Genomic DNA, 57671 nt, shown 5'->3' on the forward strand with positions numbered 1-57671 from the left:
ACGATGATAGCCCTGGTGAGCGAGAATTCCGCCGCCAACTGCTGTTCCAGAGCCACACAGGATGTCAGCCGCGAATTGAGTGTGATCGTGACCAATCCTGATCGGCGCGCTTCTGCGATGATCTTGTTGACGCGAAGCCTGTTGGTTGAAAGTGCTTCGGCAATTTCACCTTGCGTGCGCCCCTCCATGTAATAGAGCCAAACCACGCGCACCTGCATTTGCTCATCTGGGAGCGCAACGGGGGCGAATGGAGAATTTCTATTCTGCGTCATGCAATATCTGCGCCTCCGCTTTGACGGCTATGGATCGCGAATTCCTGCCGTTGTCAATTGTGACGGTTGGATGCCGTTTGCTTCCCCTGTCAATCGGTTCGACGCCCGGTCGCCCGGTTGAAGGGATGCAGGCCATCCATTCCCACATGACACGAAATCCGATCACCTTCCTGCAGACGCTGATTGGTGGAAACACTGGCCACGACGCGCTTGTCCGCGCCATCGATGCGCAAATGGACGTTATTCTCATCGCCGACGGTCTCGATCAATTCAACGAAAGCGTCGAACCGGAGATCATGCGCTGAACGCCCACCGAGATTGATTGCACTCGGCCGGATGCCGATGACATCGGTATCCCTGGGAAGCGCGAGTTGGCAGGGGCCAAGCTGATCGAGATCGATCAGGTTCATCGGCGGTGAGCCAATGAACCCTGCCACGAACACCGTTTCGGGCCGGCGGTACACCTCGATTGGTGTCCCGATCTGCTCGATCCGGCCACCGTTCATGACCACCAGCCGGTCGGCAAGCGTCATGGCCTCGAGCTGGTCGTGCGTCACATAAAGGCTTGTCGTTTTAAGCTGCCGCTGCAGTCTTCGGATTTCGACGCGCATTTGCACACGCAGCTTCGCATCCAGGTTGGACAGCGGTTCATCGAAGAGAAAGGCGGCGGGATCGCGGACGATGGCGCGGCCCATGGCAACCCGTTGCCGCTGTCCGCCGGACAGCTGGCGGGGGCGCCGCTCGAGGAATTCGCCAATCTCCAGAATGCTGGCGGCATTGGCGATTCGCCGATCAATCTCGCCGCGAGCGACACGGCGATTTTTGAGGCCGTATTCGAGATTCTGCCGAACGGTCATGTGAGGATAGAGCGCATAGTTTTGGAACACCATGGCGATGTTGCGGTCGGCCGGATCGACATGGCCAACGTCGCTGCCAGCGATCCTGAGGTGCCCGGAGCTTATGGCTTCTAGGCCGGCGATCATACGAAGCAAAGTCGACTTTCCGCATCCCGACGGTCCGACCAGCACGATCATTTCACCATCTGCGACGGTGAGATTGATCCCCTTCACCGCGGAGACGGGGCCGTAATTTTTCTTCAGGTCAATCAGTTCGATCGCTGCCAAAGTATCCTCCCTTCGATATCGTCATACATTTGTAACACGCTATTGACATTTGTAACAAGTGGCTCCACCCTTGTTTTCATCGCCACCTTGGGAGGGGTTGATCGGCGCTGGACGTGCCGGTCGGCGAACACAACGGCAATGGAGAGGAAAGCGAAATGACGACAGAATTTTCGATGGGCGCTCGCATAGGACGGACATTCCGGTCCTTCGCGGCAGGCGCTGCTCTTATGACGCTCGGATTGGCAAATGCAGGCGACGCCAGTGCAGCCGATCGCGTCAAGATCGAGTGGTGGAACGCAGCAAACGGCCGCCTGGCCGAGATCACCAAACAGCTGATTTCGGACTTCAATGCCTCGCAGGACAAATATGAGCTCGTTGGCATCAGCAAAGGCAATTACGAGGAAACCATGGCGGCGATGGTGGCTGCCTATCGCGTCGGTCAGCAGCCCGTGCTTATCCAAGCCGCCGAGCGAGGCTTTCTGACCATGTATAATTCCGGCGCCATCATCCCGGTGCCGGAGCTTATGGAGAAGGAAGGCTACAAGATCGACTGGGGCAATTTCATCGCTCCGGTCGCGGGCTTTTATCTCGTTGACGGCAAGCCGGCGGCAATGCCCTTCAACAGCTCGACACCGATCTTCTGGTACAATGCCGATCACTTCAAGGCAGCCGGCTTCGACAAGCCGGCCGAGACCTGGCAGGAACTCGACAAGCAGTTGCACGCCATCAAGGAGAAGGGAATTTCAAAGTGCCAGATGGCGCTTGCGAACGACTTCTATTGGAGCCTGATCGAGAACTACGCCGCGATCCAGGACCAGCCTTACGGTACCAAGGCAAACGGCTTCGGTGGTCTCGATACCGAATTCATCTTCAACAAGAGCCCGCTGATCGTCGGCCAGGTGACACGCCTCAAGACGTGGCTCGACGATGGGGTCCTGCAGATCGCCGGGCAAGGCCTCTCACCCGACCAGCTGTTTACCTCTGGCAGTTGCTCGACCTATGTGGCCTCGACCGCGGCGCATGCCGCTGTTGAAAGCGGTGCGAAATTTCAATGGAGCGCGACGTTCCTGCCGCATGAGGAGGGCATCGAGCCTAAGAACAGCACCATTGGCGGCGGAGCGCTTTGGGTGTTGAAAGGCAAGTCGGACGAAGAATACGCAGGCGCTGCGGCCTTCTTGAATTTTGTCGCCTTGCCGAAGACACAAGTCTGGTGGAGCAAGCAAACCGGCTATGTCCCGGTGACGAATGCCGCCTACGAAGAGGCCAAATCCGAGGGCTATTTCAAGGAGCATCCGACCCGCGAGGTCGCCATTCTCCAACTCACGCGCGGCACGCCAACCGACAATTCGCGCGGCTTCCGCTTTGGCAATCACAACCAGTCGATGGCGCTTCTGGTCGAGGAGATCCAAGGCGTGTGGACCGGACAAAAAACGCCGCGGGAGGCACTGGATGCTGCGGCGGCCCGCGGAAACCAGATCCTTCGGCAGTATGAGCAGCTTCATGCAGCAAAGTAAGACCCTCGGAGAGATGGGGGGCGCCACCCGGCGCCTTCGCATCCCGCACGCTCTTTCGGCGGGCCGCCTGATCGCGCCGTCGTCGGATGCTGGATTGAAGTCCGCTCACTTCAACAGGCCGTGGCTCGCCTTCGGACTTGTCGCGCCGCAGCTGCTGATCCTGTTGTTCTTCTTTTTCATACCGTCTTACAAGGCACTGTCGTTGGCCTTCGTTCAGGTCGACCCGTTCGGCGGCACGCAAATCTTCGTCGGGCTGAAAAACTTCTACAATCTGTTCGCAAGTCCGGAATATCGAAGCAGTGCGCTATTCACCCTCTGGTTCACCCTCGCACAGAATGTTGCAACGCTTGTGCTTGCAGGTCTGTTTGCATTCGCAACCGATTTCGTGGTCAGGGGCAGGGGAATTTATAAAAGCATAATCCTTCTGCCCTACGCGATCGCCCCGGTGATTTCAGGCGTGATCTGGGCCTTCCTGTTCAATCCGGCGGTCGGGCCGGTCGCTCAATTTCTGCATGGGCTCGGTTTCGAATGGGACCCGAACCGGCGTCCTTTCGATGCGCAACTCCTGGTGACCATCGCGTCGGTTTGGAAGAATGTCTGCTATGACTATATCTTTCTCGTTGCCGCATTGTTGGCCGTGCCCGTTTCGCTTCTGGAGGCGGCAAAGCTCGATGGCGCAAGGCCGGTCCGGCGCTTCTTCACAATTTCGCTTCCCCTGATCTCACCGACGATCTTCTTCCTCGTGGTGATGAACTTCGTCTACGGACTGTTTGAAACCTTTGGCATTATCGACGCGGTCACGCGCGGTGGCCCGGCAGGCGCAACGAACAGCCTGGTCTACAAGGTTTACCAGGATGGTTTCGTGCAACTGGACCTCGGGTCGTCGGCCGCGCAATCCGTGCTGCTGATGTTCATTGCCATCCTGTTCACCATCGTTCAATTCCGCGCCCTCGAGCGCAAGGTCAATTACCAGGTGTAATCATGCCCGAACGTCATCTCGGTCTTTCGATCTTCTGCCACGCCATACTGCTGATTGGCGCGATCTTTGTCTGCCTTCCTCTCTATTTCGCTTTCGTCGCCGGCTCATTGACGTTGCAGGAGGTTCAGCAGGCACCGTTCCCGGTCATCCCAGGCCCGCATTTTCTCGAAAACCTTGCCGGCGCCTGGGAGCAGGGCGAGTTCTCCCGGTTGTTTTTGAATTCGATCATCGTCACCGCCGGCATCGTGATTGGAAAGCTGGCGATCTCATTGATTGCAGCATTTGGCGTGACCTATTTTCGCTTCCCGTTTCGCATGACGGCATTCTGGCTCATTTTCGTATCGCTGATGCTTCCAGTCGAAGTCCGCATCATCCCGACCTATGAAGCGGTCGCCGATGCCGCCGGGCCGCTGCGCTGGTTGGCGGGGTCGATCGGTCTTTCCGGTGTCGTTGAAGGGCTCACCGGATACAGTATCGAAGCATCCTTGAAGTGGAACATGGTCAACAGCTACGCCGGCCTGATCCTGCCGCTCATCGCCTCTGCCTCCGCGACCTTCCTTTTCCGGCAATTCTTCCTGACCGTTCCCGATGAACTTTGCGAGGCGGCCAAGCTCGATGGAGCCGGCCCGCTGAAATTCTTCAAGGACATTCTCCTTCCACTCTCGAGCGCCAATATCGCGGCCCTGTCGATCATCCTGTTTCTCTATGGCTGGAACCAGTATTTGTGGCCGCTGCTTTTCACCACGGACAAGGAGATGGGAACTGCGGTCCTTGGGCTGAAGCAGCTCGTTCCCGTCTCGGACTCAGCACCTGCCTGGAACATCGCGATGAGTGCGGCACTTCTCGTCATGCTTCCGCCTGCGGCCGTTATTCTCTTCATGCAGCGATGGTTCACCAAGGGACTGGTGGACTCCGGAAAGTAACATCCCGAATTTCAAGGATAATCAGACAATGGTGCATATCATCGGCCACCGCGGTGGTCGCAATCTCTGGCCCGAGAACAGTCTTTCGGGCTTTCGTAAACTCGCGCAAATGCCGGTAGACGGTGTCGAATTCGACATCCATCTGACGCGCTCGGGGGAAGTGCTTGTCATTCACGACCCGACGCTGGAGCGAACGACAGACGCCGACGGGCTGGTCGCAGACCTTCACCCCGGCGAAAATCGCACGGTGCGGCTCAAAGGGAGCGACGGGGAGACCATTCCCACATTGGAGGAGGTCCTCGCCGTCTTCAAGGACACGCCGCTCGAGCTTCATATCGAATTGAAAACCAATGCCGACGGAACGCCGTATGAGGGGCTTGCCGCCAAGGCAGCCGCCGCGGTCGACCGTCTTGCTTTGGCGAAGCGGTCAATTCTCACCAGCTTTCATCCGGACGTGCTCGTCGACATACGCAAGGTTGCTCCGCATATCCGCACCTTGTCGTCGTTCGATTCCAAATCGGCCGAGCGTCTCGGTCTGATCAACAGTCTGAAGTTACTCAACGAATGCTCCGATATCATCGCCGTCGAGAAGTCGCTGCTTACGGCACAATGGGAGCAGATTACCGAACTCGTGCCGGTCGACCGTCTTGGAGCCTGGGTCCCAAACGACATCGGAGATCTCGAATACTGGCTTGCCAAACCGATCCGGCAGATCACCACGGATCGGCCGGATCTCGCATTGCAGGCGCGGAGGTGAGAGATGCTCGATAACCGCGTCGATTGCCCCGGTATGCCGGACCACCAAGGCTTGGAAAGCATTGATCTCGTGATCTTCGATTGCGACGGCGTGCTGATCGATAGCGAGCCGATCGCCAGCCGCACATTGGCGGAAACTCTGCAAGGTGCCGGCATTGCGATCACCGCCACAGAGGCTCATCTCAAATTTACCGGCAATTCAGAAAGCATCATCGGCGAGATGTGCCGGCGCGATTACGGGATTATCGATATCCCCGAGCTGTTTGAAACATGGCACCAGCGTCTATTCGAAGAGTTTTCACGCTCGCTGCTGCCGATCCCCGGCATTGCCGATGTCGTCTACGGACTTCAGCGACCAAAATGCGTTGCGTCAAACAGCACGATGCAGCGGCTCCGCAACAGCTTGGGCATATTGGATCTGTGGAGCGCATTTGGAGACGAGGTCTTCAGTGCCGAAGCCGTCGCCCGGCCGAAGCCCGCGCCCGATCTCTTGCTGCACTGCGCGGAGCGTTTTCGAGCCCGTCCCTCCAGATGCGTCATGATCGACGATAGCAGTCATGGCGTGGCGGCAGCCGTTTCCGCAGGAATGACGGCCGTCGGATTTGTCGACCCGGCCGATCCGAGACCTGACCGGCATACGGCATTGGTGACAGCCGGTGCATTTGCCGTTGCCATGGGGGCGGAGCAGCTTGTCGCCATCCTGGAGGATATCGGAGGCACGCTGTGAGGGTCTCCGGCGCAAAAGGCCTTTCATTCCCGGTCTCAGCCAATGTGGTCTGGTTCGGGCATAAACCCTGCTCTCGTGGCAGCCATGGACGCGTCCCATCCCGCTTCTGCAAGGAATATTCCTCGTGACTGATCTCATGAAAGGTAAGGTTGCCGCCATTACGGGTGCCGCATCGGGCATCGGTTTGGAATGTGCGCGCAGCCTCCACGCCGCAGGTGTAACGGTCGTGCTCATCGACCGCGCCAAGGACAAGCTCGAAGCTCTTTGCAAGGAGATCGGCAGAGGCGCTCTGCCGCTCGTCATCGATCTTCTCGATGGAAAGCAGGTCTCGGGCATATTGCCTCGCATTCTTGACGTGGCCGGCGGGCTCGACATCCTCCACGCCAATGCAGGCGCCTATATTGGCGGTCCCGTTGTCGATGGCGATCCGGATGCCTGGGACCGCATGCTCAATCTCAACATCAACGCGGCCTTCCGCTCGGTCCATGCGGTGCTGCCGCACATGGTTGCCCAGAAGTCCGGCGACATCCTGTTTACGAGCTCGATCGCAGGCGTCGTGCCGGTCGCGTGGGAGCCGATCTACACAGCCTCGAAATTCGCAGTTCAGGCCTTCGTCCATTCCACGCGCCGGCAAGTGGCGCAGCACGGCGTGCGCGTCGGTGCGGTGCTGCCAGGACCTGTCGTCACGGCCTTGCTCGACGACTGGCCGAAGGCGAAAATGGAGGAAGCGCTGGCCAATGGCAGCCTGATGCAGCCGAAAGAAGTGGCCGACGCCGTCCTTTTCATGCTGTCGCGACCGCGTAATGTGACTGTCCGCGATCTTGTGATTCTGTCGAATAGCGTGGATCTGTAAACACCGGCCCCAGACTGCAGTTAGCCTGATCCTTGCCGACTTCAAAGGAGAGACCATGAGCGACACATCTCGCACGCCAGAAGCAGATGCCAAACATGTCATCGGCGTCGACGTCGGCACCGGCAGCGCCCGTGCCGGCCTGTTCGACCTGACCGGCCGGATGCTTGCCTCCGCCAAGCGGAATATCACCCTGTTTCACGAACCGGGTTCAATGGTTGAGCAATCGAGCGCCGAGATCTGGGCGGCGGTTTGTGCGGCAGTGCGCGAAGTGGTTTCCTCGGCCGGGGTCGATCCGGCGTCCGTCATGGGGCTTGGGTTCGATGCCACCTGTTCGCTCGTCGTTCTCGGCGAAGGCGGCAAGCCGCTTCCCGTCGGGCCCTCGGAAGATCCGAAGCGGAACATCATCGTCTGGATGGACCACCGCGCCGTCCCGCAGGCGGAGCGCATCAATGCGCTCGGCCATGACGTCCTGCGTTACGTCGGCGGCCGTATCTCGCCTGAGATGGAAACGCCCAAGCTTCTCTGGCTGAGGGAAAATCGCCCTGAGGTTTTTGATGCCGCGTGGCAATTCTTCGACCTTGCAGATTTCCTGACCTGGCGCGCGACCGGCGATCTGTCGCGTTCGACCTGCACGGTCACCTGCAAGTGGACCTATCTCGCCCATGAAAAGCGCTGGGATGGCGATTATTTTCATCAGATCGGCCTCGGCACGCTCGCCGACGAAGAGTTTGCCCGCATCGGGCAGGCTATCGTCGAGCCCGGTTCGGCCCTCGGTCGAGGACTGACCACGGCTGCGGCCGGCGAGCTCGGCCTGAAGCCGGAAACGCCCGTCGCTGCCGGACTGATCGACGCCCATGCGGGCGGAATAGGAACCGTTGGCATCGGTACCGATCCACAAGCCAATCTGGCCTATGTTTTCGGCACTTCCTCCTGCACGATGACATCGACAGCTGAACCGTCGTTCGTGCCCGGTGTCTGGGGGCCTTATTATTCGGCCATGGTGCCGGGACTATGGCTGAACGAGGGTGGCCAGAGTGCCGCCGGCGCGGCGATCGACCAACTGCTCGCCTTCCATCCGGCTGCCGCGGAAGCGAGGGAGCTTTCGAAGAAGTCGGGCGTTCCGTTGCCGGTTCTGCTCGCAGATATGGCCGCCCGAAAGGCGGGCCGTTCTTCCGACGCCGTCACGCTTGCGGCCGGACTGCACGTCGTTCCCGAGTTCCTCGGCAACCGCGCGCCCTTTGCCGATCCGCATGCCCGCGCAATCATTGCCGGTCTCGGGATGGAGGACGATATCGGCAGCCTGGTCTCACTTTACATCGCAGGGCTTTGCGGTATCGGCTACGGCCTCAGGCAGATCATCGAGACGCAGGCCGATGCGGGCGTTACCATCGAAAACATCGTCATCAGCGGTGGCGCCGGCCAGCACGATTTCGTTCGCCAGCTGCTTGCCGATGCGAGCGGTAAGCCGGTCATCGCGACAAAGGCCGAGGAACCGGTGCTCCTGGGGGCCGCCATCCTGGGCGCTGTCGCCGGCGGTCTGTTTGCGGATGTACGCGAAGCGATGACGACACTCTCGGTGGTCGAAACGACATTCCTGCCATCAGAAGGGCCGATCCCTCATATTCATGACAAGCGTTACGAAGGGTTCAAGGAACTTCAGGCTCTGGCGCGCAAGCTGCGTATCGACGGTTAAATATCCCTACGTCAATCCGCAGAGGTCCATCAGCGATCGATCGGCTGACAGCTAGCGCCGAACGATGACCTTCGTTCCCGGCTGCACGATCTCGTAAAGCTCTTCGACATCTTGACGGTACATTCGAAAGCACCCGCTGGACGCGTTGGTGCCGATAGACGAGGGGTCGTTGGTGCCGTGGATGCGCAACAGGCCATCGGCGAGATAGATCGCGCGGGTTCCAAGCGGATTGGCGGGACCGGGCTTCACGACCGCTGGAAGCCGAGGGTTCTTCTGCCGCATGCCGGCCGTGGGTCGCCATTCGGGATGGGCTCGCTTCGACACGACCCGCGTAGATCCATACCATTGCTTGCCCTCGCGGCCGACCGCGATGGGGTAAGCGAACTGCTCGCCCCAAGGGGTGGTGTAAATGAGCGCATGCTTGCTCGTCACGATTTCGATGGTTCCTTTCGCACGCCCCGTCGGCGATTGCCTGCGATCATGCAGGGGCTCTTGATAGGGAGGCGCTGGATCGTAATCGAGTGGTGGCGGATAGGGGCTGTATGGATCATCGTAACCGTATCCGTCAAACTCGTCATATCCATCATACGGCCCATTGATCTGGGCTTGAGTCTGAAAGACCGTCAGCAAAAAGGCCACAGCCACGAGAGCCAGCAATCTCATCTTGTCGCCATCCGCTTGTTGAACAAGCTTGATTGGGCTGAATTCTGTGGCGGCACTATGACTGGTCGCGGCAAGATCTTGAAAAGCTATCGCGCCGCACCAGGTGATGGCTGGCCTCCGTCCCTGGGAATTCCAAGGTCGCGTGCACGCCGGCACCGTCATCGGTTGGGTTCACAAACCCGCTGCCTTCATCATCGAAAAGCGGCTCGGTCGCGGTAAACTTGTTGCGACGATCTTCCGCCTCCATCAGGAAGCACCGGATGTCGACCCGCTTGCCACCGCACTTTACGATGGCCTCCTCGCTCTTACCACAAGACCGTGAGCTCAGCGACAGCCAACGGAGGTCGCGAGAACTTTGCTTCGTGCTCAAGCGCTAGCGGGAGGGGCTCAGATCGCCGGTCGGGTATATTGCCCGAAGCGGGCGAAATTTACGGAAAGACCTCGTAGCGAGCCTCCCAGGCTGCACTGTCTTCCAGGAGAATCATCCCGTAGGAGATAGGTCTGTTATGCGATCGTCGGCTGCGATATTCTCGACCGATGAAACTCAGTCAGACTATAAGGTTCGCTACCGCCGAGGACGGCACCCGTATTGCCATGGCGTCTTGCGGGCAGGGTCAGGTGATCCTGCGGGCGGCGCACTGGCTGAGCCATGTCGATTATGATCTCGAAAGCCCGGTGTGGCGACCGTGGCTCCAGGCACTGTCCGCCCACAACCGGTTTGTGCGCTACGATCCGCGCGGCTGCGGCCTGTCGGACCGGCATGTCTTTGACCTCTCGGTCGAAGCGTGGCACGCCGACCTTGCTGCCGTGGCGGCGTCGATCGAGGAGCCGCGCTTCGTTCTCCTCGGTCTTTCGCAGGGCGGCGCGCTCGCTATCGCATATGCCCTCAAATATCCCGAGCGAGTATCGCATCTGGTGCTTTTGAACGCCTATGGTCAGGGTGCCCGCGCCAGAGCTCAGACCGAGGCGGAGCGGCTGGAAGCCGAGACCCTTGTCAATTTCGTTCGCGTCGGCTGGGGACGCGATAATCCGGCGTTTTGCCGGTTCTTCACCAATCTCTTTATCCCCGACGGCACGCCTGAACAGCATCGCTGGTGGGGCGATCTCGAGCGGCAAACGGCAACGGCCGACGTCGCCGCACAACTGCTTTGGCAGATGCAGGGGATCGACGTGCTGGACCTTGCGGCGATGCTGCGCGTCCCGACGTTGATCGCACACAGCCGCGGTGATATGCGCGTGCCGTTTGACCAGGGTTGCAAGCTCGCCGCCGCGATTCCGGGCGCGAGCTTCGTACCGCTTGAGAGCAAGAACCATGTGCTCTTGCCGGACGAGCCCGCGTGGAATGTGTTTCAAACGGAACTTGCTGCCTTTCTCGGGCAGGATCGGTCGGTGCGGCCGCGTGCGGTCAGTGAGGCCGGTCTGACACCCGCCGAGGGCGCCCTTCTCGACCTCGTTGCGGAGGGGCTAGACAACCGCGCGATCGCAGAACGGCTTGGCAAGAGTGCAAAGACCGTGCGAAACCAGCTGTCGGTGATATTTAGCAAACTCGGCGTGCATAGCCGCTCGCAAGCGATTGTCGTCGCGCTCTCCCGATAGCCCGCTTCTGCAGGTGGATAGACACCTCCTCCGATGCCGATGGGACATGTGTCCCTCCAAGGAGCGGGATTTCTTCGCAGACGCGGGACAACCGCCTCATGCCCGCCGAGACGGCAAGCTTCATCCTCGGCGTCACGGATGGCAGGACGCCATCCGAGCACCGGGAGGAATTCACGTGACGGAAATAAACGAAACAACGCTCAATGAACTCGTGGGCCGCGTCCTTGGCGACCTTGGCGGAGCGGTCAGCGTACCTCTGGTCCGGATCGGGGATGCTCTTGGGCTGTACAGGACGCTGAAGGAGACCGGGCCGGTGAAGGCCGACGAACTTGCCGATGCCTCGGGATGCGCACCTCGTTATGTGCGCGAGTGGCTGGCGGCACAGGCTGCCTCCGGTTATGTGCACCATGAGCGAGGATTGTTCTCGCTGACGCCCGAACAGGCCTTCGTGTTTGCCGAGCCGGACAGCCCGGTCAATCTGATCGGCGCGTTCGATACCGCTGCTGCGATGGTCGAAAACCAGCCGAAGGTGCAGTCCGCTTTCAAAACCGGCCGAGGCGTTGCCTGGGGCGATCAGGCTGGCTGCATGTTCTGCGCCGTCGCGCGGCTGTTTCGCCCAGGTTATGTCAATGCCCTTGTGCAGGACTGGCTGCCGGCGCTTGACGGTGTCCTCGACAGGTTGAAAGCCGGTGCGAAGGTGGCGGACGTTGGATGTGGGCACGGGCTATCGACGATCCTGATGGCGCAGGCGTTTCCCAATTCCCGGTTCGTGGGCTACGACTTCCATCCGGGCTCGATTGCCGCTGCAACCGCGCACGCCCAGGCACACGGGTTGACGAACCTGCACTTCGAAGTCGGCAGGGCGCAGGATTTCGACGGGCGAGATTTCGATTTGATCACCTGCTTCGACTGCTTGCACGACATGGGCGACCCGAAAGCCGCTGCGGCTCATATCCGAAAGGCGTTAAAGGAGGGCGGTGCGTGGATGGTGGTCGAACCAATGGCCGGAGATACGCTGGAGGAGAATATCAATCCGGTTGGACGGCTCTATTACTCCGCCTCGACGATGATCTGCGTTCCGACCTCGCTTGCGCAGGAGACAGGGCTGGCACTCGGTGCGCAAGCGGGAGAGCGGCGATTGGCCGAGGTGATCCGCTCAGGCGGTTTCACTCATATCCGGCGTGCAGCCCAGACGCCCCTCAACATGATCCTCGAGGCCACCTGACAGGTCGCGCCTTCTATTGGAAATGTCGCGCCACATTCCAGGCCTCGTCAGGAAAGTCAACGAGTGAGGTGGCTGGCTTGCAGGAGCACGCCAGCCACCTCAACTTCAGCGACGGCGGTAAACCGTGCATCTGATTGCCGGTCTGTTCGAAGTATTCGCTGAGCCCGTTCGATGCCCTGAACGATGCCGACGCGACGGTCCTGCTCGAAAAACACTCGATCGCTCCGGATGAGACGTTCTGTCAATGCGCCCAGCCTCCTGAAACTGCGAGACGCCATTTTATCGGCCAAGGACGCACGACTTCGGGACGTCTTGCAGGAGATCATGGGCACACAAAACGCGTGAAGAGCGGATTCGAACCGCACTATAAGTTCGACCAGCGCTGTGGACTTGCCGTGCGTCATTCCATTGCCTTCAACCGAATTCCGGGACCACCGACCCCAGAGTAATCGCCATCGAGGAATATAACCCCTGCTTCTTCTAAAACTGTCCGAATGGCTGCGATTGTCCTCGGCTTCAGATCCTCGCCGCGCTCAAATCTCACGATCGTATTTGTTGAGACAGCGGCTGCATCGGCGAGTTGTTTCACGCCCATCTCCAGCGCGGTTCGCGCCATCTTACACTGAATAGGCAACAAAATCGCTTCCCCATATCGAATTCGCCTTGACATGGCGATTTTTGCGTCGTATCCACACTTTGCGGGGGCTACCTCCCGCGCGAGCTGATTCTATCAACGGCGACTATAGCCTAGCTCAGTGCTGAAGCGCGAGGGCGGCGTGAGACGTCGTCGGGACAGGGCATTCATGGAACTACGCCAGCTCTCCTACTTCGTCGCGGTGGCCGAGGAACTGCACTTCGGCCGGGCGGCCGCCAAGGTGCGCATCGCCCAGCCGGCGCTCTCCAACCATGTGCAGGCGCTTGAACGGGAGCTCGGCTGCGCGCTGTTCATCCGCTCGACCAGACGGGTGGAACTGACGCGGGCAGGGGAGATCTTCCACGAGCGCTGCGTCGGGATCCTCAGCGAGGTCGATCTGTCCGCCGAGATCACCAGGGCGGTGGCCGGCAAGACGATAAGGCAGATCAGGATCGGCACCGTCTATCCGGCGACCACCGGCGTGCTGCCGGCGTTCCTTGGAAAGATCGCCCGCAAGTACCCGGATATCCGCATTCATATATCAAGCGGCAATACCGGCGACATCATCCGCGGCCTGGAAAACGGCCAGATCAATCTCGGCTTCATCAGACCGGTGGAAAACATCGGCTCGTTGCGCTTCTCCTCGATCGCCCATGAGCGGTATCTGTTGGCGGTGGCCAGGAGCAACCCACTGGCGGAGAGGGCGGAGATTGGTATCGACGATCTACGTTCGGAAAGGATCATCGCCTTCAACCGCAAGAACCTCTCCTATACCGAGCGGTACTTCAACGAGAAGTTCGAGGAATACGATCTGACCCGCAACATCGCTTACAGCTGCGACGACACCTATTCGCTGGTGTCGCTGGTCTCTGCCGGCCTTGGCATCGGCTTTGCGCCGGAATGGACCGAGGGCCTGCCGAACCGGGCCTTCGAGCTGAAGGCGGTGAGAGGCATCGACTTCAGGATCGGGCTTGGTGTTGCCTGGAGCAAGGACGACCCAACCGCCTCGCGCGACGACATTGTCGATATCGCCCGCTCACTGGCACGGCCGGGCAGGTGAGGCGAGGGAGCCCACGGGTCCGCCCAAAGCGGAACGGCTTGCCGGGGGCAGTCGGTCCCGGGTTCCGCTCGTTCCCGAGCGGCGCTCCGCTAACCCTCCTGCGGCTGCCCTTTTAACCGGTCAAGCCGTGCGCGAACTGGCGCCGGCGCGGACGCGCCTTCGCCTGGTATGCTCATTGTTTGGAGGAGCGTCCTTGCCGAGGCAGGCACGATCTCAAGAACAAGAAGTGCTGACAGTCGCAAGTTCGGCATTTGATTCACGACGTACACGCGATAGCACATCGAGCGGTCCGTCTTCTGCTCCCACATTGTTCTCGCCGCCCTGATCTGTGATCGCCTTTCCATGGACAAGCGAAGGGATCTCGCGGTGGAAGACCTTGAGACAGCTATCGCGACCGTTCATGCAGAGCCGAGGCCGATAGCCCTTCAGGCAAGCAGCACCCCAAAACACGCGCCGCCAATTGCGGCCCGTCCATCTTCCTCGTATCGAGGAGATCATCGAGCCGGAAAGCCCCCATCTGCTCTGCGGCGGAGGCTTGCATGGCTTGGCGAGGACGTGTCCGAACGGTTGGGCGTCGTTCCAGCGCAGTGCACGCGTCCTCGTCACCGCCGTCCCAAATACGCCTGCCGGGCCTGTACCGACAGCGTTGTTCAGGCTCCAACGCCTGACTATTGCGAGGTTTCCAGATGGCGATCGCCGCGCAGAAGATTCAGCCAGGCCCGGGCCGCTTTCTCCCCGCCTGTGCCCCCGAAATGGCAATCGTCGTAGCGGTCGTCTCCATCGAGTAACGCATCAGAATTTACCCCCTCTCGGATACCATGGCTGCTTTTTGACAGGGCCAGTTGCGCCCGTACGATCGCATTGTCTGGAATATGCTCCTTGAAGCCGCCGTTGCTCGGTTCGAGGCATTTCGATGCAATCGAAATGTAAACGGGTGCTTCGACGCCGTGCTGACGCAACGTGTCAACCATCGACATGAAACGTTCCTGGTAGGCCTTCGCAGTGGTGCCCATAACGAGGTCCGCCTCTCCTTGCACCCAGAGGACGTTCGTTATCCGGTAACCGGAACCCTGAAGCTGTTTCACTGTATCGACTAGCACGGGATTGAAGTCACCACCTGCCGCCCATCGTGCGACCTCAGATCCGGAATATGCGAGAGGTGCGAGGATGACGTTGTCATTTTGACCCGATGCTATCAAATTGTTCCCAAGAAGCGTCCAATACTCTCCCCTCGTATTGGTCGATCCAAGAAGTGGCGACGCCGCGATGAAGCAGCGTTTGTCAAAGGCGTTTACAACGCGAGCGCCATAATTCGAGCGGTGCCGTTGTCCACCGTAGTTGGCCGCGTTCGATTGGCCAAGAATGAGTAAGACAGCAGTTCGGTCAGTCTGAGGCGGGCAGGCCACAAGCGTTTTTGATTCATCCCCGATCAGTCGTTCGTTGTCGTCGAACGTATAACGGCTTGGAGCCGCCGCCTTCTCTCCGCCAACCATTTTCTTCAGCGCGGAAAGTTGTGGCCAAGGAAAGATCTCATGTCTCGCGCTCATGCCGCCCAGAACATACATGGCGATCAAGGCGGCCAAGCCGACTGCCATTGTTTTGAGCATGTCGTTGCCTTTTGAATGTCAACCGATGATTTGGAGCCTCCGGCGGGCCGAGCTATCCTAGCGTGGACATTGGCCCGAATGAAGGCATGTCTGTATCCCCGCAATATGTTCCTCGCAATCACTACCGGCCACCTGATAATCGGGGCATCGACATCGTCGCCGAGTGATCGAGCCAGCCTGTGCTTTTCCTGACCGCTCACCACAAGCATCAGCGGAGGGAAGTCTTCGCTTTATCCCGACTCTTTGCATTGTTCGTTTCCAACACGGTTCGGCGACTTGGCAATTCATCAGGGAGGTTCTGACTGGAGTCGGCAACATTGCTAGAACCTCCCTGACGTCCTTTCAACAAGCATCAGGACAATCTAGGCCCGATTGTGCCGAGGGAAAGCCGGACCTAAGTCGGACTAGCGACCCTAGGTCTCACTGTTCATCTCGTTGGCATGGATCATGATGTTGCACTCCCGTTGCCGATATCGCCGATAGTCGGCTCATTTGCCTGCGGCTTCAGCAGATCGTCGAACAGATCCCGGTCGCCATCGCGGGTGAGGAACTTTGGCAGTTCGGATCTGAGCCAGGCTGCCAGTCCTCCGCCGATCTGCACATCGCGGTCATTCTCCAGCCGATGCAGCACCAGTGCGCCGATCAACACCTTGCGGCGCGTGTCGATGGCGCGCTCCTGCTTGCCGAGACGGATCTGCAATGTCTGTCGCTGGGCTTCCAGCTGGGCCAACCGTTCGCCGATGGTTTTGCGCGCCATGATGATTTCTCCCTTGTTCCTGTTCAGCCATTGGCCGCGGCGATGAACGGATGATCACAGCCGCCGGCGTGCCTGGATCGAAGTTGTCTCGAAGAGCGGCGCTTCGAAACCCGCAAATCTGCGCGTGGAAGCGACCGGCTGAACGGCTTACGAGGTCATCGGGAGATTGCCGCGTGCTCCCACCAGTGCCCGAAGGAGCCAAGCGACGAAGGCACAAGGGCGCACTTACGAGTTGCCGGGCAACTCAAAGCGCGGGCCGGCGGCCCGCTAACCAAGGGGACAAGCGATGGCGATCTATCATCTCAGCATGAAGCCGATCGCCCGCAGCGGTGGCCGCAGCGCTGTCGCGTCCGCCGCCTATCGTGCCGCCGAGCGGCTGACGAACGAGCGTGATGGGCTAACCCATGATTTTAGCAACAGGAAAGGTGTCGAGCATGCCGAGATCGTCTTGCCGACTGGGTCTTCCGCCTATTGGGCGATGAAGCGATCGGCCTTGTGGAATGCCGCCGAGCGTGCCGAGAAGCGAAGTGACGCCCGGATTGCCCGGGAATTCGAAATCGCCCTGCCACACGAACTGACGCCGGATCAACGCCTAGCGCTGACGCGTGCGTTTGCCGAAGATCTCGCCAACCGCTATGGCGCTGCCGTCGACTTCGCGATCCATCGGCCAGGTGAGGGAAGCGATATCAGAAACAGCCACGCGCATCTGATGATGACGACGCGTGAGGTGAGGGAAACCGGTCTTGGCGACAAGACGCTGCTTGAGCGGGAGAATAGATGGCTTCTCGCCAATCACCTGCCGCCATCGCAACTGCAGCTGAAGGATCTCAGACAGGCCTGGGAGCATCTTGCCAACACGCACCTTGAGAGGGCCGGCCTCGATATCCGCATCGATCATCGTTCGCATCTGGAGGCCGGGACCACGATCGAGCCGACCGAACATGTCGGTGTGCATGCCACTCAGATCAATCGGCAGGGTGGGGCAGTCTCGCGCGCGCGCATCTCACCGCAATCGGCCGATCGCAATGCCGAGACCATCCGGAGGCGCCCCGAAGAGATATTGAAGCTGATTACCAACGAGAAGAGCGTCTTCAACCGCTATGACATTGCCAGGGCTCTGCATCGATATATCAACGACGATGCGCAGACCTTCCAGAATGCTTTTGCCGCGGTCATGGCGTCGAAGGCACTTGTCGAGCTCAGACCCGACAGTTCAAGCCTTCGCGGCCGTGACGGAGAGGCACGCTATTCGACGGTCGAGATGGTGGCGATCGAGGGTGCGATGGCAACATCCACTGTTGCGATGAAGACGCGCCAAAACCACGCTGTGGCGAAGCGCAATGTCGATGCTGCTATCGCCGATCAGGACAGATCGATCCAGGCGGGAAATCCTTCACCGGGGCAGGGGCTGTCGGCTGAACAGCGCCAGGCGATCGAGCATGTCACAGGGCCAGCTCAGATCGCTGTCGTGATCGGCTTTGCCGGTGCCGGCAAGAGCACGATGCTGGCGGCTGCCCGCCAGGCCTGGGAAGCGCAGGGCTATCGCGTTCATGGCGCGGCATTGGCCGGCAAGGCCGCGGAAGGCCTGGAGCAATCGTCCGGGATCGCCAGCCGCACCTTGGCGTCGTGGGAATACAGCTGGCAAGCCGATCGCGGTCGGCTGAATGCTCGTGACGTGTTCGTTATCGACGAGGGTGGCATGGTCGGAAGTCGTCAGCTCGCCCGCTTTGTCGACGAGGTCAGACGGGCCGGCGCCAAGCTCGTCCTGGTCGGAGATCATGAACAGCTTCAGGCGATCGGAGCGGGCGCGCCGTTTCGGGCGATTGCCGAAGCCGTCGGCCATGCGCAATTGTCGGAAGTGCGCCGGCAAAGAACCGATTGGCAAAAGCAGGCTTCGATCGACTTCGCCTCGCATCGGACTGCCGACGGGCTTGCTGCCTATGAGGCACATGGCAACATCCAGCTGAAAGCAAACCGCGACGACGTGCTGAAGGCGATCATTGCCGATTACGTCGCTGACCGATCGGCACATCCCAACGACACGCGCATTGCGATGGCCCATCGACGCGACGACGTGCGTGCCATCAATGCCGGCATTCGCGCTCGGTTGCAGGATCGCGGTGAGCTGGCAAAATCCGGCAACCCGCCTGGTGATAAAGGTGAGGAACTCACCTACCAGACCAACAATGGGAAGCGATCCTTCGCACGCGGCGACCGCATCGTCTTCCTGGAGAATAATCGCGATCTCGGCGTCAAGAATGGCATGCTGGGCGAGGTGATCGCCGTCCAACCGGACGCAATACAGGTTCGGCTTGACGGCAAGGCGCAGACGCAAGATGGGCAACGCCAGGTGATCATTCCGGTGAACAGTTACCAGGCCTTTGATCACGGCTACGCGACGACGATCCACAAGACGCAAGGTGCCACCGTCGACCGGAGTTTTGTCCTGGCGTCGACGACGATGGACCGACATCTGACCTATGTGGCGATGACCCGTCATCGCGAGACGGTGCAGCTCTATGCCGGGCTCGATGCATTCAAGACGGAGCGCGCCCTGACGGAGGCACTGAGCCGCTCGGGCGTGAAGGAGACGACGCTTGACTATACCCATGACTTTGCCAATCGGCGCGGCATGGAGGATCGCCGGGGGCAGGGCGAGAGTGATGTCGCACCGGCTGCAATCATCAAGGAGGCCCAGCGCGTTGCCGCCACTGCGGTTCCCAAGCCAATGCAAGAACCGCGGCCGCTCGCAGCGTGCAGCATCGCCGATGGCGGCTCTTCGCACCAGGACCCCAATGTCGATGAACGTGACGATGAACGCCGCGTCCTCGTTGCGGCGGTGAAGATCTATGCGATGAGCGTCGAAGAGATCGGACGGTCAAGGGCGATGCTGGCATTCGACCGAGATTGGGAGGCGGCAAAGCAGCTTGCATCGCAGGTGTTCAAAGACGCGCCAGCGGCCATGGACGTGTTGCGCGGCCGCATCCTGGATGAGAACGCAGATCCGGTTGCGCTCGCCAGTCAACTCAGCGCTTCGCCCGAAACGATCGGCGCGCTCGCCGGCAAGACCGGCCTGTTCGGAGACAACGCCGAACGCAAGCACGCGCTTTCGCGGATCGATGCGCTGGCTTCACATGTTCGCCAATCCGCCAACACCTGGCAGCGTCGCCTTGCGGCTGAATGCGGCTCGGAGCGCTGGAAGCGGGAAAAGCAGGACGGGGTCGAGGTTCTGGGGCCGAGCCGCCGGAGCGAAGCGCTGCTGCGCCAGCTCGACGATCTGCCTTATACGGACAAGGCAAAGTTCGTCGAGCAGCTGGCGGCGACACCGGAGGGCCGTCAGGCGCTTGCCGAGGCAAAGGACATCGTGACTGCGATCGAAACGCGCTTCGGTCGCGCCGATCCCTCAGATCTCGCGGAGCAGCTGAAGCGAGTGGGGCCCGATCAGGTTGAGGACGTCGAGCGGATCCGCCAGGTTGCTCGTCTTGCCGACCGCGGTCATCGTGCGGAGCTCACCCAGCAGATGGAGTTGAAGCGGTCGCTTTCGCGGGGCAAGAGCTTGGGGCTTGGGATGTAGATGTTTGGGTCGGACCAGGGATTTCGAGGAGGCTCAGGCTGGCGATAGACCGCTTCCGGTGTCTCGGAAAAGTCGCGCCAGACCTTGTCGCGGCGGCGAGCTCCTTGAGGCCTCGACCAAAGGCCTCGATTGTCAGCCACCCGTCGCAGCCGCTCGCGCGTCGCGCCTTGAACCTCTCTGCCCAGGGAATGTTGCCGCCGGGTAAGCGGCGGTCGTTCTCCAAAATGTAGACATGCACGATGCGGTCACTGTTTCGCGTGAACGCGCCGATTGGATCTGTCTCTTCGATTTTGCTGTGGAACGTGTCGTACATGGCGCAGATATGCGGATGTCCGACCGCATCGATATGGGCCGCAAGATCGTCCATCGTGTTGAACAGAGCATTCGAGGCGATTCAGCGCCTCAAGCCCGATCATTACGCTGTGCTTTGCTGCATGATCGCCGATCGCGTGTTGTGAGGAAACCGAGCGCTTGAGTTCCGCCGCGCTCGGCCGGCTTCCCGAATTTTGCCGAGCGTCGAATGCCGCGGGCCGCTCAGCATCGTCGTGCCGAGCGCGTCGCTGCAGTCGATGGCCCATTTCACGTAGTCGATGCCGCGTCTGCGGTGCGCTCGCTCAGCGCATAGCCGAAGGCTTTGCTCTTGGCGGCCTATGTGGTAGGAGCGGGCCATGACATCATTGATCGATTTCAATTGCCAAGGCTGCGGAGCCTGCTGCTCCTATTCGCCGACCTGGCCCAGATTTTCCACGGAAACCGACGCTGCTCTCGATTTGCTGCCAGCGCATTTCGTAGCTGCGAACCAGCAAGGAATGCGTTGCGACGGTGCGCGCTGCTCCGCATTGGTCGGTCGCGTCGGTTCAGAGACATCCTGTCAAGTGTACGATCTTCGGCCTGATGTCTGCCGCGCCTGCGTCCCAGGGGATGACGCTTGCTTGACCGCGCGCGCGTTCTTCGGGCTCGGTAAGCCAGGTTTGCCGCCCAGTGACATCGATGCGGAACCGCCAATCAACTGAGGCGGGGTTCCGTCCGGCTCCTCTTCGCCTGTCGACTTTACTCCAGCGATTGTCGTCCGAAAGGTCAGCCGAAGGTAAGGCCCGGTGGAGTCATCCGATGTGGACTATCTGCCTAGTAGCGCGACAAGCGATATCGGCATTTCGACCGCGAAAAAATCCAACGCCGCACCGATAATCATCAACCACACGACCATCAAGAAAATGAGCGCTGCAATCCTGATTTCTACAGGCTGCATTATTTGCGCCGTCCCAGCATATACGTCCCCCCGAGACAAAACCCCTGTTATCCCTCGTGCAAATTCCCTATGGCGAGGGATGATGCGCAACGGTCGAGAGCGTGGGCGCGTGCGGCGCCGAACTCTTCGCTTTCTCGAAACTGATGTCGCTTTGACCGATCAAGTCGCTGGACACAGCTCTGTCGCTGCGTTCGAGATGATGGCCGTCAAGGAAGGAGCGGTAGGCATCTGCGATGCCCTCTTTCAGACCTATCTTAGGAGACCAGCCGAGACTGCGGAGCTTGTCGACGCTCAGGAGTTTACGTGGCGTGCCATCTGGCTTGGTGAGGTCGCGGGTGATCTTGCCTTCGAAACCAACGATCTTGGAGACGAGGTATGCCAATTCGAGAATGGTAATGTCTTCGCCACAACCTACGTTCACATGACTTTCGGCGGAATAGGTTTTCATGAGATGGAGGCAGGCGTCGGCGCAATCGTCAACATGCAGGAATTCGCGCCGCGGCGTGCCCGTACCCCAGACGCATATCTCTTGCTGCTCGCTGACCTTGGCCTCATGTGTCTTGCGTATGAGCGCCGGCATGACATGGCTTGACCCGAGGTCAAAATTGTCGCCTGGACCGTAAAGATTGGTCGGCATGGCCGAGATGAAATCTCTACCGTGCTGTTTGCGATAGGCTTGGCAGAGCTTTAATCCGGCAATTTTGGCGATCGCATACCATTCATTGGTGGGTTCAAGCGATCCGGTCAGAAGTGAGTCCTCAACGATCGGCTGGTCGGCGAATTTCGGATAGATGCAGGACGAGCCCAGAAACATCAGTTTTTCGACGTGAGTTCTATGGGCTGCGTGGATGACATTCGCTTGGAGAATCAAGTTGTCGTAAAGGAAGTCGGCCGGATAGGTAGCGTTCGCGAGAATACCGCCGACCCTCGCAGCAGCTAGGAAGACAGCATCGGGACGATGCTTACTCATCCAGGCCTCCACCTGGTCCTGCCGTCTGAGGTCGACCTCGGCGCGGGTGGACGTCAAAATTTCGCAGCCCTCGGAAGCGAGACGCCGCACGATCGCAGAGCCCACCATGCCGCGGTGGCCCGCGACATAGACCCTCTTTCTGGTAAGGCTGTAGATCACCTCAGGCATGGGCAAAACCCTTGGTTACACCGACCGACGGAACATTTCGTGCCATGACTTTCAGATCCGCGCGAACCATCTCCGCAATCAGTTGATCAAGACTGGTCTCATGTTTCCAACCAAGCTTCGTGTGCGCTTTCGTCGGATCGCCGATCAGAAGATCAACTTCAGTCGGGCGGAAATAAGCGGGATCGATCTCCACCACACACTGACCGGATGTCTTGTCGTATCCCTTTTCCTCAACTCCGTTCCCACGCCAATCAATCGGCATGCCCACCTGGGCAAAGGCCTTGTCAACGAAGGAACGAACCGAGTGCGTTTCGCCGGTCGCAAGGACATAGTCCTCCGGTTCATCCTGTTGCAGCATCAGCCACATGCCACGGACATATTCTCGTGCATGTCCCCAGTCGCGCTTGGCGTCCAAGTTGCCGAGATAAAGCCTTTCCTGCAGTCCAAGATGGATCGCCGCAGCCGCCCGGGTGATTTTGCGCGTCACGAATGTTTCGCCGCGGATCGGGCTTTCATGATTGAACAAAATGCCGTTCGAGGCGTGCATGCCATATGCCTCGCGATAATTGACCACAATCCAATAGGCGTAGAGCTTGGCCGCAGCGTAGGGTGATCGAGGGTAGAAAGGTGTCGTTTCGCTCTGCGGGACTTCCTGGACTTTGCCGTAGAGCTCTGAGGTCGATGCTTGATAGAAGCGGGTCTTCTTTGTCAGCCCCAGGAGGCGAATGGCTTCAAGTAGCCGAAGGGTGCCGGTTCCATCGGCGTTAGCCGTATATTCCGGGGTCTCGAAAGAGACTTGAACGTGGCTCTGTGCGGCGAGATTATAGATCTCGTCCGGCTGCGTTTCCTGAACCACGCGGATGAGGTTCGTTGAATCGGTCATGTCCCCGTAATGCAGAATAAAGCGAGGATTTTCGACATGGGGATCCTCGTATAGATGCTCGATGCGACTGGTGTTGAAGGACGATGAGCGTCGCTTGAGGCCGTGAACAATATAGCCCTTCTCCAGGAGCAGTTCGGCCAAATACGCACCGTCCTGACCTGTTATGCCTGTAACCAGTGCAACCTTATTTTCGTTTTTCATGCGGTCTCCGTAATTTATTTCGGCGGAATCAGGCGGACACGCGCTGTTCGAACTCACGTGAACTCGTGGTACTTCCGCAGTGAGCTCGCAAACAGTTCTGAATCGCGGAAGTTGTACATGGCGTGTTTGTTCGTATTGACGTTATTTATGGCAACGGCAATCTCTGCGTTGCGCGCGGTCTTCAGCTGATGTAGGCAAAACTCTACCGCCCGACGGCTCGTCTTTCCCCATTTTACGACCACCAGCGTTCTTTCTGCTAACGCTGTCAGATGCATCGTATCAGCCGAGGCGAGCACAGGCGCGCTGTCGAAGATGACGATTTGGCCCAGTGAGGCGGCCATCGCCACGATGTCAGCTGCATCAGTCAAGCGGACGCGCCGATGGAGACTGGCATTGCCAGCCGGGATGAAGTCGATGCCGCTTGGATGGTGATGGATGATGTCACGCAATCCCGCCTGCCCACACAGGAATTCGTTCAACCCCTGCTTTAGCTCTGATTTGAAAAACGAGTCGAGATTTCCGAGTCTGAGGTCGCCATCGACAAGCAGCACCGGAATTCCGTTGGCGGCGAGATCGATTGCCAGGGATCTGGCGACAAGCGACTTGCCCTCTCCGCTGTGAGCCGACGTCACGACAATCGTGTTTGGCAGTTTCCCGCCGTTAGATTGTTTGAGCGAAGTCATCACGGAGCGAATTGCTTCGTCAAACATCCCGTCTTGGATGCTCCCGAAGAGCATCGACGGATCTCTCCGGTCTTTCCGTTTGAGGTGCGGGATGAATCCGGCGGGTACGATGCGCGACATTCCGGCCATCTGGTCGAAACTGCGGACTGAGTTGTCCAGCATCTCGACCACGAAAGCGGCCGTCACCGCGATCGATACCGAAGCCAAAAGGGCGCCGATCAAATAGAAAAGCCGCCCGCGTCCCGTTGGCGCCAGCGGCACCGCGGCCGGTGACAAGACTTCCAGTTCCGCGCCTGGCAACATGGCTTGCGCAGCCAGGCCACGGCGCTGCTCGTCGAGCTTGTCCAGTGCCGTCTGCTCTTTGTCAGCCATGCGCTCGAGTCGGGCCAACTCGGTTTGCGCCAGTGTGGAGCGAGCGCGTTTCTCATGAGCGGCCGCCAATGCCGACCGGACTGCGTCGTCCTCATGATCGAGCGCCGCAAGCTTGGCGCGTATCGATTGGAGATATCGATCGGTCGCAAGGCTGAGATCGGTGCGGGATTTAAGGATCTTGGCCCGCGTGTCGAGCACGGATTCTGCCGTGTTGCCATATGTCTCGAGAAGGCGCTCGAGATCTTGCTCCTGCGCACGAAGCTCGCGTTGCATTGCGCCAATGCTGTCGGGAATGACCATATTCTGCAGGGCGAGCGAGGGGTCGTCGGCCGCTTCGAGTGCAGATATCGTTGCTCTCGCTTCAACGCGGCTTTGTTCGATTTTTGTCCGCCGCTCGCCCAACTCCATGATCGACTTGATCTGTTCAACCTGATCGTCATCACTTGAGGCGACGTCCATAATTTTCTGGTACCCGTCGGCGGCATCGCGTGCTGCCTTGGCGCGCCCCATCTGTTCGTCGATGCGCAGCAGAATCCATTCTTCTGCTGCGTCCACTCGACCACGCAGACTGTCCTTGCGTTCTTCGAGGTAGATGCTGATGAGCCGGTTCGGGACCGAGGCGGCCAGTTCGGGGTCGCTCGCATCGAAGCCGATCTGAATGACGTCACCCTGGCCATCGCGCCAAACGCGGAGGGCCTTGTAGTACTTCGGGATTATGGGCTCGATGCTGTCCCGTACCGGCAGGGACGGTTTTTCACTGTCGACCCAACCGCGAAGCATTGATCGGATCTTGTCGATAGGCGAGATTTCTTGCAGCGCCGGATTGAATTCCGGCCATTCATTGAGGCGCAGGTCGCGGATTACCCGCTCTGCGATGCTTCTGGAAAGAAGCCGTTCGGTCTCAGATGTGGCGTCCAGCGGATCGTTGCGGCCGGACTCGTCGGTGCCGAGCTTCGTCGCCAGAGGCGTGTGGATGATCAGCCGGGACTCGGCATGATAAGTCGGCTTCAATCCCGAAATCACGGTTGCGGCAACCGCCATAAGTACCGTGATGATGGCCATTATCATGACCATCCGTCGCCGAATAAGGCGCAGGCCTGACGTCAGATCAATTTCGTCCGAACGGGTCTCTACCTGAAGCCGGGGATCGTAGCGCATCGATGAGAGCGAGGTGTTGCGGTCTGGCGGCACAGTCGAAATAGTCATCGTTCACCCGCCGTTGTTTGAGGTTGCGCGGAGATAGCGTCGTAGAGTTTGTCCAGCGATCGCATATAAGCCTTCATACTGAAATTATTGAGATAATGAGCGCGGGCCTTGGCCGACAGATAGTTGCGGACTTCCGGGTCGGTGACGAGCTTAGCCAGCGCCGCAGCCAGGGCATCCTTGTCTCCGACAGGTACGAAGACGCCAGTTTCACCGTCGGAGATGACTTCGCCATGCGCGCCGACGCGCGTGGTGACGACGGCGAGCCCATGGGCAAGCCCTTCGACCACAGCCATTGCCAAGCCCTCGGCATGCGAAGGTAAGACCAGGATATCTGCCCGTGTACACAACGCCCGCGCCTCGTCGGCGCCAAGCCAGCCCGGCATTTTCACCAGATCTGAAAGTCCCATGGCGGCAGCCTGACGCCGGTAGTCTTCCACAGGTCCGTCGCCTGCCAGCACGGCTCGCCACTGGAGCTCTTTCATGATCGGATGACTTAAGGCAAGCAGAAGCTCCTGAACGCCTTTGCGTTCGCTCAGCCGGCCGAGAAATATGATCAACGGCATCTCGCCGACATGAACATTGCGCGGTCCGGGGTCGGGCACACAATTGCCAATGACGACTACGCGGCGCTCATCCACGCCGAGAAGCGTCGTAAGCGTCATGCGGTCGCGCTGGCCCAGTGCCACGACCTGGTCAGCATGTTGGAACATCCGGCGTACAAGCATTTGTTGACGTGGCGAGCGTGCGGCAAAATCGCGCGCGTAGTCGTAGTCGTGCAGGTGCAATATGTGAGAGCATCCGAGGAGACGGGCAGCCTCGGTCAGGATCAGTTTTCTTGCGGTGCTGCCGCGACCCGCGACATGAATATGGTGAATGCGTGCCGGAGCAATTATCCGGTCCTTCGCCATCATCAAGACGGCGCCGAGCACGCGCAAAGGCGACGCAACGGAGGACCACCGAGACCCTCTAGTGTCGGTGACGAGGTGTGTTTCGCCGGCCTCCTTTGCCGTGTTCGATATATAGCCGACGAGCCTGCCAATTCCGCCACCGTTTTCGCAACCACCCGGGACGTAGTGGCGGACGGTTGCTGCTGCGTTCCGCGTCGCTACCCGATTTCCATCCGTGAGCGTGTTCATCAGCATGCCCCGACCACCTTACGATAAACGGCCGCAGCCTGTGCTCCGACCTGTTGCGGCGAATTCGGACCTGTAGCCCAAGCGAGTGCGTTGATCCCGAAGCTGCTTCTGAGCTCGCTGTTTTCCGCCAGTGTCCGTATGGCTGTCGCGAGCTGTTCCGCATCCCCGGGTGGAACCACCATTCCCAGTCCGTTTGGCAGAACGGTGGCTCGCAATTCGCCGACATCCGTCACGATAACCGGTTTGCCAAATGCGGCGGCAAGATTGAGGACGCCGCTTTGAGAGGCTTCCGTGTAGGGAAGGACAACGATGTCCGCATTCAGAAAGAGCTGGGCGACCTCCATATCCTCGATAAAGCGATTGCGAATATCATAGCGACTAGCGTCCCCCATAAGGGGCTGGAAGATCCGCGGATCGTCGCCGCGGCCTGCCACCGTGATGCGTAGATTGGGGAGCAGGTCCTTGAGCATTGCCTCGGCACGGATCAGATGCTCCAATCCCTTGTAAGCAAAAATCCGTCCGAAAAGCAGAACGCGCAAAGTTCCATCTGCGCCGCGCCGCGCCATCTTGTGCCGCCGGGCGAGTTCCGCGTAGCGATGAATGGCGGGATGCGACAAGACATGGACACAATCAGGCGACTTTGAATATCGCTCGAGGACCATCTGTTTCAGCCCTTCGCCATGGACGACGACATGGCCCGATTGCCGCACCATCAATTGGGGAGCCCAGGCGGGCAGCGTGCGGGTGTCGGAATCGCCGGGATGCACTTCCACGTCATGGACGGTGGTCACGATCGGGATCGGTCGCCAGAACGGCGCGGCAAAATTCAACCAGAGCGTCGAGTTGCTCAGCAGGTGAATGACGTTCGGCCGCTCCTGCCGGATAAGACGTGTGAGTTGGTGCAGGAACCAGGGATTGGAGAGCGAGCGGTGCCTTGGCCAGTCCATGAGGTGCAGATCGACAGCCGGATCGATCCATGAAGCAAGGTGTGCGTAGCGCCGGCGCGGAACCGCGAGGACGACATGCGCATGTCGCGCAACGCCGCTAGCGAAGGAGATGGTGTAGTCTTCCAGTTCGGAAACCAGCAGCAGCGCCTTCATCCCGCAGACTCCGACACGCCGACATCCTGACCAAGTCGAGGCAAGTCGTAGGCTGTGCGCAATGCATCACGCGTCCGCCTCAGCAAGTTTGGTTCTCCGGCGAAAAAGAGCCCTTCCACCGCGAGGCTGAACCGGGTGCGTGTATCGGCGCCCTGCAGCCTGGCTGAGGCTACCCGGTACGGATAGTGATCAGTCAGACGCAGCCTTCCCGCCAGATCATGCGCGGAAAGAAACCGGTTCGTCGCTTCAACCGTCGCCTGCCAATGGGCCATCCGCTTCCGCAGCATGGCGGCGTCATCGACTGGCCGATACCAATTATTGTTGTGAATCCGATAGAACCCGAGTGGATCCGACAAGGCGACAACGCCCCCGAGAAATGGATAGATGCCTGTGAGCCAGGCATCGGCAGACATACGGAACTGCTCGGGAATATCCCCTGCAGCATCCCACGCGCTGCGTCTTACAGCGATGGCTGATGTCATCGGGAAGGGCCACCAACCAGCCGATTTGGCGAGCAGTGGCGACAAATTTCCTGAACACAGGGTCCGAGGTATTGGCTTGAAGGCTGGTGAGCCATCGGTCTGCGTTGGCTGAAGCCGGTGATAAACAAGAGATGCCTGAGGATTGGAGTGGAAAGCAACGGCGGTTGCCGACAGCTTGCCTGGCGCCCACCAGTCATCGGCATCGAGAAAACAGAGGATGTCGCCACTGCTCAACTTCACAGCAGCATTTATGGCTGCGGCCTGTCCCTGGTTCTCCTGGAAAAGCACCGCCACCCGCTTGTCATAGCCGTCGAGAACAGAGCGCGACTGGTCGCTCGAGCCGTCGTCGACGACGATTATCTCGACATTGGACGCCTCTTGTCCCAAGGCGCTGTCAATCGCCCGTTCGACGAAGCGACCGTAGTTGTAGTTGTTGATAAGGACGCTGAATGTCGGTCTCTCCATGACGCCTCCTCAAGCTCGTCGCTGCGCGACGCTTCGGTGCACCAGAGTTGCCAACGCTCGCGCGTCTGGTAGCGCGAATTGGCGGAAAGAGATGAGATGCAGACAGGTATTGTTCTGCTCGGTGAGGATTTCGCCTCGAGCTAGATTTACCGCCGACAACGCCTTGACGCGTGGCACTCCCGTTACAAAACCAGGATCATGACGCAGAACCATACCAATCCCAACCCTTCTAAGCGTCACCTGCCAATAGTCAGTTGCGCTAGAATTACTGTCTCACTTCACCGAAAACTGCGGCTCAGCGCGACGTGCTTTGCGGCATCTTTCATCGTGAAGCTACCGGTGATTGGTCACAGGTGACATCTGCTCTTATGGGCAATGTTGTACGTCCCGGCACCAACTTTTGGAGGAGGGGCAAACCGGGAGCTTAAACTAAACAACGCCCTTAGATGGTGGGTAAGCGCGTTAGGATTAGCTCCGCCTACGTTTGCGTTAGTTGACTGGGGAGGTGGCGGGATGTTCGCTGGTGGTGGCGCAGCTATGAAAGGGGTTTCATGTCTTTCCACATTGCCGCGATCAATACCCTCTCATCTGTCCAAGCAAGTCGGGACGGGTAATGAGAGCGTACACGCTTAGAATAGCGAATGGGCCGACTGTCAGTTGGCGAACAATAGAGTGCTGGGGCGCCGGCCTCTGCCTTTTTCTTCAGACAGGCGCGCTTTTCCCGCTAATGTTCGCGGATGCCGACGGAGGCCTTAGCGATCATGCCAGGTCGATATTGCGTCTGCTTTGTCTACCCGTATACGGGTTTACATTGCTGATGCTGGCACGAAATTTTCCGCACTTCATCACAGCGCTGAAGCGAAATTGGTTTGTCCCGCTGATGGTCGCTATGCCCTTCTTGTCCGTCTTCTGGTCGGTTGGCCCGTCGACGACTTTCAGGCGTGCCATCGGCCTGCTCTTCACGGTTCTTTTGGCTTATGTATTGGCAATACGCTTTACGCCGAGGCAGCTGCTTCTCATTGCATTTGCGACCTTCGGAACATGTATCGTCCTCAGCCTTTTGCTTCTTGTGGTGTCACCGGGGCTCGCTCGCATGCCCACGGACAGCGCGGTGCGCGGCATATTCATCCACAAGAACAGCCTTGGTTGGTACGCCGGTATGATGATACTGGTGTCGACCGCCGTCGTAATGGACGGCAACCGAGGCTTGCGGCGAACCGCTTTGATCTTGCTGATGGCGGGCGGGGCTTGTCTCTTCCTTTCCGGATCGATGACCGCGACAATTGCGACGGTATCGGCATATTGCCTGATCGGATTCTACTCCTTGTTGCAGCGAATCCGTGGCATCGGTCGGATCGTCTTCATCCTGTTTTTTGTTCAAATGTTCGTCGGGATCCTCCTTTTGCTTCATGAATTCCTGGTCCCTTTCCTTGAGGCGCTTGGCAAGGATGCCACGTTGACGGGCCGAGTGCCCTTGTGGGAACTTGTCGACGGTCAGATCGCCGATCATCTCCTGCTCGGCTTCGGCTACCAGGCGTTTTGGACAGAAGCGAATCCCGAAGCGTGGATTATCTGGTCAAAGATCCAATGGATGGCTCCCCACGCCCATAATGGATTCCGCGATACGCTGCTGAGCTTCGGAATAAGCGGAATGACTTTGTTCGCTCTGATGCTTTTGCAGGCACTCCGCCAAGGGGCGGCCCTACAATGCGGGGACCCGCGTTATGGCTGGCTCTGGCTGAACGTCTTCACGGTTGTGGTTTTGGTGATGAACCTGACCGAGACAATCTTCCTTATCCAGAATGACGCGATTTTCATTCTGTTCACAACAGCCATCATCATGTTCTCTCTATACAAGCCTGTTGTTGTTTCGACGGCTCCCGGCCGGCAACTGCGAGCATCGGCCCGCAGCCCAACGGCGGAGCTGCAAATCTCATGAGGCTGCGCTTCGCGCCGATCTTGAGCATTTTGCTTGCGATGCTCTTTCCGCAGCCGAGCAAGCTGGCCTCGGTGAGCCCGAACGCAGATGCGCCTGAGAGGCTGCAGACGACGGTCAGGGAGGCAACTTGCGCGGAAGCCTCGCCGGCGACTTTTTCAGACAAGCTGAAGGGGACTTCACTGAGCAGCATGGTGACCGGAGCACCCGCGGACCGGGCAGTATTCTATGTCTCTCCCGATGGCAAAGACACCTGGAGCGGGCACCTTCCTAAAGCAAATTCTCGGCGTACAGACGGTCCTTTTGCCAGTATTGAAAGAGCGCGGGATGCTGCGCGCCAGAAGGGCGGCCAGAATACGATCGCAATGGGCAATGGGGATTATTATCTCGCTGAACCGATAGTCTTCGATGCTCGCGATGCGGGCCTGATCATCGCGGCGAGATGCAACGAGGCGCCAGTCCTGCACGGCGGCCCGATTGTGCGCAATTGGACGGCGCAGGCCGATGGTCGCTGGAAGGCGTCACTGAAGCTGCCTGCGGGCCGGGATGTGGGCGATCTTTTCGTCAGCGGCACGCGCCAGACGCGGGCTCGCTTTCCCAACGCTCCACTCGATGGAGACCCGCGCAAAGGGTGGCTTTTCGCGGCTAAGTGCACGCAGGACGACGATATATGGCATGGTAACACGCGCTTTTGCTTCCATGCCGGCGATCTTCCGATCTCAAAAAATGCGGCAGGGCTAGTCGCCCACATCGTAGGTGGTTTTCACCCCGGCAGCCAGTGGGGCAGTGACACCCTCCCAGTGGTTTCAATCGACACCGCGAACCGGGCGATAAATACCCAAGGCACCAGCTATTTCTTCACCGCAGAAGGCAGCCGCTATTTTCTGACCGGGGCGGCGGCGCTGCTCGATGCGCCCGGGGAGTGGTGGTATGACCGCGCCAAGAGTCAACTCGATTATTTCCCGACCGATCGGCTACCAACCGGTTCTACGGCTGTCGCCGGCATCCTGCCGACCTTCTTCAGGCTGGATGGAGCCGACGGGATGGTTATCTCGGGGCTCCAGTTTCGGGATGGGGATCCTCGGGGCAGCGGCAAGTTCGGTACCGACACCAGAAGCTTTGGGGCCATACGGCTCGATCACTCGGATGGCGTCCGGCTGCTCGGCAATTCCATCGACAATGTCGGCGTCGGCATCCATGTTTCCGAGAGCAAAGATGTCTTGATTGCCGGCAACGTGATTGGAGATGTGGCTGGCAATGGGATTTACGTTGGCACAACCTATGGCAGCTTCGGCAAATCCGACAGAGCCAGAATCCTGTCGAACCATATTCATGACATCGGAAGGGTCTACTTTGAAACCGCGGGGATATGGTTCCAGGCGGCCGACAGTATCAGGATCGCCCATAACCTGGTCGAAAATACTGCGCAGTTCGGTATCGCCGGCGGCTCACTGTGGGGAGCACAAGACGCAGTCCACGACGCAGTCATCGAGCATAACGTGATCCGCAATGCCAATCAGCAGACGGCAGATGGCGGTGCCATCAAGCTGATGGGCGAGCAGGCGGACCTCCTGAACAGCAGCATCCGCTACAACCTGGTTACCGGGACAGGTCAACTTATGAACAGGGCCGATGGGACGTTTTGGCCTCCCGGATATGAAAATATCAATGAATGGCCGACCCCTATCAGTTGGGCGATCTACACCGATGGCAAGGCCAGCGGTGTGCGCATCGAAGGAAATACGCTCTCGGACAATATATCGGCGATCGGCATCAACGGCGGCTGGAGCAACTTGGTGACGGGAAACGTCATCACGCACGGATCGGGCGCGGCTTTTCGCGTTGATGACGGTACCGGCAGGGAGTGGCATCCGCCATGGGCACGCCCCAACCGTATCGAGGGCAATATCGTGTCGATCGGCAGTAGTAGCGGGCTTGCAGCATACGTCTACGCTCCCGGCCACGGGCCTGGATACGTGCAGTTCGCTCGCAACCGCTACATCGGCAATTTGAACGACAAGAGCTTCCGAATACATCCGAGCATCATGCGTTCGGGAGAATTTGGCAATCTAAGGGATCTCCAGAAGGCTGGGGCGGACACCGCAAGCGTCGTCGCGCCGCCGGAGTAACAAAAGGCGCGGCGACGAGCGGTGTTCCTGCCCGCGATAGCGCCTTCGGCTATGGCGACTTGTAAACCCGCTCCGCCATTCGTGCACGCGTTGCTGGTGACTGCAGCAGTTAAGAACGATGAAGACATGCCCTTGGTGAGCCAATTCGAAAGCGAAATTGCAACCCTTGCCAGTTCGGATCCCGCGCCAGACGCGCGGGGATAGCCGACATAAGTATACTGCATCAAAATCAGGATCCGGAGATCTGGTAGGGTGAGGCAGGCTGAGGCGGGGCAATATTGTAGGCAGCGAGCTGGGTCAGCACCTTTGCACTGAGAGTTCCCCGAACTCCCGGATGACGATTGGAGCCTTCATCGGCATAAGAATGGGTCCATACATCAGACGGACCAATGGTCATGAAAACCGCAACGCGGTCAGGAGTCCCGGCCATCCGTCGAAGGGCTGATCGTGCCACGGTGAAAGCCCTTTGCGAGTCAATGCGAAGTCGCGGCCCGATCCGGTCGCAGAACTTGCGTAGATCGTGTCCCGGCACGTGGTGTAGGTGGCGGGAGGTAGCAAAGCCGAGCGCCCGCGCGCTTTTCATAGCGCTGTAGCGGGTGATTGGGTTTGCGGGCGGCCATCAGTGTTTTCCGCTAGGGTCGGGTTGTTGAAGACCAACCTGACGGAAAGACCACCGATGACCAATGACATGATGAACGTGCGTTCGCTTGTTGAGAAGAGCGCCGATGCAGATTTGTTGCGTGAGATGATCGGCTTTGCCGCCGAGCGGCTGATGGAGCTGGAGGTCGGATCAGCTGCGGTGCTGAGTTCGGCGAGAAGAACCCGATGCGCCTTGCTCAACGCAATGGCTACCGCGACCGCGATTGGGAGACGCGAGCCGGGACCGTTGAACTCCGCATTCCGAAGCTGCGCAAGGGCAGCTACTTTCCGAGCTTCCTTGAACCCCGTCGCATGGCGGAAAAGGCTCTGACGGCCGTCATCCAAGAAGCCTATATCCAGGGAATCTCGACCCGTTCTGTCGACGATCTGGTCAAAGCCATGGGCATGAGCGGTATTTCGAAGAGCCAGGTGTCCCGGCTCTGTGAAGAGATCGACGTCAAGGTGAAGGCTTTCCTCGACAGGCCGATTGAAGGCGAGTGGCCATACGTGTGGGTGGACGCGACCTACCTCAAAGTCCGGCGCGGCGGACGTGTCGTTTCCGTCGCCGTCATTATCGCTGTCGGCGTGAACAGCGATGGCCGGCGCGAGGTCCTAGGCATGGAGGTCGGGACGTCGGAGGCCGAACCGATCTGGACGGAATTCCTGCGTAGGCTGACACGCCGAGGATTGCGCGGCGTGAAGCTCGTCGTCTCGGATGCCCATGAAGGCCTCAAGGCTGCTGTCACGAAGGTTTTGAATGCCACCTGGCAAAGATGCCGGGTTCACTTCATGAGGAACGTGCTGGCGCACGCCGGAAAGAGCGGCAGGCGGGTCGTCTCCGCTTTCATCGCAACGGCCTTGGCCCAGGAGACGCCGGAGGCAGCAAGCGCTCAATGGCGCAGCGTCGCCGATCAGATCAGGCCGAAAGTGCCGAAGCTCGCCACCATCATGGACGATGCCGAAGAAGACGTGCTCGCCTACATGACTTTCCCGAAAGAGCACCGTGCAAAGCTGCACTCGACGAATCCAATCGAGCGTCTCAATGGCGAAATCAAGCGACGCACCGAGGTGGTCGGTATCTTTCCGAACGACGAGGCGATCGTCCGTCTCGTGGGCGCGCTGCTGCTCGAACAGAACGACGAGTGGGCCGTCCAACGCGCCAGGTATATGACCCTTGAGACCATGGCTCAAATGAGCGATGATCCCCAAATCAGCCTGCCCGCTGTGGCTCGCTGATATCCGCTCCGACCCATGTCGGAAAGCACGGCCATCAGCCGTCAGCTACACCACTCCCGTGGACACGATCCTTGCGTAGGCTTCTGTCAACGAGTGTCGGCATTTGCCCGGCATGTTCGATCCGCACATCGAAAATGATGGCATCGCCTGCCCCTTCTCCGGCATGCTCCTTACCAGGCCCCTGAGGTGAGATCTTGGTCGAACCTTCAATGTCGCTGGCGAGTTTTCGTCCCGATCCTGCAGGTAGAATGCGATCTTATACCCCTAAAAGACTCGTCCGCGAAGATAGTTCCGTCAATGCAGGCAAGGTGGTGGGGAACCTCATTATGCCACGACGATGTCGTGTTGATCATCATATCGCATTCGCCTGTGAGAACGACGTCAAGCGGTTGCGTGATTTCCTTGAGGTGATTGAGGATCACGTCGGATGTCAGAAATCTGGCGACTTCCTCTGCGACATACCTGGCCTGAAGCTGGAATTTGCCACCGTACTGATACCGGCCTTCCGATTTCAGGTACTGTGTCACAATCAGTCGTAAGCATTCCACCTGATTGGCGGCTAGCAGTTCCCTGATGACGGTGTAGCTGTCGGAACTCAAATCTTTCTGCAGCGGATTCTGTCGTCCAGCTCTGACTGCTCGCCAGCCGAGGCCGTCATCTCGCCTGTCGGATCCCCACATCTCTCTCCCGGCTTGTGCGCTCACCCCCGGCCCTGTCTGCGCGACGGCGACTATCTTCTTCGATTTTGCGACGGCCAAACGCTCTTTCGCGACGGCACTCATCAAAAAGAGCACGTCGTAAACCATAGGGGTACATTGCCTTACTCCAAATATTGTAACTTATCCCCGCGTAAGGCGTAGAAATATGAAGTCTCATCTACGTCCAATAGTTGGAACGGCAAGTATGGAGGCAATCGCCCTTACAGCATATTCTGATGACAGTTTAGATCGCGAAAGCGCAGGTCATGAGAAAGCAACTAGCAGACAGCAGTCAAGATTCGGTTCTTAATCGACCGAGCTATTCGGAATCTATTAATGTCCTTGGTGTTCGCATTTCGGCAGTTAATCTCAAAAGTGCCACCGGATTTATTCAAACAGCGATCGAAGACGGCAGGAAGGAATATGTGTGCGTTCGCGACGCGCACGGTGTCGTCCGATGTCAAGATGATCCCGAACTCCGGTCGATACATAACCGTGCGTTCCTCGTGACACCCGACGGCATGCCGTTGGTATGGGCATTGAAACGTGCCGGTCATGCCGAAAGCGACAGGGTCTATGGACCGGATCTCATGTTATCCGTTTTCGATGCCGGCAGCTCCAAGGGCTTGCGCCACTTCCTTTATGGCGCAACGGCCGAAACGCTCGAACAGCTGCAGGCGCGACTTCTCGCGAAATTTCCGCAAGCACAGATCGTCGGCTCCTATGCGCCACCTTTTCGCAAACTGTCGACGCGGGAGGAAACGGAGATTGCTGACCAGCTCAATCGATCGGGCGCCGATATCATCTGGGTCGGCCTGAGCAGTCCAAAGCAGGAGCTCTGGATGGCGCGCATGCGCGATCGTCTGGAAGCATCGATGCTCATCGGGGTCGGAGCCGCATTCGATTTCCACGCCGGCCTCAAGCGGCAGGCTCCAAGGATCATTCAAAGAAGCGGCTTCGAATGGGCGTTCCGCCTTTTGTGCGAGCCGCGACGGCTGTGGCGGCGCTATGCGGTCGTCGTGCCGACCTTCATCTCACTGACGGCATTCCAGAGACTGGGGCTTCGGAAGTTTCCGATCGAAGACGCGGTTTTTGGACCAAGCGCGCCAAAAGAAGCAGCTGCAAAGGTGTAAAGCCATCATGTCCTTATTTGCGTCGCCAGCAATGACACCGCGTCCGTCGAAGGCAGCCACATCAAGTGACATGACGTCGCGGGCGATTGCGGCAGGTTCCGTGCCGCCCATAGCAGCTAAGACCGCCGATCCCTTTGACCGGGCAGGGCTGAATATGCCCGCCGCACTACGGCGTCGGCTTCCTCGGCTTGCAACCTCGTCCTTGCTGGCCGCCGGCGACATTGCAAGCTATTTGGTTGCCTATTTTGTTGTCCTGTCCTTTTTCCCCAGTGGTTTGGAGGGCACGCTGGCGGAGCGTACGTTCGCGATCGCAGCACTCGCCGCGATTATTCTTTACGCATCGGCCGGCCTCTACCCTGGATATCGGTTACATGAGCACGAACATCTGCGGCGGCGCACTGTAGCTGCCGTCAAGGTGGCTGTCCTGGCGGCGTTTGGAGCAATTATCCTCCCGGAGGGGGAACGACTGCTGCTTGCCGTCATTGGGTTCCTCGCTCTCGGGCTGATTGTTCAGCCATTTGTGCATTGGCTTGCACGGGGCCTGTGCTGGAAACTTGGAGTCTGGGGGGAGCACGCGGTTGTCATAGGGGGGGGCAACCTTACCCCCGCTCTCGTGGCCCATTTCAAGAACCACTGGCAGTATGGCATCAGGCCGGAGGCCATTTCCCCCGATAGTGTGGAGGCATTGCCCGATGGCGGGCCATCCATTGCCATGATTGCGGGCGACACAGGCGTGCTTGCACCAGATTTGGCGGCTATGCGTCGGAAGTTCGCCGAAGTCATTTTGCTGTCCGACACGCCGAGCCTCAAGGTAACCGGATTGCGGCCTGCGGATGTCGGCGGAGAAATCGGTATTCGCCTTACCAACAGTGGGAGTTCGGTGAACTCGGACCTGGTTCGCCGAATCCTCGATCTCGCAATCGCCATCCCTGCATCGATCGTCGTCGCCCCATTCATCGCGTTTGCAGCGGCCGCAATCTATGCCATCGATCCGGGCCCCGTCTTCTTCCGGCACACCAGGGAGGGGCGGTCAGGCAAGCCGGTGCACGTCCTGAAATTGAGGACGATGTATCAGGATGCAGAGCAGCGCCTTGAAGCTGTCTTCCGAGACGACCCCAACATGCGCGCCGAGTGGTTGAGCCACTTCAAGCTCAAGGACGATCCGCGCGTCCTTCCGGTGATCGGACATATGCTGCGCTCTTCGAGCATCGATGAGCTGCCGCAATTGGCAAACATCATTGCGGGGCAGATGGCCATCGTCGGACCGCGTCCGTTTCCAGAATATCACCTCTCAGCGATGGACAGCGAATTTCGTGACAAGCGGCGTTCGGTAACACCGGGGCTGACAGGCCTCTGGCAGATATCCGAACGAAGCAATGCGGATATCGAGCTGCAGCAGCAACTCGACGAGTTCTACATCGACAACCGGTCTCTGTGGTTCGACTGCCAAATTCTTCTCAGCACAATCCCTGCGGTGTTCAAGCGCGGGGGAGCCTACTGACCATCCTCGCTTCCGCGAGGCAACCATCAACAACGGAGCATACCAATGCACGGACAAAAGCGAATTATGGTAACCGGCGGCACCGGGTTTCTGGGATCATTCCTGTGCGAAAGGCTTTTGCGCGAGGGCAATGACGTCCTCTGCGTGGACAATTACTACACCGGTTCGCGCGACAATGTGCTGCATCTTCTTGACGATCCTCGCTTTGAGATACTCCGGCACGACATTACCTTCCCGCTCTATGTGGAAGTCGACGAGATCTACAACCTCGCCTGCCCGGCATCTCCTGTTCACTACCAGTTCGATCCTGTGCAGACTGTGAAGACCAATGTGCATGGGGCCATCAATATGCTGGGCTTGGCCAAGCGCACCAAGGCGAAGATCTTCCAGGCTTCCACCAGCGAAGTTTACGGCGATCCGGCAGTCCATCCTCAGACGGAGGACTATCGCGGAAGCGTCAATCCCATAGGCCCGCGGGCGTGTTATGACGAAGGCAAGCGGTGCGCCGAAACGCTGTTCTTCGACTATCATCGTCAATATGGCGTGGAAATCCGGGTGGCGCGGATCTTCAATACCTATGGGCCTCGCATGCAGACCAACGATGGCCGCGTCGTCTCCAATTTCATCGTTCAGGCGCTTCGAAACGAGTCGATCACCATCTTTGGCAACGGCACGCAAACACGGTCGTTCTGCTATGTAGACGACCTGATCGACGGTTTTATCCGTCTGATGGGTGCGCCCGCTGGAGTCACAGGCCCTATCAATCTCGGCAATCCCGGAGAATTCCAGGTCCGTGAATTGGCAGAAATGGTGATCGAAATGACCGGATCGAAGTCCGGTATCGTCTTCAATCCTCTGCCGGTCGACGATCCGACACAGCGCAAGCCCGATATCAGCCGCGCAACGCAACAACTGGGCTGGCAGCCGAAGGTGAACCTTCGTGAGGGGCTTGAGAGAACGATCGCTTATTTCGAGTGGAAGCTTTCCGGCGGCGTAAGGAACAGGCTTAGCGCCAAGTCCTCGCAAGAAGCTTATCCGCATCTGGCGTCTGCGAACGTCGAACTCACTGCTCCTGAAGCCATTCGATAGGGACATGAATAGCAACGTTAATGATCGAAAGCCGCGGCTCGTTTTTTTTCAATGGGACCATCAGCCCAATGCGAACGCGGCCGGTTACCTGCTGCTGCACATGCAGCAGCAGGTCAAATGCCTCACAACACATTTCGATGTCGTCGTCATTAACCGCGACTGCGATTATGCAGAGATATGCGACAGGTACGAACCGGATCTGACGCTGTTTGAAAGCGGTTATCGGTCGCATGGGTCGCGTCGCATAAAAATCACCAACACCAATACCCATATCGTCGTTCCCAAGCTTGGCCTTCATAACGCCGACGCATGGTGCGATCGACGCGCGGGCTTCCTTTCCGATATGGAGCAGTGGGGCATCGAGGCGTATTTCGCGATCGCAACGATGACTCCGGAATATATGCCGGCGGTGAAGGAGAATCTCTTCGTCTGGCCAAATTTCATCGATCCCAAAGTCTACCACGACTATGGCCAGCAAAAGGTCATCCCGGTGATGCTCACAGGTCAGGCCTATGGCCTTTATCCCTGGCGACAGACGGTCTTTCCGATGATCCGCGACCGTTACCCCTGCCTGGTCTCGCCGCAACACGCCTATGAGAGCAAGCTAGCTTCCCAGCTCCTGTCCGGAGAGGCTTACGCGCGCGCGCTCAACTCGAGCCTCGTCGTCCCCACATGCGGCACTATGGGCGGCGAGGTCGTACGCAAGCACTTCGAGATTCCCGGGGCAAATGCCTGTCTCGTGACCGAACGCACAGCAGCAGTGGAGGCAGCTGGCTTTGTCGATATGGAGAACTGTGTCTTTGTTGACGGCCAAAACGTCGTCGAGCGACTAGATTACCTTTTTGCCCATCCCGACGAAATACGGCGTATCACGAAAGCCGGTTACAGTTTGATCCATTCGTGTCACACACTGAGCCACAGGCCGCAAATATATCAGTGGTTCATGCTGAACAAAGGCCTGCAGTTCGGTGAAAAGATCATTCAGTCCGGCCCCTTCGGCGATCTTACAAAGGTTCAGCGTAGCTCCAGGCGAGAGAGCGTCCATATCGTGGGGGAAGCCAGCGATCGCGCTTTGCTGAAGCAGGGCGACTTGCTTCTCGAGCAGGGCAGGGTGGCGGAGGCCAAGCAGTGCTACGCGCGCTGCCTGGACTATGTATCCTACCTGCCCGAAGCTAAATTCCGCCTTGCCATCTGTGCGTTGCAGGAGGGCGACGCCGATCACGCCTATGAGCTTCTGGTGGACCTGGTCAAGGTGACCATGAGCGAATATGGGGCACTCAACCCGGATCCGGTCGAGTGGGCGTACTTCCTTCTCGCTTTAATCTCCAGAGGCCAGTTTGAGCGGGCGCGAAGGCTGCAAGATTTCTATCCATCGCTATCCCACGACGAATTCAGGCGCGCGCGCCTCGTCATCGCGCAACTCGGTCGCTCAGGCGATGGGGTCGTCTCGGGGCGGTATGGCAGGGATCGAAAAAGCATTCATCAGATTCCTGATCGGAGCGATTCCGAGTGGCTTGCATGGTTTTCCGATATTCTTGAGCGCTGTCAGCAGCCAGATCTTGCAAATGTTCTTCGTCACGCTCCCGTCGGCGGAAGCAGCGCCGGCGAGAAAGTAACATCTCTACAATTCAAACGTGATGCTGGCTGGCGTCTGCGACTATATTCAGGCGTCGATGGCCTGATGGTCAGACTGCGCCTGAATGGCCTGCGGCCGAATGTGCCGCCGCTGCCTGAGTTCCGATATTTCTGGCATCTTGCGCGGGGTCTGGTCCCCCATTCGCAGAGAGGCCCGTTGCGCAAGATCCGAATAGCGCTTTCCAGGCTTCCTATCGGCACCGGCAATTAGCCGTGGGAAAATTGCACATGCAAACAGCGACACCTGGAGAGTCGTACATGACAGACTTTCCAAGTGAGGCTGAAGATGCAATCGCGGACTCGGTGGCGTATTTGCCGTGCAGCCACCGAGGATGTTTAGAGCGAGAATGCGCTCCTGATGCGATCCAAGATCTGATCGGCCGACCGCATCAGCACAGGCTGTTTGTCGCAGAGCCGCCCGAAAGAAACAGATCGTTGAGCTTGAACACGACTTCCGTTCTGTTCGTCGCTTTGACCTTTTTCATAATATTGCGAACATGCACCTTTACAGTGCTTTCTCGCAGGTTGAGCTCATAAGCGATAATTTTGTTTGCCTTTCCGCGTCGGAGCGCCTCCACGACTTCGACCTGACGATCCGTGAATATGCCGGCTAGCGGGCGTGCGGTCGAATTGCTCGAGTCCAGCAAATGACGCATGGCGAACAGGGCGCTTGCAGGCACAAAAATTCCTCCTGCCACCGACAGCGCGATCAGCTCCATACAGACACTGACGCTGACTGAGGCGGGGATGAACCCTTTGGCTCCGTACTCAAGTGCCCTAACGATTTGACCGAAATCGTCGCTATCGGCCAATACGATGAGTGGCGTTGATACAAATTCTGACGAAAGCTTCCGGATTTGCTCCGAAACGGCCGGTTCATCGATCTTTTTGCCGCCGACGTTCAAGAGGATTGCCGAAAGCGGAGGATATTCGTCGCGCTTCTGCTTCCACTCCTCAATTGATCCAAATGCCAGAATCTGCAAATCCGCCTTTTCGGCAGCCATGCATTGCGCCAGGCATTGCCGATCAAGCTCACGATTATCGAGAATGACAAGCGAATGCGTGTGTCTTCCCGGCACGACAGCTGTGTTCGGATTATCTATCCTGAGGGGAAGAGCTACGTTCTCCTGCCTGAGGTCCAAATTCGGTATAAGTGCTGAATTCACAGCTTCACCCTCCCCTAACACGTTACGCTCAACTAAGGCTCCGAGTACCAACCCCTCTCAATTCGGGGGTTTAGGAAACTCTAAAGTAGGAATCGAATACCACAATTCGCGGGACGTTACAGTAGCTAATATAGGCTAAGTAGCGCACAACTTTCATAACAAGTCGGAAATATAAAGTAAATCTGAAGTAGTCTTACGCGTTACTAGATAATTTTCAGGATAAACTTCATCGTTACACCGTAGTTTGTGACGGGTCACTAAATGCATGGAAACAATCGCAGTCTCCGGCGTAGGACCGGCTGCGGATGCGGTCGGTGAGTCCGCCACCAACGTTGGCCGATGTATGAACATGGGCGTAAGTCATCATAAGTAGATACGCCTTTAGGTGAATAACCTTAAACGTTTTGTTTCTTTACTCAGATGCAGAAAACAATTCTCTTTGCAATGTAGAAAAATATTAGCCCTGTCGGTCTGAAACCTTGGGTGCAATCAAGCGATTGTTGGTTTCAACTGAAAGTCTGGGCGTGTTCAAGAGTAGGGGTTTTGCAGGGATGATTGCATCAAACGTCAAGCTGGATGACGGCACCATTATCCACCATCCGGATCTTGTGAATCTATACGGCTGCACAATCGGCGCCGGAACGCGCATCGGCACCTTCGTTGAGATCCAGAAAAACGTCCTGGTCGGAAAAAGCTGCAAGATCTCCAGCCATTCCTTCCTCTGTGAGGGCGTGACGCTGGAAGACGGCGTGTTCATAGGCCACGGGGTCATGTTTACGAACGACACATACCCGCGCGCCGTCAATCCGGATGGCAGCCTCCAGACGGAGGCCGACTGGATTGTCGTCCCGACCCTGGTCAAGCGCCACGCGTCGATTGGCAGCAACGCCACCATTCTGCCTGGCGTGACCATCGGAGAGGCTGCGCAGGTCGGCGCCGGAGCCGTTGTAACAAAAGATGTACCGGATGGCGCCATTGTTATTGGCGTTCCGGCCAGGGTGATCGGTCGCGTCAATGACGGACCAGTCGACATGTATGCGTCGGGAGGAATGAAATGATCGGCATTGCTGTTGTTGGGTATGGATATTGGGGCCCGAATCTGGTGCGCAACATCTCGGAGGCGGCCGGAGCGCACCTCGTTTCTGTCTGTGATCTTAATGTTGAGCGGTTGGCGGCTGTCAAAAGCCGCTACCCCGCCGTGACGATCACCGATGATTTCGAGGAAGTGCTGCGTGATCCAAGAGTTGATGCCATCGCTATCGCGACGCCGGTCTTCACCCATTTCAAGCTCGCAATGCAGGCTATGATGGCCGGAAAGCATGTCTTCGTCGAAAAGCCGATGGCATCGACGACGGAGGAAGCTTCGCGGATGGTCGAAGAGGCCGCACGCCGACGCCTCGTGCTGGCAGTGGATCATACCTTCGTCCACACCGGCGCCGTCCGCAAGATGCGCGAACTGGTCGAGAACGGCTTGGGCGACATGTATTATTATGACTCGGTTCGGGTCAATTTGGGGCTCTTCCAGCATGATGTCAGCGTCATCTGGGACCTCGCGGTGCATGATCTCTCCATCCTGGACCATGTTGTGCAGGAAAGGCCGGTGGCTGTTTCAGCGACAGGCATGAGCCATGTCCTCGGCGAGCCGGAAAACATCGCCTATCTCACGCTCTTCTTCGAAAGCAAGCTCATCGCACACATCCACGTCAATTGGCTGGCGCCGGTCAAGGTGCGCCGCACGCTGATCGGTGGCAGCAACAAGATGGTCGTCTACGACGATCTGGAGCCCAGCGAAAAGATCAAGGTCTACGACAAGGGCATCACGCTGAACCCCAATTCTCAGGCTTACGGCGAGAAAGTGCATCAGATGATGGTTGGCTACCGCAGCGGCGACATGTGGGCGCCCAAGCTCGATATGACCGAAGCACTGAAACGCGAACTGGATCAGTTCGTCGAGTGCATCGAGCAGAACTCGCGGCCCATTACGGACGGCCATGCCGGCTTGCGCGTCGTTCGCATTCTGGAAGCTGCAAGCCGGTCGTTAGCCCAGCGCGGTCGCATCATCGAGCTCGAAGAGGCAAGGCGCATCGCATGATCCCGTTCCTGGACATTAAGGCACAATATCAGTCAATCAAGGGTGAGATCGACGCCGCTGTGCTCGGCGTCCTCGCCTCGGGGCAGTACGTATTGGGCGACGAGGTCGCGCATTTCGAGCAGGAATTCGCCGACTATTGCAACGTCAAGCATGCGATAGCGGTCAACACCGGAACGAGTGCCTTGCATCTTGCCCTGCTTGCGGCGGGCGTTGGTCCCGGCGATGAGGTCATTACGGTGCCATTCACGTTCGTCGCAACCGTGTCGGCGATCTGCTATACGGGTGCGCGACCCGTGTTCGTCGATGTTGAGCCCGTGACACTCACGATGGATCCGGCGGAGGTCGAGGCAAAGATTACTCCCCGCACCAAGGCCATTGTTCCTGTCCATCTCTACGGTCAAATGGCCGATATGGACGCGATCAAGGCAATTGCCGAGCGCCACGGGATACCCGTCATCGAAGACGCCTGCCAGGCCCATGGCGCGCAATACAAAGGCCACCGTGCCGGCAGTATCGGCCTATCCGGCTGCTTCAGCTTCTATCCGGGCAAAAACCTCGGCGCCTGCGGCGAGGGGGGTATGGTCGTTACGAATGACGATGATCAGGCCAAGACGATGCGCATGCTGCGAGACTGGGGTCAGGAGCAACGCTATCACCATCTGCTGAAAGGCTTTAACTATCGCATGGACGCCATTCAAGGCGCGATCCTGCGTGTCAAGCTCCGGCACCTTGAAGACTGGACCGAGGCGCGTCGCGCTCATGCGCGCCGCTACTCTTCGCTGCTTGCCGGATCGACGGATTTGACAATCCCTGTCGAAGCAGCCGACCGGCGTCACGTCTATCATGTCTATGCCATAAGAAGCCACGATCGCGATGGGCTTCAACGCCTGCTCAGCGCGGAAGGCATTCCGTCCGGGCTGCATTATCCCATCCCTGTTCATCTGCAGAAAGCCCATGCCGACCTTGGTTACCAGGCCGGGGACTTCCCGGTTTCGGAAGCCGCCGCACGGGAGGTCCTCTCGCTGCCGATCTATCCAGAGATGCCTGTACGACACGTTGACCAGGTGGCCGCCGCGCTGGAGTACGCCTATGTCAGTTAACCGCCCAGGCGAGGCTCGACTGGTGCAGGCGGTCCATGGTCGCCATGAAAGGCCGGCAGATCCTGACTACCAAACTGGGTTGGTCGAAGAGCTCAGACAATCATACGGGCGCGCTGGCCTGATAGACCTCTATGGTCGTTTCGCCACAGGTGACGGGGTCGTCGACACTCTGATGCGCAAAGCCATCTGGCAAGCGATCGCGCGGAACTGCGGCGCGGGACTTCAGGTCGCGGGCGGCGCCGGTTTCAAACATCCGGAAACGTTCGAAATCGGCAATGGCGTGTTCATCGGCGCCCAGGCCTATATCCAGGGACGCTTCGACGGCACCTGCGTGATCGGCGACAATGTCTGGATCGGCCCGATGGCCTATTTCGATGCACGCGATCTGGTTATCGAGGACTGTGTCGGCTGGGGTCCTGGCGCCAAAGTGCTTGGGTCGACCCACACGGCACTGCCGGTGGATGTGCCGATCATTCGCACGGATCTCGAAATCAAGCCGGTCCGCATCGGCGCATGGGCCGATATTGGAACGAACGCAACAATTCTTCCCGGCGTGAGCATCGGGAAGGGGGCGATCGTCGGAGCGGGCGCTGTCGTTGTTTCCGATGTCGAACCGTTTTCAGTCGTGGCGGGCGTGCCGGCGAAGTTTATACGCTGGCGCACGGAAGCCGATGCTGTGGTCGATATATCGCGTGGAGGAAGATCGTGAGAGATCAACGGGTACTCATTACCGGCGGAGCCGGCCTGATCGGGTCGCATATCGCCGATCTCGTCGCATTGGAGAAGCCGCGCGAGATTATCATCCTCGACAACTTCGTGCGCGGACGCCGGGACAATCTCAGCACGGCAATAGGTGGCGGGTCCGTCAACATTATCGAGGGAGATATCCGTGACAGAGCCTTGCTGGCGAAAACCTTCGAGGGTGTGGACATCGTCTTTCACCAGGCGGCCATTCGCATCACGCAATGCGCGGAAGACCCACGGCTTGCCTTCGATGTGCTGGCCGAAGGCACGTTCAATGTTCTCGAAGCTGCCGTAAAGGCAGGCGTGTCGAAGGTCGTCGCTGCCTCTTCAGCCTCTGTGCTGGGCTTGGCCGAGACCTTTCCGACCACCGAAGCCCATCATCCATATAATAACAGGACGATCTACGGCGCGGCCAAGACCTTTAACGAGGGGCTGCTTCGCAGCTTCGCGGAGATGTACGGCCTGCGCTATGTGGCGCTGCGCTATTTCAACGTATACGGGCCGCGAATGGACGTTTACGGTGCCTATACCGAAGTGTTGATCCGCTGGATGGAGCGTCTGGCGACCGGAATGCCACCCCTCATCTACGGAGACGGCAGCCAGACGATGGACTTCGTCGATGCACGTGACATCGCCCGGGCAAACCTGCTGGCTGCGAAGAGCGATGTCACCGATGAGGTGTTCAATGTCGCGAGCGGCGAGGAAATAAGCCTCCTGCAGCTTGCGCAGATGCTGAGCAGCATCATGGGGGTCTCACTCGAACCGCAGCACAAAGAAGCCCGCGCGGTCAACGGCGTAACCCGTCGTCTTGCCGATATCAGCAAGGCCGAGAAACTCCTTGGCTTCAAAGCGGAAATATCGATGGAACAAGGGCTTCGCGACCTTGTCGCCTGGTGGCAGTCGAAGACCGCTGCGGCAGGAGGGCAAGCTGCATGAGCGCGTCTCTCTCAACGATTCCGGTCGCCAAGCCCGTCCTCGGAGAAGAGGAGGCCGAAGCAGCGCGCCGCGTTATTATGTCAGGATGGGTAACGCAGGGACCGGAAGTCGCGGCCTTCGAGGGCGAATTCGCAGCCTTTGTCGGCGCCGCACATGCCTGCGCGGTTTCAAACTGCACGACCGCACTGCATCTCGCCTTGATGGCGGTCGATGTCGGTGCCGGCGATGAAGTCATCACGGTCAGCCATTCGTTCATCGCCACCGCGAACGCTGTTCGATACTGCAATGCGGTCCCTGTCTTCGTCGACATCGAAGCAGATGGTTACAATATCGACCCCAGCCTGATCGAAGCAGCCATCACGCCCCGCACCAAGGCAATCCTATGTGTGCATCAGCTTGGCATGCCTTGCGATCTCCGCTCGATCGTGGAGATCGGCAAGCGCTATCAGCTCCCGGTCATCGAAGATGCTGCATGCGCGACGGGAAGCGAAATCCTGTGGGACGGGCGTTGGGAAAAGATAGGCAAGCCGCATGGCGACATTGCCTGCTTCTCCTTCCATCCCCGGAAGGTCGTCACGACAGGTGATGGTGGCATGTTGACCACCGCCAATCCCGAGTATGATCGAAAGTTCCGGCTGTGGCGTCAGCATGGCATGAGCGTCACCGATGCTGTTCGCCATGGCTCGAAACAGGTGATCTTCGAAGACTATGACGAACTGGGCTACAACTACCGTATGACCGACCTTCAGGCTGCCGTCGGAAGGGAACAGTTACGGCGGCTGCCGGGGCTGATTGCGCAGCGCAGGCGGCTCGCCGAGCAATATCGTGAGCGCCTGTCTACGATCCCTGGGCTCTCACCGGTCGAGCCGCATTGGGCTCGTAGCAACTGGCAGAGCTTTTGCGTGAGACTGCCTGATGCCGTCGACCAGCGGAAGGTCATGCAGACACTGCTCGATCAAGGGATCTCGACCCGGCGCGGTGTGATGAACATTCATCTGGAAGGTGCCTATTCCGACCAGAGTTCTTATCGTGCCGCCACAAGTCTGGAGCGAAGCGCGGCAGCGCAGCGGCAAACGGTAGTCCTTCCGCTTTATGCTCAGATGACGGATCTCGACATTGTCAGGGTTGTCGAAGCACTTCGAAGCTCATTGGCTGAGGTCGCCAACATACCCGCCTTACAGCACGATAGGGATATCGCTCTTGTATGATTTCCTGATTGCGTGATGCAATCTTTGTTGTGCCGCAGGACCTGATGCGCATCGCTTCGATGCGCATTTTTTGTTAGAGCCTTTCCTGGTCAATTTGAAGCATTCTGTTGGCTCAAACGGAGTCGGATGGTCGACCCCGGCCGGCGCGCGTCGAAGCCAAGCTCTACGGCCAAGCCGGCAGGTCGATCAGGCAGGCCCGTTTCAGCCAACCCCCGCAGATTTGCCCAGCAAATCTGCAAGACTCTAGAATTGCCGGCCGCATCGCTTCGCATGGCGAAGCAGTGCGGCCGGTGGGCCGGGCATCTCTCCACCTGGATCAGAGGCGATCGGCTCGGACGTACCTTGGGGTATGCCCTTCGCCAATCGCCTTTTCCCGGACGAACACCTGTTCCGGCAGAATGATTCAATCTGACCCGGAAAGGCTCTAGGCGAACTTCGCGATCCATCCTCTGATCACTGCAGGCATCACTTCGGGCGGAAGAAGCTGGACCAGCATGCGCAGCGAGTAGATCCCAGTCAGAGCTACGGCCAAGGTGCCGATCCCTATCGCCGGCCATAACGGCAAGACCCAAAACGCCGAGAATACCAGCACCGATGCAGGCAGGAAAAGCAGCACGTGCCTGCGGTTGGCTGCGGATCCGCGGAAGCCGGTAAGCCGCCGCACGATCACGTAAATGAGGATGCTATGCCAGACGTAGAGGCCGAAAAACGCCATGCCGGCTCCTGGCGTACCGAACTTCGATACGAAGTGCCATGCCAGCCCTACATGCACGAGCGTGGCCGCCACCTCCGTCCAGAAGAAAATGGATTGTGCACGCTTCGCCAGGATGATGAAGCCCATCGGCCACGCGATGATCCTGAGCATCATGCCAAGGCAGATCCAGCGCAAGAGATCAACCGCGCCATGAAACTCCGAAGAATAGAATAGGCTCATCATGAGCGGCGCCAACGTCAAAGTGGCGAGCAGACCGGGGCCGGCAAGAAGGATGCTGATTTCCATCTGTTCGTTAACCAGGCGGTTGCATTCGGCATGATTATCCGCAGTCGTGGTCAGGCGCGGATAGAAGTCCGTTCCCATCGCCTGCAAAATGAAGCCGGCATAGAGACCGCCCAACCCCCAGGCTGCCTGATACAATCCTGCGGCCATCACGCCCCCATCCTTCAATATGATGATGCGGATGGCATAGGCCGCGCCGAAGGTTAGAAGTCCGCTCGCCATGAACACGGCGCCAAATCTCAGCAGAGGTGCCCACTCTTGGCCAAATTGGCGAGCCGACATTCGCGGCGAGTGTGCGCCTATCCGTCTGCTGTACCACCAGGTGGAGAGTGTTGTGACGGCCGCAATCGCTACGACAGAGGGTGCGATCGCCTGCGCGCCGAACAGGTAAATCAGCGGGACCGTGATAACCGTGCCGAAAAAACCTGTGAGCACATTGATGCGGGCAAGATTTGCAATGCCACGTAAGCCCTGGATCAACGCCGTCTGCCCGGACGACACTATCCGGAAAAATACGGCGAGCGAGAGCAGTGCGATGCCACCGGCGTGCTGGTAGTCGCCGAAGGTGAACCCCGAGACGGGAAATGCCAGCGCCGCAAGAAGGAGCGCGCCAACCACCCCGAGTACTATCGATATGCGTCTCAACGCCTTCGCCGACTGTGCGATCCTCGCTTCGTCGCCGGTACCGGCGGCCTCGGCGACCTGTCGCACCCCGCTGCCGCCCAGTCCCAGGCCAGCGGCCGTTTGCGCGATATCGACGATTGACTGGTAGAGGCCCATGAGCCCCACGCCTTCAGGCCCAAGCAGAACGGCCAGGGCCTTGTTGCGAATGATGCTTAAAGCGACGTTCACGAGCGAGGAACCGCCCATCAGCATCGTCGACTTGAGGATCTGGGTATAAGTCTGCCCACTGGCTGGGATCATGCGCAAAGTCATCAATCATCCTTGGCCGCTATGCTGTGGGGCGGGATCTCCGGCGCGCTCTCGCCGACATGTTTACCAACGCCGCTTCGGAGATATGCGGCAAAGGCATTCCTGTTGGGGCAGGGAGCGAATTCAAGACCTGGTCGGGTTTATAACAGCTTGTCGCGCACGTAGTCGGAACGCCTTGGTGCTGCTCAATCGTCCGCTGCGAGCTCGTTTGTAATACATGCTTTTCGCGGGTCACTGGCTTGCCTGACTGGCGTGTGTCTCAGTTTCACGCGACAGGTCGGCGGGCGCGGCCTGAGACACCGGATCGGCAATTGGGGTTCGAACGACCCTCACAACATCACCCGGGATCAGCGCCGTTGTTTCGGAGGCCTGGAACTGCCTGATTTGCCCTTCGCTTCGCCGGCTCACCGTAAACGTCAGCGGGAGCGCCTCGTCGGTGGTAGTCGAGCCTCCTGCCGCAAGGTCATCGAGAAGCAGTTTTTGCGTCATCTCGCGCTTCAATTTGAACTGATCGAGGCTTGCCTGTTCCGACTGCAATTCGGAAGCGACTTCGCTTCGCCGCGTGTCATAAAGCCCCTCAAGATTTCGCGTTGTCTCACTGATCGCCTGACGGCCCCGCATGATGGCGGTGACAAGGTCGAGCCGATCGGAGCGGTAGGTGGTGAGCAACCGTTCCAGATCCAATTGACGCGACGAGAGTGTGAGGCCTTTCGAAACCAGCGTTTTGACGCTGGTCAGCTGCTCCTCGATAGATTTGATATTGTCCTCCGAGCCCTGCACCTTCTCGCCCAGCATGCCGACTTCACTGTTCAAAAGATCACGCAATTCCGTGAGCGCCTTCGACTGCCTGTCCAGCGCATTTGCACGAGCCTGAAAAATAACCCGTTCCTCGTTGTATATTCCCGCAGCGTATCGCTGATCGACGCCGACCGTCTGATCGAACGAGATCTCCTTTGCCCCGATCATCTCTGCTTGGAGCCGTGCTAATTTGGCAGTGCTGCGCAGCAGCGAGTGGTCGATTTCCCGCAATTCGCCTGCGAGTTTGATCGTCTGCGATTGCTGCTGACTTGTGGCGCGGAATGGGCCACCGCTCATTGCCAGGGATTGCAGGACGGTAAGTCCGGAACGGAATTTGTACTCCCCAGGCGTGGTTACGTCTCCGACGACATAGATTGGCGGGTATTCAAGAATTTCGATGGTGACGGCGGGTGGCTGAACCAATCCGATTTTTTCTTGCAAACGCTTGGCAATCTCGGTTGTGAGGCTGGTGTTATCGAGATTGCCGACGGAAACGGATCCAAGAAAGGGCAGAAAGACAGCGCCTTCATCCGAGACGGTGTATTCGCCGCCAAGCGCATCCCATCTTTCATATTGGCCTTTGGACTGCATCCATTGGACAATCGTCAGACGGATTTTCGTTTGCGGAGCAAAAGCAGCGTCATTGGCGAGAGCCGGCGGTACAGTTCCGGCAAGAAAGACCAGTGTACTGATGACAAGTGTCGCCGGAAAAAACACGTTGAGAACGCGATACGATAGCTTCATTTACATGTCCAGCCTGCAATAGCATCCTTAAACGGACACCGGTTCAACGCCTTACGCGTTACGCGAGCGTCGGGCACCAGGTCCGAAGCCTTAATGCCAGTGTGCAATCTGGCGAAGCCTTGAGGAAGGTGGCGGTTGTTTGCTTCGCCTAATCACTATTGATGAGGTGGGGGAGGGTGCTTAACCTAAACCGGGCAGCAACATACACCTTCGTTGCGGTACAGAGGCATTGGCCCGGGAAATCAGGTGATCATGCGCAGGAAGAGGCGCGCTCGCCGCGCAGGACAACGATCCCTTGCGGCAGAGCCATTGTTTGGATCGTCGATTTCGAGACGTTGATATTGACCGGCGGCGCCGCCTTAACGGTCGGAGCAAAGGAAAAAATGCCCCGAAACGAACACCTTGCGTGTCTCGCGCATCACGTGGCCGATGCCAACAATGTCGTTGCCCAAAGGATACCGCCTGTAGAGCGAAAGGCGTAGGACCTACTCGCTTATTTTTGGGCTATCATTCAGGGCTTCGTAGCAAACGATCCCCGTAGAATCGATCCCGATAATCTCGCGAGAGAGGGCCCCGCCATGTATCGCAACGCTCGCCGGTGGACATCACGCTCACTCCTGCTGGATTCGTTGGTTCCCCGATGGCTGACCGTCGGCGGAAAGGGAAGGCCTGGCAAGCCTGCCGATAAGCGCGAGGATAGTGCTCAACTTGCGACATCCGTGCAGACGGCCGATGGAAACAAGCATGATGGTACGCTTGTCGACAATCCCTACAACAACGCGGCGCTCAACGAGCACGATGTTGGTCCGAGTGGGGGCGTGATTGGCGACGCGGAAGGTGGGGTGGATATCAACCACCTAGCGCTGCCCTTGCCTGCCCTGCCTGACGCTTTCACAGCAAATCGCGAGACAGGGGTTCGAAGCGGGGACACTGCCGCGTCTCGGTTGTTCGCCCACACGCCTGGTTTTGCAAGTTTCGAGCGGGACGCGCACGGTGTCGCATTCGGGGCTCAATCGTCCCTTTATCGCACCTACGCTGGAATGAGCCTCATAGGCGACGATCCTTTGGCTCCGTATCTGTCGCAAAGCTCTTCACCGATAGTTTCGGGACAGGGTTCTGTCGCGGTGACGGGCGAGCGTGCGCACTCGGGCAACGTCGTCATCCTCGAATCGAGCCCGTCAGCGCAGGCGACCGCGCAGCATGATGGAGTTAACTCGCTGGCTTTTGGCATGCCCTTTGGTGTGTGCGGATGCGGTTATTTTACCTCTCCTACGCGGATTCTCGATTGGGCCCATGGCGGCGCCGTGCTCCAACAGGACGGTCAATTACCGGGAACCAGGCTGACCGAGGGGCCGGACTTTGTATCGACGATCAAGCGGGCCATGGGCGCCTCGATCAGCGACCCGCTTCTCGATCGTAACCTTTCCCCTCTCTCGGGCTGGCGCGGGACCGCAACATGGACGGATTCGCCGATCTTGAACGGATCGTTGCCAGGCGGCGGAGAAATCGGAACGGGCACCGCCACATCCAAGGGTATCGGCACTCTTTCCGGCTCGGTGACGACGCCACCTTCAACGCAGCGGTCGTTGACGACGCAAAATCTGGCGGCCGCGGCTGCGGCAAGCAACCTGATCGTGCTGGAAAATCAGAAGCAGGGTAACCCAGAGAGCGAGTGGGGCATCGACGGTGCCGGTAGCTCCAACATCGAGGGATTTGCGACCGACATCAGCGTCGACAATGGCAAGACGATCAGCTTCAAGATCAATACGAATTCCACCAACTATCGGATCGATATATACCGGCTCGGCTATTATGGCGGCATGGGCGCGCGCAAGGTCGACACCATTCAGCATACCGGATTGCAGAATCAACCTAATCCGTTGCGCAATGCGACGACCGGCACGGTCGATGCCGGCAATTGGGCCGTGTCGGCCTCGTGGACCGCACCCGAGGACGCCGTATCAGGCGTCTATATCGCCAAGCTCGTGCGTCAGGATGGCACCTCCGGCGAAAATCACATCCCGTTCATCGTGCGCGACGACGACAGCCACAGCGACATCGTCTTTCAGACGGCAGACCAGACCTGGCAAGCTTACAACGGTTGGGGTGGCGCAAACCTCTATGGCGGCAACGGTCCGGCGACGGGGCAGGGTGCGGGTCGCGCCTATGCGGTCAGCTACAACAGACCGATCGCGACCCGCGGCGGGGTTGGCACTTTTGCCGGTCCGCAGGATTATCTGTTCGGCGCCGAATATGCGGGCATCTACTGGCTGGAACAGAACGGCTATGACGTCTCCTACCTGTCGGGTGTCGACGCCGACCGCTATGGCAGCCTGTTGCTCAATCACAAGACCTATGTTGATGCTGGGCATGACGAATACTGGTCTGGTCAGCAGCGGACCAATGTCGAAGCAGCGCGCGATGCGGGCGTCAACCTGATGTTCTGGAGCGGTAACGAGGTCTATTGGCGCACCCGTTGGGGCAATGCCTATAGCGCCGACGGCACGCCCTATCGCACTCTGATCACCTATAAGGAGACATTTTCGCCCGGCGCGAGCATCGACCCTTCGAACGAATGGACAGGCACATTCCGTGATCCGCGCCTCAGCCCACCCGCCGTCGGCGGTGGAAACCCGGAAAACTCACTGACCGGACAGTTGTTCAAGGTCGATGATGTCGGCAGCAATCTCGCCGCCATCACGGTCGGATATGACGACGCCAACCTGCGCTTCTGGCGCAATACGAGTGTTGCCAATCTTCAGCCTGGCCAGACCGCAACGCTCACCAAAAACTATCTTGGTTACGAATGGGACGAAGCGGTCGATAACGGCTTCGATCCGGCCGGCCTTGTCAAGCTGTCGTCGACGACGCTTCCGGTCAGCACCTACTTGCTTGACTACGGAAATACCACCGGCAATGCGACGTCGACCCACAATTTGACGCTCTATCGTGCGCCGAGCGGTGCACTGGTGTTCGGCGCCGGTACCGTGTACTGGACATGGGGCCTGAGCGACAATCACGACAACCAGGCGACTCCGACCGATCCCCGCGTACAGCAGGCAATGGTCAATCTGCTTGCCGATATGGGCATTCAGCCTGGGACGCTGCAATCCGGGCTTGTCGCTACAACCGGTTCCACGGACCATGTTGCACCGACCTCCGTCATCACGGTGCCCGCGACGGTGGCCGTCGGATCCAACGTGACGATTACGGGCACTGCTGCCGACACGGGCGGCGGGGTGGTCGCCAGCGTCGAGGTTTCGACCGACAACGGCGCGAGCTGGCATCCAGCGACAGGCGATGAGAACTGGACCTATAGCTGGTCGCCGCAGGTCGCCGGTAGCTACACGATCCGGTCCCGCGCCGTCGACGACAACATCAACCTTGAAACACCCTCCGCCGGGCGAACGGTCACCGTCAGCGGACCGAGTTACACGTCTCTGTTCGGTTCGGCGACGCCAGCGGTCGTCAACACCGACGATACCTCAGCCGTTGAACTCGGGGTCAAATTCCAGACCTCTGTGGCAGGGACCGTCACCGGGATTCGCTTCTACAAGGGCAGCCAGGATACGGGCACGCACACCGGTTCTTTATGGTCGAGCACCGGTACGCGGCTTGCGACCCTCACCTTCACCAACGAGACCGCCAGCGGCTGGCAGATCGCCTATTTCACCAGTCCGGTGGCGCTGACGGCCGGACAAACCTATACAGCGTCTTACCACACGAATACCGGTCACTATTCGACAACCGCCGACTACTTCATCTCCAATGTGACGAGTGGGCCTCTGACGGCGCCGGCCAGCGGCAACGGCGTATACACCTATGGCAGCGCCAGCCTCTTCCCCACAGGCACATTCCAGTCGACGAACTATTGGGTCGATGTGATGTTTAGCACGTCGGGATCGAACACGACGCCGACGGCAGTTGCCGATGCGGGGGATGCGACCGAGAAGGGTGGCGTGGGCAACGGTTCGGGTGGTGTGGTTGCCAGCGGCAATGTGCTGACCAACGATACCGATACGGATGCCGGTGACACCAAGACGGTGACGGCGATCCGCTTCGGCGCCACAACCGGCACGCTCGGTTCGGCACTGAACGGCACCTATGGCAGTCTCGTGCTCAGCGCATCGGGCGTCTATAGCTATGCCGTCAACGAGACCAATGCCGCCGTGCAGGCATTGCGGCAGTCGACCAACACGCTGAGCGATGTCTTCAGCTATACGATGCGTGACACGGCCGGCGCCACCGCCACGGCCAGCCTCACCGTCACCATCCATGGCGCCAACGACGCGCCGGTGCTGGCGGTCCAGACGGCTAGCCAGAACGCCACCGTCGGCTCTGCCTTCTCGTTCACGCTGCCGACGACGACCTTCACCGATGTCGACAGCGGCGAGACGCTGGCCTATGCGGCAACGTCCGCCGACGGCACGGCGCTGCCTGGCTGGCTGAGCTTCAATGCCTCGACGAGGACCTTCTCCGGAACGGCGACGACATCAGGTACCTATGGCGTCAGGGTCACGACGACCGACCTTGGCGGCCTCACCGCCACTGAGACCTTCAACATCGCCGTGTCGACATCAGGCAACACGACGCCGACGGCGGTTGCCGATGCCGGGGATGCGACCGAGAAGGGTGGCGTGGGCAACGGCTCGGGCGGCGTTGTTGCCAGCGGCAACGTGCTGACCAACGACACCGATGCGGATGCCGGTGACACCAAGGCGGTGACCGCAGTCGGCTTCGGCGCGACATCAGGCACGCTCGGTTCGGCGCTGAACGGCGCCTATGGCAGTCTCGTGCTCAGCGCATCGGGCGTCTATAGTTATGCCGTCAACGAGACCAATGCCGCCGTGCAGGCATTGCGGCAGTCGACCAACACGCTGAGCGAAGTCTTCAGCTACACGATGCGCGACACTGCCGGCGCCACCGCCACGGCCAACCTGACCGTCACCATCCATGGCGCCAATGACGCGCCGGTGCTGGCTGTTCAGACGGCTGCCCAGAACGCCAGCGTCGGCACAGCCTTCTCCTTTGTCCTACCGACAACGACCTTCACCGATGTCGACAGCGGTGAAACGCTGACCTACACGGCAACGGCTGCCGACGGCACGGCACTGCCTGCCTGGCTCGCCTTCAACGCCACGACGCGGACCTTCAGCGGCACACCGACGACATCCGGCACCTATGGCGTCAGGGTGACGGCAACCGACCTCGGCGGCCTTGCCGCCAACGAGACCTTCAATATCACTGCGACAGTGGCGCCTGCGACCTACAGCCTGTTCAACGCCTCCAGCACACCGGCCCAGACCAACCTCAACGACGGTCAGCAGCTCGAGGTCGGCGTCAAGTTCCAGTCGAACGTTATCGGTGATGTCACCGCCATCAAGTTCTACCGCAACGCCAACGACAACGGACAGAACGTCGTCGATCTGTGGACCACGACCGGCACCAAGCTTGCCACCGCCACCTTCACCAACACCACGGCGAGCGGCTGGCAGACGGTGAACTTCACAACGCCCGTCACCATCGCCGCCAACACCACCTATATCGCCTCCTACCACACCACCGGCGCATACGTGGCAACCAACAATTTCTATACGACCGCCGTCACCAGTGGTCCGCTGACGGCCCAGTCGAGCGCTGTCGCCGGCGGCAACGGCGTCTACCGCTATGGCGGATCCGCCACCGTAGGCATTTTCCCGAATGCCACCTTCAACGCTGCCAATTATTGGGCCGATGTGGTCTTCCGTCCGGCATCGACAACACCGAACACGACGCCGACGGCAGTTGCCGATGCGGGGGATGCGACCGAGAAGGGTGGCGTGGGCAACGGTTCGGGTGGTGTGGTTGCCAGCGGCAATGTGCTGACCAACGATACCGATACGGATGCCGGTGACACCAAGACGGTGACGGCGATCCGCTTCGGCGCCACAACCGGCACGCTCGGTTCGGCACTGAACGGCACCTATGGCAGTCTCGTGCTCAGCGCATCGGGCGTCTATAGCTATGCCGTCAACGAGACCAATGCCGCCGTGCAGGCATTGCGGCAGTCGACCAACACGCTGAGCGATGTCTTCAGCTATACGAT

General features: G+C 58.9%; 43 protein-coding genes and 3 pseudogenes (2 of these 46 cut by a window edge). 28 read left to right on the forward strand and 18 right to left on the reverse strand.

The annotated features are described in order from the left end of the window. A protein-coding gene (locus ACM5SV_RS32465) for a sugar-binding transcriptional regulator (RefSeq protein WP_012760157.1) crosses the window boundary here: on the reverse strand, positions 1-272 show its start. Its footprint begins 733 nt before the window's first position; only the first 272 of its 1005 coding nucleotides appear in the window; its start codon is at positions 270-272; its stop codon lies beyond the left edge, outside the window. An 89-nt stretch (positions 273-361) separates the two neighbouring features. Further along, positions 362-1396, reverse strand: coding sequence for a sn-glycerol-3-phosphate import ATP-binding protein UgpC (locus ACM5SV_RS32470; RefSeq protein ID WP_128449602.1), 1035 nt, complete (start codon positions 1394-1396; stop codon positions 362-364). Between the two features lie 155 nt (positions 1397-1551). Between ACM5SV_RS32470 and ACM5SV_RS32475 the strand changes: the two genes are divergently transcribed. The 7 genes from ACM5SV_RS32475 to ACM5SV_RS32505 all read left to right on the forward strand — a co-directional run bounded on the left by ACM5SV_RS32475 (position 1552) and on the right by ACM5SV_RS32505 (position 8841). After that, complete coding sequence (locus ACM5SV_RS32475) at positions 1552-2910, forward strand: extracellular solute-binding protein (protein ID WP_113546875.1); 1359 nt, start codon at positions 1552-1554, stop codon at positions 2908-2910. A 13-nt stretch (positions 2911-2923) separates the two neighbouring features. Then, complete coding sequence (locus ACM5SV_RS32480) at positions 2924-3889, forward strand: ABC transporter permease subunit (RefSeq protein WP_206615933.1); 966 nt, start codon at positions 2924-2926, stop codon at positions 3887-3889. A gap of 2 nt (positions 3890-3891) precedes the next feature. Next, positions 3892-4812, forward strand: a complete 921-nt coding sequence (locus tag ACM5SV_RS32485; protein ID WP_113546854.1) for an ABC transporter permease subunit — start codon at positions 3892-3894, stop codon at positions 4810-4812. Positions 4813-4840: 28 nt separating this feature from the next. Further along, positions 4841-5569, forward strand: coding sequence for a glycerophosphodiester phosphodiesterase family protein (locus tag ACM5SV_RS32490; protein WP_113546855.1), 729 nt, complete (start codon positions 4841-4843; stop codon positions 5567-5569). Positions 5570-5572: 3 nt separating this feature from the next. Then, positions 5573-6295, forward strand: coding sequence for an HAD family hydrolase (locus ACM5SV_RS32495; RefSeq protein WP_128449601.1), 723 nt, complete (start codon positions 5573-5575; stop codon positions 6293-6295). A gap of 124 nt (positions 6296-6419) precedes the next feature. Further along, positions 6420-7148: an SDR family oxidoreductase gene (locus tag ACM5SV_RS32500; protein WP_128449600.1), complete on the forward strand. Its 729-nt coding sequence runs from the start codon at positions 6420-6422 to the stop codon at positions 7146-7148. A 55-nt stretch (positions 7149-7203) separates the two neighbouring features. Further along, on the forward strand, positions 7204-8841 hold the full coding sequence (locus ACM5SV_RS32505) for an FGGY-family carbohydrate kinase (protein ID WP_128449599.1): 1638 nt from the start codon (positions 7204-7206) through the stop codon (positions 8839-8841). Between the two features lie 51 nt (positions 8842-8892). On the opposite strand, the gene ACM5SV_RS32510 is transcribed toward ACM5SV_RS32505, so the two are convergent. Further along, positions 8893-9504: a L,D-transpeptidase gene (locus ACM5SV_RS32510; protein ID WP_128449598.1), complete on the reverse strand. Its 612-nt coding sequence runs from the start codon at positions 9502-9504 to the stop codon at positions 8893-8895. A 106-nt stretch (positions 9505-9610) separates the two neighbouring features. Between ACM5SV_RS32510 and ACM5SV_RS32515 the strand changes: the two genes are divergently transcribed. The 3 genes from ACM5SV_RS32515 (at position 9611) to ACM5SV_RS32525 (ending at position 12325) form a co-directional block, all read left to right on the forward strand. Further along, positions 9611-9826, forward strand: a complete 216-nt coding sequence (locus tag ACM5SV_RS32515) for a hypothetical protein (protein WP_245461259.1) — start codon at positions 9611-9613, stop codon at positions 9824-9826. Positions 9827-10041: 215 nt separating this feature from the next. Further along, positions 10042-11100, forward strand: coding sequence for an alpha/beta fold hydrolase (locus tag ACM5SV_RS32520; protein WP_128449597.1), 1059 nt, complete (start codon positions 10042-10044; stop codon positions 11098-11100). A 175-nt stretch (positions 11101-11275) separates the two neighbouring features. Further along, the gene (locus tag ACM5SV_RS32525) at positions 11276-12325 is read left to right on the forward strand and encodes a class I SAM-dependent methyltransferase (protein ID WP_017997123.1); all 1050 of its coding nucleotides are present in this window, start codon (positions 11276-11278) and stop codon (positions 12323-12325) included. A gap of 56 nt (positions 12326-12381) precedes the next feature. Here the strand turns inward: ACM5SV_RS32525 and ACM5SV_RS32530 are convergent, their stop codons facing one another. Both ACM5SV_RS32530 and ACM5SV_RS32535 read right to left on the reverse strand, forming a co-directional pair. Beyond that, on the reverse strand, positions 12382-12570 hold the full coding sequence (locus tag ACM5SV_RS32530; RefSeq protein ID WP_128407259.1) for a hypothetical protein: 189 nt from the start codon (positions 12568-12570) through the stop codon (positions 12382-12384). Positions 12571-12725: 155 nt separating this feature from the next. Continuing rightward, on the reverse strand, positions 12726-12941 hold the full coding sequence (locus ACM5SV_RS32535) for a transcriptional regulator (protein WP_171815749.1): 216 nt from the start codon (positions 12939-12941) through the stop codon (positions 12726-12728). A 187-nt stretch (positions 12942-13128) separates the two neighbouring features. Between ACM5SV_RS32535 and ACM5SV_RS32540 the strand changes: the two genes are divergently transcribed. Both ACM5SV_RS32540 and ACM5SV_RS32545 read left to right on the forward strand, forming a co-directional pair. Continuing rightward, a complete protein-coding gene (locus ACM5SV_RS32540) occupies positions 13129-14019 on the forward strand; it encodes a LysR family transcriptional regulator (protein ID WP_419425478.1) in 891 nt (296 codons plus the stop codon). A 357-nt stretch (positions 14020-14376) separates the two neighbouring features. After that, positions 14377-14685, forward strand: a pseudogene (locus tag ACM5SV_RS32545) (IS66 family transposase zinc-finger binding domain-containing protein); the annotation flags it as partial. A gap of 2 nt (positions 14686-14687) precedes the next feature. Here ACM5SV_RS32545 and ACM5SV_RS32550 read toward each other — a convergent pair. Further along, positions 14688-15626 carry a sialate O-acetylesterase gene (locus ACM5SV_RS32550; protein ID WP_012760137.1) on the reverse strand — a complete coding sequence of 313 codons (939 nt, stop codon included), beginning with the start codon at positions 15624-15626 and terminating at the stop codon, positions 14688-14690. Positions 15627-16071: 445 nt separating this feature from the next. Beyond that, a complete protein-coding gene (locus tag ACM5SV_RS32555; RefSeq protein WP_222018396.1) occupies positions 16072-16383 on the reverse strand; it encodes a mobilization protein in 312 nt (103 codons plus the stop codon). Positions 16384-16669: 286 nt separating this feature from the next. Here ACM5SV_RS32555 and traA point away from each other — a divergent pair, with 286 nt between their 5' ends. After that, a complete protein-coding gene (gene traA / locus ACM5SV_RS32560; protein ID WP_419425479.1) occupies positions 16670-19957 on the forward strand; it encodes a Ti-type conjugative transfer relaxase TraA in 3288 nt (1095 codons plus the stop codon). On the opposite strand, the pseudogene ACM5SV_RS32565 reads toward traA, so the two are convergent. Beyond that, positions 19879-20570, reverse strand: a pseudogene (locus ACM5SV_RS32565) (sugar phosphate isomerase/epimerase family protein); the annotation flags it as partial. The gene traA and the pseudogene ACM5SV_RS32565 overlap by 79 nt on opposite strands. Positions 20571-20625: 55 nt before the next feature. Between ACM5SV_RS32565 and ACM5SV_RS32570 the strand changes: the two are divergent. Further along, a complete protein-coding gene (locus tag ACM5SV_RS32570) occupies positions 20626-20970 on the forward strand; it encodes a YkgJ family cysteine cluster protein (protein ID WP_017997131.1) in 345 nt (114 codons plus the stop codon). Between the two features lie 303 nt (positions 20971-21273). Here the strand turns inward: ACM5SV_RS32570 and fcl are convergent, their stop codons facing one another. The 6 genes from fcl to ACM5SV_RS32600 are packed head-to-tail and all read right to left on the reverse strand — an operon-like array spanning position 21274 to position 28872. Then, complete coding sequence (gene fcl, locus ACM5SV_RS32575) at positions 21274-22344, reverse strand: GDP-L-fucose synthase (protein WP_017997133.1); 1071 nt, start codon at positions 22342-22344, stop codon at positions 21274-21276. After that, positions 22337-23428, reverse strand: coding sequence for a GDP-mannose 4,6-dehydratase (gmd, locus tag ACM5SV_RS32580; RefSeq protein ID WP_012760133.1), 1092 nt, complete (start codon positions 23426-23428; stop codon positions 22337-22339). The genes fcl and gmd overlap by 8 nt, the downstream gene beginning before the upstream one ends. A gap of 53 nt (positions 23429-23481) precedes the next feature. Next, positions 23482-25689, reverse strand: a complete 2208-nt coding sequence (locus ACM5SV_RS32585; protein ID WP_012760132.1) for a GumC family protein — start codon at positions 25687-25689, stop codon at positions 23482-23484. Further along, positions 25686-26831 (reverse strand): glycosyltransferase family 4 protein, encoded by a 1146-nt coding sequence (locus ACM5SV_RS32590; protein ID WP_012760131.1) that lies wholly within the window; start codon positions 26829-26831, stop codon positions 25686-25688. The genes ACM5SV_RS32585 and ACM5SV_RS32590 overlap by 4 nt, the downstream gene beginning before the upstream one ends. Beyond that, on the reverse strand, positions 26825-27925 hold the full coding sequence (locus ACM5SV_RS32595) for a glycosyltransferase family 4 protein (protein ID WP_017997134.1): 1101 nt from the start codon (positions 27923-27925) through the stop codon (positions 26825-26827). The genes ACM5SV_RS32590 and ACM5SV_RS32595 overlap by 7 nt, the downstream gene beginning before the upstream one ends. Continuing rightward, positions 27922-28872, reverse strand: a complete 951-nt coding sequence (locus ACM5SV_RS32600) for a glycosyltransferase family 2 protein (RefSeq protein ID WP_012760129.1) — start codon at positions 28870-28872, stop codon at positions 27922-27924. Before ACM5SV_RS32600 ends, ACM5SV_RS32595 begins: the two co-directional genes overlap by 4 nt. A 613-nt stretch (positions 28873-29485) precedes the next feature. Between ACM5SV_RS32600 and ACM5SV_RS32605 the strand changes: the two genes are divergently transcribed. From ACM5SV_RS32605 to ACM5SV_RS32615, 3 genes and pseudogenes are all read left to right on the forward strand, one after another. Then, on the forward strand, positions 29486-30811 hold the full coding sequence (locus tag ACM5SV_RS32605; protein WP_017997135.1) for an O-antigen ligase family protein: 1326 nt from the start codon (positions 29486-29488) through the stop codon (positions 30809-30811). Continuing rightward, positions 30808-32937, forward strand: coding sequence for a right-handed parallel beta-helix repeat-containing protein (locus ACM5SV_RS32610; protein WP_222018072.1), 2130 nt, complete (start codon positions 30808-30810; stop codon positions 32935-32937). Before ACM5SV_RS32605 ends, ACM5SV_RS32610 begins: the two co-directional genes overlap by 4 nt. 676 nt (positions 32938-33613) lie before the next feature. Beyond that, positions 33614-34812, forward strand: a pseudogene (locus ACM5SV_RS32615) (IS256 family transposase). Positions 34813-35018: 206 nt separating this feature from the next. Here the strand turns inward: ACM5SV_RS32615 and ACM5SV_RS32620 are convergent. Further along, complete coding sequence (locus ACM5SV_RS32620; protein ID WP_017997138.1) at positions 35019-35618, reverse strand: hypothetical protein; 600 nt, start codon at positions 35616-35618, stop codon at positions 35019-35021. A 158-nt stretch (positions 35619-35776) separates the two neighbouring features. Between ACM5SV_RS32620 and ACM5SV_RS32625 the strand changes: the two genes are divergently transcribed. From ACM5SV_RS32625 to ACM5SV_RS32640, 4 genes are read left to right on the forward strand one after another with little or no spacing between them, the layout of a single operon-like run. Then, complete coding sequence (locus tag ACM5SV_RS32625; RefSeq protein ID WP_012760125.1) at positions 35777-36643, forward strand: WecB/TagA/CpsF family glycosyltransferase; 867 nt, start codon at positions 35777-35779, stop codon at positions 36641-36643. 7 nt (positions 36644-36650) lie between these two features. Next, positions 36651-38144 carry a sugar transferase gene (locus tag ACM5SV_RS32630; RefSeq protein ID WP_017997139.1) on the forward strand — a complete coding sequence of 498 codons (1494 nt, stop codon included), beginning with the start codon at positions 36651-36653 and terminating at the stop codon, positions 38142-38144. Positions 38145-38189: 45 nt separating this feature from the next. After that, on the forward strand, positions 38190-39233 hold the full coding sequence (locus ACM5SV_RS32635; RefSeq protein ID WP_012760123.1) for a UDP-glucuronic acid decarboxylase family protein: 1044 nt from the start codon (positions 38190-38192) through the stop codon (positions 39231-39233). A gap of 4 nt (positions 39234-39237) precedes the next feature. Further along, entirely contained in the window at positions 39238-41079 is a 1842-nt protein-coding gene (locus tag ACM5SV_RS32640; protein WP_017997140.1) for a glycosyltransferase family protein, read from the forward strand. A gap of 178 nt (positions 41080-41257) precedes the next feature. On the opposite strand, the gene ACM5SV_RS32645 is transcribed toward ACM5SV_RS32640, so the two are convergent. Next, positions 41258-42034, reverse strand: coding sequence for a LuxR C-terminal-related transcriptional regulator (locus ACM5SV_RS32645; RefSeq protein WP_017997141.1), 777 nt, complete (start codon positions 42032-42034; stop codon positions 41258-41260). A 551-nt stretch (positions 42035-42585) separates the two neighbouring features. Here ACM5SV_RS32645 and ACM5SV_RS32650 point away from each other — a divergent pair. From ACM5SV_RS32650 to ACM5SV_RS32675, 6 genes are read left to right on the forward strand one after another with little or no spacing between them, the layout of a single operon-like run. Further along, positions 42586-43092 (forward strand): acyltransferase, encoded by a 507-nt coding sequence (locus ACM5SV_RS32650; protein ID WP_012760120.1) that lies wholly within the window; start codon positions 42586-42588, stop codon positions 43090-43092. Then, positions 43089-44126 carry a Gfo/Idh/MocA family protein gene (locus ACM5SV_RS32655; protein WP_012760119.1) on the forward strand — a complete coding sequence of 346 codons (1038 nt, stop codon included), beginning with the start codon at positions 43089-43091 and terminating at the stop codon, positions 44124-44126. The genes ACM5SV_RS32650 and ACM5SV_RS32655 overlap by 4 nt, the downstream gene beginning before the upstream one ends. Then, positions 44123-45226, forward strand: a complete 1104-nt coding sequence (locus ACM5SV_RS32660; protein ID WP_012760118.1) for a DegT/DnrJ/EryC1/StrS family aminotransferase — start codon at positions 44123-44125, stop codon at positions 45224-45226. Before ACM5SV_RS32655 ends, ACM5SV_RS32660 begins: the two co-directional genes overlap by 4 nt. Then, the gene (locus tag ACM5SV_RS32665; protein ID WP_017997142.1) at positions 45216-45935 is read left to right on the forward strand and encodes an acyltransferase; all 720 of its coding nucleotides are present in this window, start codon (positions 45216-45218) and stop codon (positions 45933-45935) included. Before ACM5SV_RS32660 ends, ACM5SV_RS32665 begins: the two co-directional genes overlap by 11 nt. Continuing rightward, the gene (locus tag ACM5SV_RS32670) at positions 45932-46906 is read left to right on the forward strand and encodes an NAD-dependent epimerase/dehydratase family protein (protein ID WP_012760116.1); all 975 of its coding nucleotides are present in this window, start codon (positions 45932-45934) and stop codon (positions 46904-46906) included. Before ACM5SV_RS32665 ends, ACM5SV_RS32670 begins: the two co-directional genes overlap by 4 nt. Next, positions 46903-48114 (forward strand): DegT/DnrJ/EryC1/StrS family aminotransferase, encoded by a 1212-nt coding sequence (locus tag ACM5SV_RS32675; RefSeq protein WP_222018075.1) that lies wholly within the window; start codon positions 46903-46905, stop codon positions 48112-48114. Before ACM5SV_RS32670 ends, ACM5SV_RS32675 begins: the two co-directional genes overlap by 4 nt. A gap of 424 nt (positions 48115-48538) precedes the next feature. Here the strand turns inward: ACM5SV_RS32675 and ACM5SV_RS32680 are convergent, their stop codons facing one another. Both ACM5SV_RS32680 and ACM5SV_RS32685 read right to left on the reverse strand, forming a co-directional pair. Further along, positions 48539-50047 carry an O-antigen translocase gene (locus ACM5SV_RS32680; protein WP_017997144.1) on the reverse strand — a complete coding sequence of 503 codons (1509 nt, stop codon included), beginning with the start codon at positions 50045-50047 and terminating at the stop codon, positions 48539-48541. Between the two features lie 228 nt (positions 50048-50275). After that, entirely contained in the window at positions 50276-51586 is a 1311-nt protein-coding gene (locus ACM5SV_RS32685; RefSeq protein ID WP_012760113.1) for a polysaccharide biosynthesis/export family protein, read from the reverse strand. Between the two features lie 578 nt (positions 51587-52164). Between ACM5SV_RS32685 and ACM5SV_RS32690 the strand changes: the two genes are divergently transcribed. After that, positions 52165-57671 carry the 5' portion of a DUF4082 domain-containing protein gene (locus ACM5SV_RS32690; RefSeq protein WP_419425480.1) on the forward strand. Its footprint extends 1540 nt past the window's final position, so only the first 5507 of its 7047 coding nucleotides appear in the window; it begins with the start codon at positions 52165-52167; its stop codon lies beyond the right edge, outside the window.

This window comes from Rhizobium sp. CRRU65, from assembly GCF_048551595.1.
In the GTDB taxonomy this organism is placed as follows: Bacteria; Pseudomonadota; Alphaproteobacteria; order Rhizobiales; family Rhizobiaceae; genus Rhizobium; species Rhizobium leguminosarum_J.

Coding starts and splice junctions, on each gene's coding strand:
- ACM5SV_RS32475 (WP_113546875.1), top strand. CDS start 1,552: ATGACGACAGAATTTTCGATGGGCGCTCGCATAGGACGGACATTCCGG.
- ACM5SV_RS32480 (WP_206615933.1), top strand. CDS start 2,924: ATGGGGGGCGCCACCCGGCGCCTTCGCATCCCGCACGCTCTTTCGGCG.
- ACM5SV_RS32485 (WP_113546854.1), top strand. CDS start 3,892: ATGCCCGAACGTCATCTCGGTCTTTCGATCTTCTGCCACGCCATACTG.
- ACM5SV_RS32490 (WP_113546855.1), top strand. CDS start 4,841: ATGGTGCATATCATCGGCCACCGCGGTGGTCGCAATCTCTGGCCCGAG.
- ACM5SV_RS32495 (WP_128449601.1), top strand. CDS start 5,573: ATGCTCGATAACCGCGTCGATTGCCCCGGTATGCCGGACCACCAAGGC.
- ACM5SV_RS32505 (WP_128449599.1), top strand. CDS start 7,204: ATGAGCGACACATCTCGCACGCCAGAAGCAGATGCCAAACATGTCATC.
- ACM5SV_RS32510 (WP_128449598.1), bottom strand. CDS start 9,504: ATGAGATTGCTGGCTCTCGTGGCTGTGGCCTTTTTGCTGACGGTCTTT.
- ACM5SV_RS32515 (WP_245461259.1), top strand. CDS start 9,611: ATGGCTGGCCTCCGTCCCTGGGAATTCCAAGGTCGCGTGCACGCCGGC.
- ACM5SV_RS32520 (WP_128449597.1), top strand. CDS start 10,042: ATGAAACTCAGTCAGACTATAAGGTTCGCTACCGCCGAGGACGGCACC.
- ACM5SV_RS32535 (WP_171815749.1), bottom strand. CDS start 12,941: ATGGCGCGAACCGCGCTGGAGATGGGCGTGAAACAACTCGCCGATGCA.
- ACM5SV_RS32540 (WP_419425478.1), top strand. CDS start 13,129: ATGGAACTACGCCAGCTCTCCTACTTCGTCGCGGTGGCCGAGGAACTG.
- ACM5SV_RS32550 (WP_012760137.1), bottom strand. CDS start 15,626: ATGCTCAAAACAATGGCAGTCGGCTTGGCCGCCTTGATCGCCATGTAT.
- ACM5SV_RS32555 (WP_222018396.1), bottom strand. CDS start 16,383: ATGGCGCGCAAAACCATCGGCGAACGGTTGGCCCAGCTGGAAGCCCAG.
- traA (WP_419425479.1), top strand. CDS start 16,670: ATGGCGATCTATCATCTCAGCATGAAGCCGATCGCCCGCAGCGGTGGC.
- ACM5SV_RS32570 (WP_017997131.1), top strand. CDS start 20,626: ATGACATCATTGATCGATTTCAATTGCCAAGGCTGCGGAGCCTGCTGC.
- fcl (WP_017997133.1), bottom strand. CDS start 22,344: ATGCCTGAGGTGATCTACAGCCTTACCAGAAAGAGGGTCTATGTCGCG.
- gmd (WP_012760133.1), bottom strand. CDS start 23,428: ATGAAAAACGAAAATAAGGTTGCACTGGTTACAGGCATAACAGGTCAG.
- ACM5SV_RS32585 (WP_012760132.1), bottom strand. CDS start 25,689: ATGACTATTTCGACTGTGCCGCCAGACCGCAACACCTCGCTCTCATCG.
- ACM5SV_RS32590 (WP_012760131.1), bottom strand. CDS start 26,831: ATGCTGATGAACACGCTCACGGATGGAAATCGGGTAGCGACGCGGAAC.
- ACM5SV_RS32595 (WP_017997134.1), bottom strand. CDS start 27,925: ATGAAGGCGCTGCTGCTGGTTTCCGAACTGGAAGACTACACCATCTCC.
- ACM5SV_RS32600 (WP_012760129.1), bottom strand. CDS start 28,872: ATGGAGAGACCGACATTCAGCGTCCTTATCAACAACTACAACTACGGT.
- ACM5SV_RS32605 (WP_017997135.1), top strand. CDS start 29,486: ATGAGAGCGTACACGCTTAGAATAGCGAATGGGCCGACTGTCAGTTGG.
- ACM5SV_RS32610 (WP_222018072.1), top strand. CDS start 30,808: ATGAGGCTGCGCTTCGCGCCGATCTTGAGCATTTTGCTTGCGATGCTC.
- ACM5SV_RS32620 (WP_017997138.1), bottom strand. CDS start 35,618: ATGGTTTACGACGTGCTCTTTTTGATGAGTGCCGTCGCGAAAGAGCGT.
- ACM5SV_RS32625 (WP_012760125.1), top strand. CDS start 35,777: ATGAGAAAGCAACTAGCAGACAGCAGTCAAGATTCGGTTCTTAATCGA.
- ACM5SV_RS32630 (WP_017997139.1), top strand. CDS start 36,651: ATGTCCTTATTTGCGTCGCCAGCAATGACACCGCGTCCGTCGAAGGCA.
- ACM5SV_RS32635 (WP_012760123.1), top strand. CDS start 38,190: ATGCACGGACAAAAGCGAATTATGGTAACCGGCGGCACCGGGTTTCTG.
- ACM5SV_RS32640 (WP_017997140.1), top strand. CDS start 39,238: ATGAATAGCAACGTTAATGATCGAAAGCCGCGGCTCGTTTTTTTTCAA.
- ACM5SV_RS32650 (WP_012760120.1), top strand. CDS start 42,586: ATGATTGCATCAAACGTCAAGCTGGATGACGGCACCATTATCCACCAT.
- ACM5SV_RS32655 (WP_012760119.1), top strand. CDS start 43,089: ATGATCGGCATTGCTGTTGTTGGGTATGGATATTGGGGCCCGAATCTG.
- ACM5SV_RS32660 (WP_012760118.1), top strand. CDS start 44,123: ATGATCCCGTTCCTGGACATTAAGGCACAATATCAGTCAATCAAGGGT.
- ACM5SV_RS32665 (WP_017997142.1), top strand. CDS start 45,216: ATGTCAGTTAACCGCCCAGGCGAGGCTCGACTGGTGCAGGCGGTCCAT.
- ACM5SV_RS32675 (WP_222018075.1), top strand. CDS start 46,903: ATGAGCGCGTCTCTCTCAACGATTCCGGTCGCCAAGCCCGTCCTCGGA.
- ACM5SV_RS32680 (WP_017997144.1), bottom strand. CDS start 50,047: ATGACTTTGCGCATGATCCCAGCCAGTGGGCAGACTTATACCCAGATC.
- ACM5SV_RS32685 (WP_012760113.1), bottom strand. CDS start 51,586: ATGAAGCTATCGTATCGCGTTCTCAACGTGTTTTTTCCGGCGACACTT.